This window comes from Streptomonospora sediminis (assembly GCF_054778995.1).
Window position 1 is genome coordinate 1 of the sequence record NZ_BAAGYZ010000105.1, and the last position, 51,672, is coordinate 51,672.

General features: G+C 72.6%; 51 protein-coding genes. 21 read left to right on the top strand and 30 right to left on the bottom strand.

All coding sequences use genetic code 11. From position 1 onward, the window contains the following. Positions 1–227 precede the first annotated feature (227 nt). From ACYVD5_RS20985 to ACYVD5_RS21005, 5 genes are all read right to left on the bottom strand, one after another. Positions 228–857 carry a hypothetical protein gene (locus tag ACYVD5_RS20985; RefSeq protein WP_461002816.1) on the bottom strand — a complete coding sequence of 210 codons (630 nt, stop codon included), beginning with the start codon at positions 855–857 and terminating at the stop codon, positions 228–230. A gap of 82 nt (positions 858–939) precedes the next feature. Beyond that, complete coding sequence (locus ACYVD5_RS20990; RefSeq protein WP_461002817.1) at positions 940–2,172, bottom strand: alpha/beta hydrolase family protein; 1,233 nt, start codon at positions 2,170–2,172, stop codon at positions 940–942. Positions 2,173–2,386: 214 nt separating this feature from the next. Next, the gene (locus ACYVD5_RS20995) at positions 2,387–2,599 is read right to left on the bottom strand and encodes a helix-turn-helix transcriptional regulator (RefSeq protein WP_461002862.1); all 213 of its coding nucleotides are present in this window, start codon (positions 2,597–2,599) and stop codon (positions 2,387–2,389) included. Positions 2,600–2,825: 226 nt separating this feature from the next. Beyond that, positions 2,826–3,680, bottom strand: a complete 855-nt coding sequence (locus tag ACYVD5_RS21000) for an ABC transporter permease (RefSeq protein WP_461002818.1) — start codon at positions 3,678–3,680, stop codon at positions 2,826–2,828. Then, positions 3,677–4,645, bottom strand: a complete 969-nt coding sequence (locus ACYVD5_RS21005) for an ABC transporter ATP-binding protein (protein WP_461002819.1) — start codon at positions 4,643–4,645, stop codon at positions 3,677–3,679. Before ACYVD5_RS21005 ends, ACYVD5_RS21000 begins: the two co-directional genes overlap by 4 nt. A gap of 246 nt (positions 4,646–4,891) precedes the next feature. Between ACYVD5_RS21005 and ACYVD5_RS21010 the strand changes: the two genes are divergently transcribed. Further along, entirely contained in the window at positions 4,892–6,100 is a 1,209-nt protein-coding gene (locus ACYVD5_RS21010) for a cytochrome P450 (protein ID WP_461002820.1), read from the top strand. 22 nt (positions 6,101–6,122) lie between these two features. Here ACYVD5_RS21010 and ACYVD5_RS21015 read toward each other — a convergent pair whose 3' ends face one another. Next, a complete protein-coding gene (locus ACYVD5_RS21015) occupies positions 6,123–6,401 on the bottom strand; it encodes a DUF2277 domain-containing protein (RefSeq protein ID WP_461002821.1) in 279 nt (92 codons plus the stop codon). A 294-nt stretch (positions 6,402–6,695) separates the two neighbouring features. Between ACYVD5_RS21015 and ACYVD5_RS21020 the strand changes: the two genes are divergently transcribed. After that, entirely contained in the window at positions 6,696–7,397 is a 702-nt protein-coding gene (locus ACYVD5_RS21020; RefSeq protein ID WP_461002822.1) for a PadR family transcriptional regulator, read from the top strand. Between the two features lie 304 nt (positions 7,398–7,701). On the opposite strand, the gene ACYVD5_RS21025 is transcribed toward ACYVD5_RS21020, so the two are convergent. Then, positions 7,702–8,355, bottom strand: coding sequence for an HhH-GDP family DNA glycosylase (locus ACYVD5_RS21025; RefSeq protein WP_461002823.1), 654 nt, complete (start codon positions 8,353–8,355; stop codon positions 7,702–7,704). A gap of 130 nt (positions 8,356–8,485) precedes the next feature. Then, positions 8,486–9,136 (bottom strand): NAD(P)-dependent oxidoreductase, encoded by a 651-nt coding sequence (locus ACYVD5_RS21030; protein WP_461002824.1) that lies wholly within the window; start codon positions 9,134–9,136, stop codon positions 8,486–8,488. A gap of 330 nt (positions 9,137–9,466) precedes the next feature. Between ACYVD5_RS21030 and ACYVD5_RS21035 the strand changes: the two genes are divergently transcribed. Then, positions 9,467–10,135, top strand: coding sequence for a sulfotransferase family protein (locus ACYVD5_RS21035; RefSeq protein ID WP_461002825.1), 669 nt, complete (start codon positions 9,467–9,469; stop codon positions 10,133–10,135). A 42-nt stretch (positions 10,136–10,177) separates the two neighbouring features. Here the strand turns inward: ACYVD5_RS21035 and mmuM are convergent, their stop codons facing one another. The 3 genes from mmuM to ACYVD5_RS21050 all read right to left on the bottom strand — a co-directional run bounded on the left by mmuM (position 10,178) and on the right by ACYVD5_RS21050 (position 12,820). Further along, the gene (mmuM, locus tag ACYVD5_RS21040; RefSeq protein ID WP_461002826.1) at positions 10,178–11,122 is read right to left on the bottom strand and encodes a homocysteine S-methyltransferase; all 945 of its coding nucleotides are present in this window, start codon (positions 11,120–11,122) and stop codon (positions 10,178–10,180) included. A gap of 47 nt (positions 11,123–11,169) precedes the next feature. Then, complete coding sequence (locus ACYVD5_RS21045; protein WP_461002827.1) at positions 11,170–12,018, bottom strand: urea carboxylase-associated family protein; 849 nt, start codon at positions 12,016–12,018, stop codon at positions 11,170–11,172. A gap of 145 nt (positions 12,019–12,163) precedes the next feature. Continuing rightward, positions 12,164–12,820: a ThuA domain-containing protein gene (locus tag ACYVD5_RS21050; protein ID WP_461002828.1), complete on the bottom strand. Its 657-nt coding sequence runs from the start codon at positions 12,818–12,820 to the stop codon at positions 12,164–12,166. Between the two features lie 251 nt (positions 12,821–13,071). On the opposite strand from ACYVD5_RS21050, the gene ACYVD5_RS21055 reads away from it, so the two are divergent. Further along, on the top strand, positions 13,072–13,560 hold the full coding sequence (locus ACYVD5_RS21055) for an SPW repeat protein (protein WP_461002829.1): 489 nt from the start codon (positions 13,072–13,074) through the stop codon (positions 13,558–13,560). Between the two features lie 74 nt (positions 13,561–13,634). Here the strand turns inward: ACYVD5_RS21055 and ACYVD5_RS21060 are convergent, their stop codons facing one another. Further along, positions 13,635–14,867, bottom strand: coding sequence for a CaiB/BaiF CoA transferase family protein (locus tag ACYVD5_RS21060; protein ID WP_461002830.1), 1,233 nt, complete (start codon positions 14,865–14,867; stop codon positions 13,635–13,637). 379 nt (positions 14,868–15,246) lie between these two features. Here ACYVD5_RS21060 and ACYVD5_RS21065 point away from each other — a divergent pair, with 379 nt between their 5' ends. Then, positions 15,247–16,197: a sulfite exporter TauE/SafE family protein gene (locus ACYVD5_RS21065; protein WP_461002831.1), complete on the top strand. Its 951-nt coding sequence runs from the start codon at positions 15,247–15,249 to the stop codon at positions 16,195–16,197. 186 nt (positions 16,198–16,383) lie between these two features. Here the strand turns inward: ACYVD5_RS21065 and ACYVD5_RS21070 are convergent, their stop codons facing one another. Continuing rightward, positions 16,384–17,358: a sugar-binding transcriptional regulator gene (locus ACYVD5_RS21070; RefSeq protein WP_461002863.1), complete on the bottom strand. Its 975-nt coding sequence runs from the start codon at positions 17,356–17,358 to the stop codon at positions 16,384–16,386. 245 nt (positions 17,359–17,603) lie between these two features. Between ACYVD5_RS21070 and ACYVD5_RS21075 the strand changes: the two genes are divergently transcribed. From ACYVD5_RS21075 to ACYVD5_RS21095, 5 genes are all read left to right on the top strand, one after another. Continuing rightward, entirely contained in the window at positions 17,604–18,605 is a 1,002-nt protein-coding gene (locus tag ACYVD5_RS21075; protein ID WP_461002832.1) for a zinc-dependent alcohol dehydrogenase family protein, read from the top strand. A gap of 106 nt (positions 18,606–18,711) precedes the next feature. After that, on the top strand, positions 18,712–20,013 hold the full coding sequence (locus ACYVD5_RS21080; protein ID WP_461002864.1) for an ABC transporter substrate-binding protein: 1,302 nt from the start codon (positions 18,712–18,714) through the stop codon (positions 20,011–20,013). 61 nt (positions 20,014–20,074) lie between these two features. After that, entirely contained in the window at positions 20,075–21,019 is a 945-nt protein-coding gene (locus tag ACYVD5_RS21085) for a carbohydrate ABC transporter permease (RefSeq protein WP_461002833.1), read from the top strand. Next, a complete protein-coding gene (locus ACYVD5_RS21090) occupies positions 21,016–21,906 on the top strand; it encodes a carbohydrate ABC transporter permease (protein ID WP_461002834.1) in 891 nt (296 codons plus the stop codon). The genes ACYVD5_RS21085 and ACYVD5_RS21090 overlap by 4 nt, the downstream gene beginning before the upstream one ends. Before the next feature lie 139 nt (positions 21,907–22,045). Further along, positions 22,046–22,966 carry a Gfo/Idh/MocA family protein gene (locus ACYVD5_RS21095; RefSeq protein ID WP_461002835.1) on the top strand — a complete coding sequence of 307 codons (921 nt, stop codon included), beginning with the start codon at positions 22,046–22,048 and terminating at the stop codon, positions 22,964–22,966. 97 nt (positions 22,967–23,063) lie between these two features. Here the strand turns inward: ACYVD5_RS21095 and ACYVD5_RS21100 are convergent, their stop codons facing one another. Together ACYVD5_RS21100 and ACYVD5_RS21105 are read right to left on the bottom strand one after the other, a co-directional pair. Next, positions 23,064–23,489: a VOC family protein gene (locus ACYVD5_RS21100; protein ID WP_461002865.1), complete on the bottom strand. Its 426-nt coding sequence runs from the start codon at positions 23,487–23,489 to the stop codon at positions 23,064–23,066. 71 nt (positions 23,490–23,560) lie between these two features. Beyond that, positions 23,561–24,475, bottom strand: a complete 915-nt coding sequence (locus ACYVD5_RS21105; protein ID WP_461002836.1) for a LysR family transcriptional regulator — start codon at positions 24,473–24,475, stop codon at positions 23,561–23,563. Between the two features lie 133 nt (positions 24,476–24,608). Here ACYVD5_RS21105 and ACYVD5_RS21110 point away from each other — a divergent pair, with 133 nt between their 5' ends. Next, entirely contained in the window at positions 24,609–25,538 is a 930-nt protein-coding gene (locus ACYVD5_RS21110) for a serine/threonine dehydratase (RefSeq protein ID WP_461002837.1), read from the top strand. 116 nt (positions 25,539–25,654) lie between these two features. Then, positions 25,655–26,323 carry a lysophospholipid acyltransferase family protein gene (locus tag ACYVD5_RS21115; RefSeq protein WP_461002838.1) on the top strand — a complete coding sequence of 223 codons (669 nt, stop codon included), beginning with the start codon at positions 25,655–25,657 and terminating at the stop codon, positions 26,321–26,323. A gap of 67 nt (positions 26,324–26,390) precedes the next feature. Here ACYVD5_RS21115 and ACYVD5_RS21120 read toward each other — a convergent pair whose 3' ends face one another. The 3 genes from ACYVD5_RS21120 to ACYVD5_RS21130 all read right to left on the bottom strand — a co-directional run bounded on the left by ACYVD5_RS21120 (position 26,391) and on the right by ACYVD5_RS21130 (position 29,378). After that, the gene (locus ACYVD5_RS21120; protein WP_461002839.1) at positions 26,391–27,995 is read right to left on the bottom strand and encodes an aminopeptidase P family protein; all 1,605 of its coding nucleotides are present in this window, start codon (positions 27,993–27,995) and stop codon (positions 26,391–26,393) included. Positions 27,996–28,145: 150 nt separating this feature from the next. Then, positions 28,146–28,367, bottom strand: coding sequence for a DUF3099 domain-containing protein (locus tag ACYVD5_RS21125; RefSeq protein WP_461002840.1), 222 nt, complete (start codon positions 28,365–28,367; stop codon positions 28,146–28,148). 78 nt (positions 28,368–28,445) lie between these two features. After that, a complete protein-coding gene (locus tag ACYVD5_RS21130) occupies positions 28,446–29,378 on the bottom strand; it encodes an oxygenase MpaB family protein (protein ID WP_461002841.1) in 933 nt (310 codons plus the stop codon). 134 nt (positions 29,379–29,512) lie between these two features. On the opposite strand from ACYVD5_RS21130, the gene ACYVD5_RS21135 reads away from it, so the two are divergent. Next, entirely contained in the window at positions 29,513–30,421 is a 909-nt protein-coding gene (locus ACYVD5_RS21135; RefSeq protein WP_461002842.1) for an alpha/beta fold hydrolase, read from the top strand. Between the two features lie 182 nt (positions 30,422–30,603). Continuing rightward, entirely contained in the window at positions 30,604–30,813 is a 210-nt protein-coding gene (locus tag ACYVD5_RS21140) for a hypothetical protein (protein WP_461002843.1), read from the top strand. Positions 30,814–30,847: 34 nt separating this feature from the next. Here ACYVD5_RS21140 and ACYVD5_RS21145 read toward each other — a convergent pair whose 3' ends face one another. Further along, entirely contained in the window at positions 30,848–31,795 is a 948-nt protein-coding gene (locus tag ACYVD5_RS21145) for a threonine ammonia-lyase (RefSeq protein ID WP_461002844.1), read from the bottom strand. A gap of 55 nt (positions 31,796–31,850) precedes the next feature. On the opposite strand from ACYVD5_RS21145, the gene ACYVD5_RS21150 reads away from it, so the two are divergent. Then, on the top strand, positions 31,851–32,456 hold the full coding sequence (locus tag ACYVD5_RS21150; RefSeq protein WP_461002845.1) for a flavin reductase family protein: 606 nt from the start codon (positions 31,851–31,853) through the stop codon (positions 32,454–32,456). Between the two features lie 387 nt (positions 32,457–32,843). Here the strand turns inward: ACYVD5_RS21150 and ACYVD5_RS21155 are convergent, their stop codons facing one another. The 4 genes from ACYVD5_RS21155 to ACYVD5_RS21170 form a co-directional block, all read right to left on the bottom strand. After that, positions 32,844–35,234 carry a beta-xylosidase/alpha-l-arabinosidase gene (locus tag ACYVD5_RS21155; protein ID WP_461002846.1) on the bottom strand — a complete coding sequence of 797 codons (2,391 nt, stop codon included), beginning with the start codon at positions 35,232–35,234 and terminating at the stop codon, positions 32,844–32,846. Between the two features lie 85 nt (positions 35,235–35,319). After that, positions 35,320–36,237 (bottom strand): carbohydrate ABC transporter permease, encoded by a 918-nt coding sequence (locus ACYVD5_RS21160; RefSeq protein WP_461002847.1) that lies wholly within the window; start codon positions 36,235–36,237, stop codon positions 35,320–35,322. Further along, positions 36,234–37,205, bottom strand: coding sequence for a carbohydrate ABC transporter permease (locus ACYVD5_RS21165; protein WP_461002848.1), 972 nt, complete (start codon positions 37,203–37,205; stop codon positions 36,234–36,236). The genes ACYVD5_RS21160 and ACYVD5_RS21165 overlap by 4 nt, the downstream gene beginning before the upstream one ends. After that, the gene (locus ACYVD5_RS21170; protein WP_461002849.1) at positions 37,202–38,491 is read right to left on the bottom strand and encodes an ABC transporter substrate-binding protein; all 1,290 of its coding nucleotides are present in this window, start codon (positions 38,489–38,491) and stop codon (positions 37,202–37,204) included. Before ACYVD5_RS21170 ends, ACYVD5_RS21165 begins: the two co-directional genes overlap by 4 nt. Before the next feature lie 202 nt (positions 38,492–38,693). Here ACYVD5_RS21170 and ACYVD5_RS21175 point away from each other — a divergent pair, with 202 nt between their 5' ends. The 4 genes from ACYVD5_RS21175 to ACYVD5_RS21190 all read left to right on the top strand — a co-directional run bounded on the left by ACYVD5_RS21175 (position 38,694) and on the right by ACYVD5_RS21190 (position 43,879). Continuing rightward, positions 38,694–39,692, top strand: coding sequence for a LacI family DNA-binding transcriptional regulator (locus ACYVD5_RS21175; RefSeq protein ID WP_461002866.1), 999 nt, complete (start codon positions 38,694–38,696; stop codon positions 39,690–39,692). A 978-nt stretch (positions 39,693–40,670) separates the two neighbouring features. Further along, positions 40,671–41,753 (top strand): endo-1,4-beta-xylanase, encoded by a 1,083-nt coding sequence (locus ACYVD5_RS21180; protein WP_461002850.1) that lies wholly within the window; start codon positions 40,671–40,673, stop codon positions 41,751–41,753. Positions 41,754–41,834: 81 nt separating this feature from the next. Further along, a complete protein-coding gene (locus tag ACYVD5_RS21185) occupies positions 41,835–42,833 on the top strand; it encodes a helix-turn-helix transcriptional regulator (RefSeq protein ID WP_461002851.1) in 999 nt (332 codons plus the stop codon). Positions 42,834–42,910: 77 nt separating this feature from the next. Beyond that, entirely contained in the window at positions 42,911–43,879 is a 969-nt protein-coding gene (locus ACYVD5_RS21190) for a MerR family transcriptional regulator (RefSeq protein WP_461002852.1), read from the top strand. A gap of 169 nt (positions 43,880–44,048) precedes the next feature. On the opposite strand, the gene ACYVD5_RS21195 is transcribed toward ACYVD5_RS21190, so the two are convergent. Beyond that, complete coding sequence (locus ACYVD5_RS21195; protein WP_461002853.1) at positions 44,049–45,884, bottom strand: serine/threonine protein kinase; 1,836 nt, start codon at positions 45,882–45,884, stop codon at positions 44,049–44,051. 405 nt (positions 45,885–46,289) lie between these two features. Between ACYVD5_RS21195 and ACYVD5_RS21200 the strand changes: the two genes are divergently transcribed. Further along, entirely contained in the window at positions 46,290–46,757 is a 468-nt protein-coding gene (locus ACYVD5_RS21200) for an NUDIX domain-containing protein (RefSeq protein WP_461002854.1), read from the top strand. Between the two features lie 153 nt (positions 46,758–46,910). Here the strand turns inward: ACYVD5_RS21200 and ACYVD5_RS21205 are convergent, their stop codons facing one another. The 5 genes from ACYVD5_RS21205 to ACYVD5_RS21225 all read right to left on the bottom strand — a co-directional run bounded on the left by ACYVD5_RS21205 (position 46,911) and on the right by ACYVD5_RS21225 (position 50,576). After that, entirely contained in the window at positions 46,911–47,315 is a 405-nt protein-coding gene (locus ACYVD5_RS21205) for a hypothetical protein (protein ID WP_461002855.1), read from the bottom strand. A 438-nt stretch (positions 47,316–47,753) separates the two neighbouring features. Continuing rightward, entirely contained in the window at positions 47,754–48,935 is a 1,182-nt protein-coding gene (locus tag ACYVD5_RS21210; protein WP_461002856.1) for a hypothetical protein, read from the bottom strand. 144 nt (positions 48,936–49,079) lie between these two features. Next, positions 49,080–49,397 carry a DMT family transporter gene (locus tag ACYVD5_RS21215; protein ID WP_461002857.1) on the bottom strand — a complete coding sequence of 106 codons (318 nt, stop codon included), beginning with the start codon at positions 49,395–49,397 and terminating at the stop codon, positions 49,080–49,082. A 14-nt stretch (positions 49,398–49,411) separates the two neighbouring features. After that, a complete protein-coding gene (locus ACYVD5_RS21220) occupies positions 49,412–49,843 on the bottom strand; it encodes a DMT family transporter (protein ID WP_461002858.1) in 432 nt (143 codons plus the stop codon). Next, positions 49,836–50,576, bottom strand: coding sequence for an SDR family NAD(P)-dependent oxidoreductase (locus ACYVD5_RS21225; protein ID WP_461002859.1), 741 nt, complete (start codon positions 50,574–50,576; stop codon positions 49,836–49,838). Before ACYVD5_RS21225 ends, ACYVD5_RS21220 begins: the two co-directional genes overlap by 8 nt. Positions 50,577–50,662: 86 nt before the next feature. On the opposite strand from ACYVD5_RS21225, the gene ACYVD5_RS21230 reads away from it, so the two are divergent. Next, positions 50,663–51,286: a TetR/AcrR family transcriptional regulator gene (locus tag ACYVD5_RS21230; protein ID WP_461002860.1), complete on the top strand. Its 624-nt coding sequence runs from the start codon at positions 50,663–50,665 to the stop codon at positions 51,284–51,286. A 168-nt stretch (positions 51,287–51,454) separates the two neighbouring features. Here ACYVD5_RS21230 and ACYVD5_RS21235 read toward each other — a convergent pair. Beyond that, a partial coding sequence (locus ACYVD5_RS21235; protein WP_461002861.1) for a MoaD/ThiS family protein occupies positions 51,455–51,672 on the bottom strand: 218 nt, incomplete at its 5' end.

Here is a 51,672-nt window from a genome sequence, read left to right on the forward strand (position 1 = left end):
ACGCCGTCGAGGTCGATGGCGAGTTGGGGAGAGCGGCGGATCTTGTACCCCTCGATGAACACGGGTTCGGCGATGTGCACCGGATGGCGGTCGAGGGCCGGCACCGCCGGGGCGGCGGCGCGCCGCAGCACCTGCGCGCGGGGCTGCCGGGGCCGCAGGAAGCGGGGCCGGGCGGCAACGTCCGGGAACCGGTCGGTTCGGCGGGGCGCGGTTTCGGCGCAGGTGTACTAGGTTCGGGTGTCCTGGATGCAGGAGGGTGCGGCGGGCGGGCCGCGTACGACGACCGCATGGCGCAGCACTGCGGCGGGCACGCGCACGTGCCGCGGCACGGCGGCGCACAGGATGGGGCGCCGCTGGGGCTGCCAGCAGACCACCGCCGCCAGCAGCGGCGGGAACAGCAGCGCACGCAGGTAGCGCGCAACGGATGCGGCGGCCGCTTCGCCCCTGCGCAGCCACCACGACGACAGCGCGGCCGCGGCCGCGTGGGCCAGCAGCATGCCCCGGCCCGACCCTTGGCCGCCGTGTCCGGTCGGTGCGGCGGATGCAACCGGCAGGGCGCCGCCCGCGTGGTGGGCCGCGGCGGCGCCCGCGGCAGGGTCGGCGAAGGTCTGGGCTGCTGCGAAGACCAGGTGCAGGGCGAGCTGGCTCCAGGCCATCCAGACCAGGATCGTCCAGTAGCCGCGTTCGGCGCCCGCCGCCGCCAATGCCGCGGCAAAGACCAGTGCGGCTCCGGCGGCATAACCCGTGGCCGGTACCTCGTGCGCCGACATCGCGGCGTGTCCGGCGCCGGACACGCCGACAGCGGCCGCGGCGAAAACCCCGGCCCGGCACACACGCGACCTCGGCGACCCGATCACAGCACCGCCATCTTCGCACCGGTCCGCGCATCCCCTGGAGCGGGGTGGGCGGGCCGGTGCAGGTGGGATGGGGCGGGCCGGCTCAGCCGCGGCCGTCGGCCACCACGGCCAATTCGGGGTGGGCCGCGTGCGGGTCGGTGATCTCCGGGCGCTGGTGTCCGCGCAGGTGGTGGGTGAAGAACGCGGTCGTGTAGTCGCGGGCGACCGCCAGACCGCGCTCGGTCGGCAGGGTGCCGTACTGGCGGGTGAGGGTCTGCTCAGGGACCTGGTCGCGGATACCGAAGCGGTCGATGAGCACACCCCAGTCGGTGACCGAGGAGTGCCCGGAACCGCTCAGGCGCAGCCACTGCCGCCATCCGCGCAGCTGCGGCCACATGCGCTCCTGGGAGGCGTGGAAGGGCGGCTCGGGCTGCAGGTCGCTGGTGACCAGGCCCAGCGGGTCCGCCACGCCCTCGGTCACCGCGGGCTCGTAGTAGGGGCCGTCGAAGTTGAGTGCGGCGTCGACCCGGTCGTCGGTGCGCAGGACCTCGGCCGCAGCCGAGCCGCCCGCCGAGTGGCCGGCCATGCCGATGTGCTCGGCGTCGATGTGCCGCGCGCCCGGCCAGGCGGGATCTTGCCCGGTCAGTTCGTCGAGGACGAAGGAGGCGTCGGCCGCCCGGTTGCGGGTGCCCTCGGCCCAGCGGTCCTGGCCGCAGGCGCGGCACTGCAGGATGCGCCCGCCGGGGAACTCGGCCTCGGCCGCCTCGTAGGCATGGTCGATGCCGACCGCGACGTAGCCGTGGCCGGCGAGATCCTCGGCGATGGAGGTCAGTCTGCTGCGGCTGTGGCCGGCACCCGGCGAGAGCAGCACCAGGGGGTAGCCGCCGGGCGAGTGGGGCCGGCGGACCTGCGCGTCGGCGATGGAGTGCGTGCCGACCTCGTGCAGTGCATCGGCGGGCAGGTCGACCCCGACCGCCTCGATGGCCCGCGCCGATTCCTCCGGTGTCACGTAGTCGGCGCGGTCGCCGGCGTGCGATGCGGCCGGGTACCACACGGTCAGCATCAGCTCGCGGGCCGCCGCCTCGGGGTTCCAGATGTCGCTGCGGCCGTGGTCGACCAGGTGCAGGCCGGTGCTGCCGACCGGGAGTTTCCCGGTGGGGGCGGGCAGCTCGACCGGCGGATCCTGGTGGTGCGGGCCGCCCGGAGCGGTCGCGCCGGGGTCGGCGGCTGCCGGTGCTGCGGCGCCGCTCGCAAGGGCGGCGGCAGCCGCCAGCGCGAGACCGCTGCGGCCGGGCCTGCGCCGCCCGCTCCGGGTCTGGCTGCTCGGTGCGCTCACATTGTGCCTTTCACAGATCGGGGGCGGCGCTCCCCCACCGCGAGTGCCGCCGGGCACCGGCCGGCGCCGGTGTTCCACCAGGACCCTAGACGGGCACGGGCGGGGTCGCCATGGGGCCAACCCGCCGAGCCGGGGGGCGTGCTGGCACGAGGCCGGGGCGGTGCGGGCGGCACCGCCCCGGCCGTTTCGCCGACCGCCCCGTGCGGGCTGCTGGTCAACCGCCGATGCGGGGGAAGGGGTCGATGGAGAAGACGACCTCGACGGGTACCTCGAAGTACTCGGCGATGCGCAGTGCCAGGTGCAGGCTCGGGTTGTACTCGCCCCGTTCCAGGTAGCCCACGGTCTGGTAGTGCACCCCGAGCGCCTCGGCGAGCCGGCGGCGCGAGATCCCGCGTTCGGCGCGCAGGACGGAGATCCGGTTGTGGATGCGCTCGGTCTCGGCCGGTCCGCGGGTGCGGCCGCCCGCCGCGGAGGCCGAGCCGGTACCGGTGCCGGTGCTCTCGCCGGCCGCAGCGGCCGGGTCCTTGCCGTTGGGCGGGCGGCCGTTGGGGCCGGAGCCGGTGTCGCCGGTGTCCTGGCCGGTGTCGTGGCCGGTGTCGTGGCCGGTGCTTTCAAACACCGCGGTCTCGTGGTCGGTGCCGGGCCGCCGGGGCTCAGACACGCTGCATCGCCTTCTGCCGTCCGGCCGCCATCCGGGCCCCGGACTCGCGCCGGGCCATGCGGCGCAGCACGAACACCGCGACCACGGTTCCGGCGACCGCCCACACGCCCATGACGGCGGCGGCCTCGGGCAGCCGCCAGGATTCGCCGATCTCGATCGCCAGCATGGAGTCGGGCAGGAATACCGAACGCATGCCCAGCGCGATCCAGTAGAGCGGGAACACCTGCGAGACCCACTGCAGCCATTCGGGGAAGCCGGTGACCTGGAAGAAGACACCCGAGATGCCCATGAGGCCGAAGAACGGGAACATCATCAGGCCGCTGACCACCCGCGGGTTGCTGATGAGGGAGCCGACGATCGCGCCGAGCGGCGCCATCGACAGCAGACCCAAAAACAGTACCCAGGCGAAAGTGAGCCAGTCCGCCGGGCCGCCCGGGCTGAAGCCGTCGAGGAGGAGCAGCGCGACGATGACGAGCAGCACGACGGTGGAGGTGGTGAGCAGGACGATGTGCACGGTTTTGCCGACGACGTGGCCGAGCAGCCCGTGCGGCACCGCTTTCGCGCGCAGCAGGGTGCCGTCCTCGCGCTCGGAGGCCAGTGCCGACGCCACGGTCAGCAGCCCGCTGGTGGCCACGGTGAGGGCCATCAGTCCGGCCAGCCACATGTTGGCGATGGGGATGTCGGTGCCGTCGACGTTCTGACCGCGCATGAACATCGCCAGCACGGTGAACACTGCGACCATCCCGAGTTGGCTGAGTATGTCGTCCTTGGTGGTCAGCGAGTGGCGGTACTCGATCCAGCCCTTGCGCAGCCCTGAGCGCACCGCGATGAGAGCGGGGGTGTTCATCGGACCTCCTCGGTGAATCCGGCCGCGGCTTCGGCGGCGCGGCCGGTCTCGTGCCGGTGCACAAGGGTCAGGTAGGCGTCCTCCAGGCTGGCCCGGCGGACTTCGAGGTCGGCGATGTCGTCGCCGTGGTCGGCCAGCAGTTCGCGCAGGAACCCGGTGGCGTCCGGGGTGGAGTGCACGAAACGCCGGCCGCCGCGGGTCCATTTGATCTCGGCGTCGGCGGGCACTTGGGCGGCGAGGCGGTCGGCGCTGCCCTCGGCCACCACCCTGCCGCCGGCGAGGATGAGGATGCGGTCGGCGAGTTTCTCGGCTTCGTCGAGGTCGTGGGTGGTCAGCAGGACGGCGCAGTCGCCGTCGGCCAGATTGTGCACCAGGTCGTGGAAGTCGCGCCGCGCCTCGGGGTCGAAGCCGGCCGTGGGTTCGTCCAGGAACAGCACTTCGGGGCGGCCGACGATGCCGATGGCGACATCGAGGCGGCGGCGCTGCCCCCCGGAGAGGGTGCTGACCCGGCGGTGGGCGTATTCGGTCAGCCCGACGGTTTCGAGCAGTTCGTCGACCGGCCGGGGGCGCGGCCGCTGCGCGCTGGAGTACGGGGCGTAGAAGCGGGCGAAGTAGTGCAGCAGCTCGCCGACCCGCCACCGGCCGTGGTCGCGCCAGGACTGCAGGACGACGCCCAGCCGGGCGCGCCAGCTCTCGTCGGCGGTGGCGGGATCGGCGCCCAGGACCGAGACCTCGCCGCCCGACCGGTTGCGGAATCCGTCGAGGATCTCGACGGTCGTGGTCTTGCCGGCACCGTTGGGCCCCAGCAGCGCGACGACCTCGCCGGGGTAGGCGTGCAGGTCGACCCCGTTGAGCACGTCGGTGGTCCCGTAGCGCATGCGAAGGTCCGAGACCTCGACAACGGGTGCGCTGCCGACCGTTCCGGGGAGCGCCGCAGCGGCCTCCTCCGTGTCCACTAACGCCATATGACTCCTACCTTTCATCTGCGAACAGCTACCGTTTATAGCACTCCTACTACATCTTTGCCAACGACCGGGCGCCGCCACCGAGCGCGACGGCGGTGGCGCGGCGGAGTCTGCGCAGGCCATGAACCCGTGGCCGGATGCGGCGGCGCGGCTTGTCGGTTCCGGAACGCTGGGCCATCATCACTGCGGGGACCGCGCCGACCGGACCGCCCCACCCGCCACCACCGCCACCGCCCGGAGGCGTCCATGGATTTCGCCGCGCTCGACGCCTTCCAGCGCAACCCCTACCCGCATTACGCACGGGCGCGCCGGGCACCGGGGCTCACCTTCCGCCCTGAGCTGGACTCTTGGTTGGTGGCCCGCTACGCCGACGTGCGCGACGCGCTGGCCCGCCCCGGCGACCTGTCCTCGGCAGGGGCGCTGCGGCCGGACGCGCTGCCGTCACCCGAGGCGCGGGCGGAACTGGCCAAGGGCATCGGGGGCGGCGGGGTGGTGCTCTCCTCCGACGGCGCAGCCCACCGGCGCTACCGCGAGCCGCACACCCGCGGCCTGTCGGCGTCCAGGGTCGACGCCCTGCACGGCTTCATCACCGAACGCACCGCCCGGCTTGTCGACGGCTTGGCCGGCGACGGCGGCGCCGACCTGGTCGAACGGCTCGCGCAGCGGCTGCCCGGCCAGGTGATGGGCCATCTGCTGGGTCTCGACCCGGCCGACGTGCCGGCGGTGGTCCGCGGCGGCTACCGCGCCTCCGAATTGGTGTTGCGCCCGATGGCCGCCGACGACCAGGTGGCGGCCGCGCGGGAGATCGCCGGTCTGCAGCACGTGATGGACGGCTACGTGGGCAGCCGCCACGCCGAGCCGCGCGACGACCTGATCACCGGTTTCGTCCACGCACTGGCCCCGGACACGGCCGAGCTCACCCGCGAGCAGCGCGGCGAGTGCGTGTCGTCGCTGCAGAACCTGCTGTTGGCCGGGCACCGGACCACCAGTGCGCTGATGGGCTCGATGCTGCTGCACCTGCTGCGCCACCGCGAGCAGTGGGAGGCGCTGTGCGAACGCCCGGAACTGATCCCCGATGCGGTCGAGGAGTGCGCCCGGTTCGACGCACCGATCCAGGGGTTCCGCCGCCGGGCCACCCGCGCCACCGTGCTGGGCGGCACCGAACTGCCCGAGGGTGCCACCGTGTTCGTCTCCTTCGGGGCGGCCAACCGCGACCCCGCCCGGTTTCGGCGGCCCGACAGGCTGGATATCACCCGCCGGCCGCAAGGCCACCTGGGGTTCGGCCACGGGGTGCACGCGTGCCCGGGCGCGCGGCTGGCCCGGGCGCAGCTGAGCGCCGTGCTGCACGAGCTGACACGGCGCCTGCCCGGAGCGCGGCTGCGCCCGGAGGCGCGGATCGCGATGGAGCCGTCACTGATCCACCGCTCCCCCGAACGCCTGGAGGTGCAGTGGTGAGCCGGTGCCGGCGCGGCGCAGGCTACTGCGCGGCGGGGTCGTAGCGCCGGCGGGCGCGTTCGGCGGCGCGGGCGGAGTCCTGCTCGCGCGAGCGCGGCGGCGCCGCGGTGACCAGGGAGCCGAGTAGGTCGCCGGTGGCGGCGGCGATAGTGTCGACCGCGCGGTCGAAGGCCTCGCGGTTGGCCGCCGAAGGATGGGTGCTGCCGCTGATCTTGCGGACGTACTGCAGTGCGGCGGCACGGACCTCGGTGTCGTCGGCGGGCGGGTCGTAATTGTGCAGGCGGCGAATGTTGCGGCACATGCTTCCACGGTACTCGGTGCCGGTGACATTTCCCGGGGTCCGGTTCTGCGGGGCTGCGCCGCTCGGCGCGGATCCGGGCCGAGCCGTGCCGGCTCGCGGGGCGCAGCGGCGGATGTGCCGCCCGGCGCCGGGGGCGCGGGCGGCCGCAACGCCTGCTGCACGGGCATTTCCGTGCAAATTGGGGGCCGCTGATCATGGTACATTGACGCCCCATATCGTGATTCCGCGAATGCGGGTCATGCCCGGCGAATCGTCAATTCCCCCGGCAACATTACGGCAACAAAGGAGTGCGATATGGCGGTGGTGCCGATGATCGGCGCTGACGGAGACGACTCCGGACCCGCGCAGGACGAGCAACTCGCGGCGACTCTGCTGCTCCTCTCCGAGGAGCCGCTCAACAGCTACGAACTGATCACCGTCTTCGCCGAGCGCACCGACAACCAGTGGCGGCCGGACGCCGCAACAGTGCAGCGGCTGCTGGACCAGCTGGCCGAGGACGGCCTGGTGCAGTTGTCGGAGGCGGCAGGCTGGAGCAGGCAGCGCCCCTACGAGATCACCGGCGCCGGGCGCGAGCGCATCAGTTCCCTGGGCGGCCCGCCCGCCCTGCTGCAGGCCGGTGCGGCCTATGAGGGCGGCGGCAGCGCCGCCGCGGCACCGGCGGTCCCGCCCGCTACGGGAGCCGCCGCGCCCGCTCCGTCGTCCGCCGCGGCAGCGGCGGCCCAACCCCAGGAGGCAGCGGTGGCACAGCAGGTACCGGTCGTTTCCGCCCCCGCGCAGGAGGAACCGGGCGAGGCGGCTCCCACGGCGGCCGACCTCTTCTCCTCGGCCATGGCCGAGTTCTCGGCCGCCGCCAACCAAATGTCGAGTGTGGGCACCGAGGCGCAGCTGGAACGCGCCGCCCGCCTGCTGGGCGAGACCAAACGCGGGTTGTACCGCGTCCTCGCCGACGACGACACCGAACCGGACGCCAACGCCGGCACCACCGGCACTGCGTAGTTCGGCTCCGCCCCGCTGTCCTGGGTCGGCGCGCGGCGCCGTGCCGCAGCGGCGGGTCCGACCGGGGGTGCCGCGCGCCGACCTGCGCGCGGCACCCGGCCGCGGCCGCATTTGCAGCGCCGAATGAACAATCGCACGCATTGTCCTTTTCCCGCCGACCGGTAGGCGGCGGCCGCGGCGCAATTCGCGCCGCCCCTTCGCACCGCATGCGGTGATATTTCTTGCCGCGGATTCCCGCCCCGCGGGCGCACACCCATCGCGCCCCGCCCGTATGCCGCCCGCCGCACGGGCGCCCGCCGGTGCATTAGCCCGCTGCTTGGCGGACCTGTTCGGCGTAGGCGTCCTCGCGGGCGATACGCACAAGCCCGGCGCAGAACGACGCGAAGTCGTCGCCCGCGACCAGTTCGGCGAGCTCGTCCCCAGCCGTGGGCAGGCCTACCCGGTCGGCCCCTTTGCGGGCCTGTTTGTCCGCGTAGGGCCGCAGCCACGGCCATACCGCCTGGGCCTCGCGGCAGAAGATGTCGGCGCCGGTCGGCCCGACGCCTTTGAACTCCTGGAGGAGCTTGGCCAGGCGGGTGCGGCTGCCCCCGGCCTCATCGGCCATCTTGCGCAGGTCGCCGCCGTAGCGTTCGCGGGCCAGGTCGGCGCACTCGCCGAGCCGTGTCGCGGTGCTCTCGTCGTAGCGCACGTAGTGGCCCCGGCCCAACGCGTCGACGCGCTCCTGCCAGCTCAGTCCGGCCATGCCCTCGGGCGTGGTGCCGCCCGCCTTGTTCAGCTCCCGCGCAGCGGACACGGCGATGTCGGCCGAAATCCGTGCCGAGACGAGGTTGACCAGCACCAGCAGCTGCCACAACGGAGCCGGGCGGTCGGCCGGTTTGATGCCGGCCTGCTCGGCCATCGTGCCTCCGGCTTCGCTGAGAACGCGCTGCGCGGTCTCCTTCTCACGTTTGCCGGCCATGGCGGCCTCCTCTGCTGCCTGCGTTTCCGGTGCCGTGCCGTCGTGCCCGTATTGCCTGTTGTCCGTATTGCCAGTCGCCCCGTTGCCCCGTTGTCCCGTTGCCCGCCGGACGTGCACGCGGCCGGACCGGTTACTCCCCCACGGTGAAACGCTCGCCGAGGTGCTTGGGCGATTCGATCTCGTCGACCAAGGCCACCGCGTAGTCCTCGGCGGTGATACGGCTGTTGCCCTGAGCGTCGGCCACCAACCGGTGGGTATCGGTGCGGTAGGTACCGGTCCGCTCACCGGGCTCGATCACGGCGGGCGGGCTGAGGTTGGTCCAGGAGATGTCGGTGACTCCCTGCAGGAACTCCAGCGCGTCGCCGTGGGCGTGCATGATCGCCAGCACGTCATCGGGCAGGCCCGGTGTGTCCCACACCTGCTTGCCGAGGGTGGTCTCCAGGCTTCCCGCGCCGCCGACCATGATGAACCGGGGCGGGTCGGCCAGTCGGCGCAGGGCTTCGACGATCGTGCGGGCCGAGGGCTCGATGAGCTTGCGGTGCCCGGTCGCGTCGCCGCCGCCCACCGCGCTGACCAGCACGTCCTGACCGCGGGCGGCCGCGGTGACGTCGCCGGGGTCGAGCACGTCGGCGGTTGCCGCGGTAAGCCGCTCGCCTTCGGTGTGCGGCAGCCGGGTGCGGTCGCGGGCCAGGCCGGTGACGGCGTGCCCGCGGGAGAGCGCCTCGTCGACGACGCGCGAGCCGATCATTCCGCTGGCGCCGAAAACGGCGATGTTCACCATGGCGGACCTGCCTTTCCTGCTCCGCCCCGGCGCGCCGGGGCGCGGGTGCCGTAGGGGTGCCATTGGGGCCGCTACCCAGACCGGGCCGCGGATCGCCTCCGGACCCCGGCGCACTTGCGCTGCGGCACGCCGGCGGGCGCGGGCGCGGGGTCGGCGGATACCGGCGGCGGGTACACCGGCGCGGATACGGAGAACACCGGCACTGCGGCGGTTCCCGAAACCGCCCCCGGCTCCGCTGCCCGGGCGCATGGGGCCACAATGGCCGTGGCGGCGGCGGTTTCGGGCACGCACCGCCGCGAAACCGGAGTACTCGGATAGGGAGCGTTACACATGGTCGAGGTCATCGGGGCAGGGTTGCCCCGTACCGGGACGAGTTCAATGAAGGCCGGGCTGGAGCAGCTCGGATTCGCCCCCACTTACCACATGTTCGAGCTGATGTCCCGGCCTGACCAGCTGAGCCGGTGGCTGCACGCGTTGGAAGACGACCCGGTCGACTGGGACCGCGTCACCGAGGGTTACCGGGCGGGTGTGGACTGGCCGTTCTCGTTCTTCTGGCGCGAACTGGCGGCGGCCTACCCGCAGGCGAAGGTGGTGCTGACCGTCCGCGACCCGCACACGTGGTTCACGAGTATGGCCAGCACGATCTTCCAAAGCGTCGCAGCGATGAGCGAGGGTTCGGCCCCTCCCGGCAACCTCGGCGAGGACTTCGCCAAGCTGATGCGTCCGATGTTCGGGTCGCTGTTCGGCGGGGAACTCCGCACTCCCAGCGAGGAGGAGTCGGTGGCGGCGTTCGAACGCCACCGGGAAGCGGTCATCGAGGCGCTCCCCGCCGAGCGGCTGCTCGTCTTCCAGGTCAGCCAGGGCTGGGAGCCGCTGTGCGACTTCCTCGGCGCGCCCGTACCCGACACGCCGTTCCCGCACCTCAACGAGACCGAGGCGATGCATCGGGTCATGGCCGACATCGAGGCCGGCCGGGACGTGACCTCGCCCTTCGACTGAGCCGTCCGAGGACGGCGAGGGCCGGCCGCCCGCGGGCGCCGGTCAGTCCAGATGTGCGCGGACGCGGCGGATGTGCTCGGGGGTGGTGCGGCAGCAGCCCCCGATCAGCCGGGCGCCCGCACGCTGCCACTCGCGGGCGGCGGCGCCGAAGTCCGCGGGATCGCCGCCGCCGCTCCACTCGCGGGTGCGCGGGTCCCAACTCGCGCCGGAGTTGGGGTAGACGACCGCAGGCACGCCGCGGATGCGGCCGATCAGGTCCGTGATGTGGCGGGGCGCGGTGCAGTTGGCGCCGACGGCCACCACCTGCGGGTTTCCCGCGAGCAGTGCGGCGCACTCGGCCAGCGGGGTGCCGTCGCTGATGTGCTCGCCATCGACGCAGGTGAAACTGAACCAGGCCCGCACGCCGGGGGTCTCGGCCAGGAGCCGTACCAGGGCCCGGGCCTCGGCAAAGGATGGGATGGTCTCGCAGGCCAGCAGGTCGGCGCCGCTTTCGGCGAGCAGGTGCCAGCGCTCGCGGTGCCAGTCGGCCAGCACGGCAACAGCGCCGGCGGCGGTGTCGGCGGTGTCGGAGCCCGCCGACGCGGCCGAGCGGCCGGTGTCCAGGCCGTAGTCGCCGGTGTACTCCGAGCCGTCGGCCAGGGCCGCGCCGTAGGGGCCGACCCCGGCGGCGACGATCCCGCCCCCGGCCTCGTCGCGGGCCTGCGCGGCGAGTTCGACGGAGCGGGAGATCAGCCCCCGGGCCTGGGCGCGGGTGAGGCCGCGGGCGGTGAAGCCGGGGATGGAAGCCTGGTAGGCGGCGGAGACGGCGACATCGGCGCCGGCGGCGAAGTAGTCGCGGTGGGCGCGGCGGACCAGGCCGGGGTCGTCGTGCAGCAGCCGCGCCGACCACAGCCCGCCGCTGAGGTCGCAGCCGAGGTCCTGCAGATGCGTGGCCAGTCCGCCGTCGAGCACCAGCGTGGCGCCGCCGCCGAGCGGATGGGGGTCCATGCCGCCAGCCTATGCGCCGCGGACAGGGGCGGGTGGTGCCCGCCCGGTCACCCGCCGGTTTCGGCCCACTGGGGCGCGCGGACTCCGTGCATGCCGGCGTAGTCGGCGCGCTGCGGCGGCGACCAGCCCGCAAGCAGGTTCTCAGCGGGGCGCAGCACCTCCACGGCCAGCGGGCGGCACACCGACAGCGGGTCGCCGGCCTCGGGCCCCCACAGGTCCACTGACAGGTCGCCCCCGGGGCACGTCGACAGCGCCATCAGCAGGTCGGTCTCTGCGAAGAACTCGATGTGGTCGCCCTCACGCGCGGGGCTCGCCTTCATGAAGTAGCGGTCCTCGCCGTTGAGCCCGGTGCACTGGAACACGTTGAGGACGTCGTGCACGTCGAACTCGGTGAGGCCGTAGGGCATGACCGCGCGGGTGAGGTTGGAATGGCAGTGGAAGTCGAAGTCCTCGCCGGTCAGCATCCGGTTGACGTAGGGGTCGCAGCGGGTACCCAGCAGGTCGTGGACTCTGCCGCCCTCGGCGTCGGTGCCGTAGCCGGCGAGGCTGTCGGCGGTGATGGTGGCCAGCGGGCGCAGGAAGGGCAGCGTCGACCAGAGGCGGTCGTAGGTGGTGACATGGGCGGCCTGCAGCTGGCGGGTGCGCGCGGCCCACATGCGTTCGCGGGGGTCGTGCCGGTTCCAAATGTTCAGGTCGCCTACCTGGGGCCCTTCGGGGGTGCTGATGCGGCACAGGTGGCCGGCCGGTACCTCCCAGGCCCGGCCGGAGCGGATCGGCAGCGTGAACGCCTCGACCGTCTCGTGCTCGGCCGCCGCCGCGGCCAGGCGGCCGTAGAAGGCCCGGTCCACGTCCAGCGCGCCCGATGCGTCTTGGTAGGCGGCTCGCGGTGCGGTCATGATCGCTCCGCTCCCCTCGTGTTCGGTGCGGTGCAGTGCGGTTCGGTCGGCCGCATGCCGGTGCGGGCCCGGCCCGGTTCACCGGACCGCTTCGGCCCGCTTCGGCCCGGTGCGTACCGGCCCGGCCGTGCGGTCGCGGTCGCGGTCATTGCCACGCTGCCGCATAGCGGATCCCGCCGAGCAGGTGGGCCCGGAAGTCCGTGTCGGAGTAGGCGGCGGAGGGGTGGCCCAGGGCGGTGTAGAACGCGCGGCCGGCACCGACGCCGCGGCACCAGGCGATGGGGTGGCCGTTGCCCATGCCGCCGCCCTCGTAGGTGTCCTCGTCCACCGAGAGCAGGACCTGCACGCCGCCGCGCGGGTCGCGGTCGAAGTCGTACCATTCGTCAGTGAGTGTCCAGGTGCCGCCCAGATGCGCGGTGGCCGGGTGGCCCCCGTCCTCGACTCGCACCTCGGCCGGCTGCACTTCGGGGTGGCGGGTGAACCGGGCGCCGACCAGTTCGGTGTAGAAGGGCCATTCCCGTTCGGCGGTGGAGGCGGCGTGCACGCCGCAGAAGCCGCCTCCGGCGCGGATGTGCTCGGCCAGTGCGTCCCGCCCGGTGTCGTCGAGCACCGCACCGGACGGACTGAGGAAGACCACGGCGCGGTAGCCGGCGAGCCGGTCGCCGCGGAACTCGGCCGGGTCCTCGGTGGCCTCGACCGCGAATCCGTTCTCTGCGCCCAGTTCGCGCAGCGCTGCCACCCCGGCCGGGATGGAGTCGTGCCGGTATCCGGTGGTGCGGGTGAATACGAGTACACGTTCCATGCCGTGCACCCTACGCACGAGCCGCCATGCCGCATGCACCGGCACGGCGGCATTCAAAAGGCGGTCCGCGGGCCGTGCGGCGGTTCGGCTGCGGCGCCGGGCCGCACGGGCTGCGCCGTGCCCTGGAATGGCACATGCAATCGCCAAGTCTGGGGTTTTTATTCTGTATTGACGCGATTCGACTCCCTTTGGACCGGCTAGTGGGTATATGGCAGCACACAACACCGTCTCGTCTGAGGAGGTGGCCGACCATGGTCGAGGCCGCACGGTCCTCATCGATCGAGGAACACCCGGACATCATGGCGATGCGCGCCCGCTCCGAGGCAGCGATGGCGAGCCCCACCGCGCAGGTGGCCGAAGGGCTCGGGCTGCTCACGGGCCTCTACATCGCGGCTTCGCCGTGGATCGTCGGTTTCAGCCTGAACGCCGGCCTGACGATGAGCAACGTCATCGCCGGGTTGGCCTTCATGTTCATGCTGGTGGGCTTCGGATCCGCCTTCGAACGCACCCACGGCATGGGCTGGGCGGCCGTCGGTATAGGTATCTGGACCATCGTCGCGCCCTGGGTGGTGGCGGGCCCGACTCCCGGCGGCGGCACGATCACCAGCAATGTCATCGCCGGTGCCGTGGCCCTGGTCCTCGCTCTTGCCATCGCCGGCTTGGGCATGGCCAAGAGCGGCGCTCTGGGCGGCGGGAGGACCCGCTCCCGCGGTGGCGGTGGCGGTGGCGCCCGCAGGTAAAACCAGCCGAATTGCCCGGGGCCGGATTCCGCGGGATCCGGCCCCGGCTCTGTTCCGCTGCAGGCGGCGGCCGCTCACTCGGCCGCGGCGCCGCCGTTCTGCCGACCTGATCCGTCCAGCGTGTCGAGCCAGGCGCGGACGCTGCCGTTGTGCTCGCCCAGGCCCGGCGGCGGACTGTGCTCGGGCGGGGTTTCCGACGCAGGGTCGGCGGGGTCGCTGAAGCGCACCGCCGGGCCGGGCAGCTCGATGCCGCCCAGCACCGGGTGGTCCACACCGGCCAGTAGGCCCTGGGAACGCACCTGGTCCCATTCGTAGACCTGGTCGAGGGTGCGGATCGCCCCGCAGGGGATGCCGATTGCGCCGATGCGCTCCAGCCAGGTGTCGCGGGAGGCGGTGGCCAGCACGGCTTCGATGGCTTCGTTTAGCGCGGGGCGGTTGGCCACGCGGGCGGCGTTGTCGGCGAAGCGCGGGTCTGCGGCGTCGATGCCCAGCAGGCCGGCGAGCTTCGACCACTGGCCCTGGCTGGCGACGGCGATCTGCAGCATGCCGTCGCCGCTGGTGTAGGCGCCGTAGGGGGCGATGGAGGGGTGGTGGTTGCCGATGGCCTGGGGCACCTCGCCGGCGACCGTCCAGCGGGTGCCCTGGAAGGCGTGCACGCCCACAATGGAGGACAGCAGCGAGGTCCGCACGACGCGCCCCCGGCCGGTGCGTTCGCGCTCGTAGAGGGCGCTGAGCACGCCGTAGGCACCGTTCATGCCGGCCAGGAGGTCGCCGATGGGCACGCCGGCCTTGGTCGGCTGGTCGGGCCCGGGGCCGGTGAGGCTCATCAGGCCGGCTTCGCCCTGGGCGATCTGGTCGTAGCCGGAGCGGCCGCCTTCGGGGCCGTCGTGGCCGAAGCCGCTGATGGAGCACAGCACCAGGCGCGGGTTGAGTTCGGCCAGCCGCTCGGCGGAGAAGCCGAGGCGGTCGAGCACGCCGGGGCGAAAGTTCTCCACGAGCACGTCGGCGGCCTTGACCAGCCGGGTGAGGACCTGGGCGCCGTCCTCGGATTTCAGGTCGAGTTCGATCGACTCCTTGTTGCGGTTGCAGGACAGGAAGTAGGTGCTGATCGGCTCGTCTGCGGGTCCGACGAACGGCGGCCCCCAGCTGCGGGTGTCGTCGCCGGTGCCGGGCTGCTCCACTTTGATCACGCGCGCGCCGAGGTCGCCCAGCAGCATGGCCGCGTGCGGCCCGGCCAGGGCCCGCGAAAGGTCGACCACCACGATCCCGTTCAGCGGTCCTTCGGCTGTGCTCGGTTCCGCCCCCACAAGGCCCCCTCTGCTGGACTGCGCCGGCCGTGCTCTCCGGCATGCATCTCCATGGTCTCCATACTGGACGTCTGCATACTGGACAATCGTTCGGACATTGTCCCTGCGCGGTGCCGGGGCGCCCGCGGCGGGGTCGGGATGCGCGCTGCATGGCGGTGCGGCGGGGTGGCGGGCCTGCTTCGCGCACGGTGACCGCAGCGGCGGTGGCCGGCCGGCCGCTACTCCGCCCGCCCGGTGAGGGCGGCATACCCTGCCCGGACGAACGGGGCCGCAGCCGTCTATTCTCCGCTTGCCCGGTAGGAAAAAGAGGTTTACTATCTCCACTGACCTTGTAGGAAAAATGGGTCGAACGTAGCAGTCGAGCGGAAAGCGGCACGGTATGCAGACTCTGGTGGTCTTCGCCCTGGTCGGGTTGCTGGCACAGCTTGTCGACGGCAGCCTCGGCATGGCCTACGGGGTCACGTCGACCTCGCTGCTGCTGGTGGCCGGCACCTCGCCCGCGGCCGCCTCGGCGACCGTGCACCTGGCCGAGATCGGCACCACGCTGGCCTCGGGCACCGCGCACTGGCGGTTGGGCAACGTCGACTGGCGCGTGGTCCGGCGTATCGCGCTGCCCGGGGCGATCGGCGCCTTTGCCGGAGCGACGGTGCTGAGCCGGCTGTCCACCGAGGCCGCCGCTCCGATCATGGCCGCCATCCTGCTCGTGCTCGGCTGCTACGTCATGGTGCGCTTCACCGCCTGGGGAATGCCCCGCGGACGGATGGGCACGCCCGTACGCCGGCGCTTCCTGGCGCCGCTGGGGCTCATCGGCGGCTTCCTCGACGCCACGGGCGGGGGCGGGTGGGGCCCGGTGGGCACGCCCGCGCTGCTGGCGAGCGGCCGGATCGAGCCGCGCAAGGTCATCGGCTCCATCGACACCAGCGAGTTCATCGTCGCGGTCGCCGCCAGCGCGGGCTTCTTCCTCGGGCTCAGCGGCGCGGGCATCAACCTGGTCTGGGCGGCCGGACTGCTCATCGGCGGCGTGGTCGCCGCCCCCATCGCGGCCTGGATCGTGCGCCGGGTCCCGCCGCGGGTCCTCGGTTCGGTCGTCGGCGGCTTCATCGTGTTGACCAACGCCCGGTCGCTGATCAACGCGGTCTGGGCCGAGCCCGCGCCGATCGCCGCGGCCGGGATCTACGGGGCGCTGGCGCTGGCCTGGGCCGGTGCGGTCGCCTGGTCGGTGCGCGCCCATCTGGCCGAGCGCCACGTGCCTGCACAAGCGGCCGACCGCGCCACCCCGCCTGCCGAGTCCGCCGACCGCCCCGGCAGCAGGGCCGAGGCCGCCGACTGACCGGCCCATGGCCGCCGGTGCCGCCGCACCGGCGCCGTCCGCCCTTGCGGGCGCAGTCGCCGGTTTCTCCGCAGGCGGTGTGCGGTTTGCACCCGCCCGCTCAGCGCGCGGGCGTGTCCGCCCGACCCCGGTCGCAACCCCGGCGCACCGGGCGGATACGCCCCGGGCGGGAGCGCCGCTCAAGGATCAGGCGGTACCGGCACCGGCATCGGTTCCGGTACCGGTGCCGGTACCGGTGTCGGCCAGCAGCCGCTGCGCTGTCGCCGCGTCGGTGACCAGGGTGGAGATCAGGCCGCTGCGCAGCACCACGCCGATGGCCTCGGCCTTGCCCGGGCCGCCGGCCACCGCGATCACCTCGGGGACACCGGCCAGCTGGGCATCGGTGATGGCCAGCACGCGCTCGTCGAGTTCGCTGTGCACCCGTCCGCCCTGCGAGTCGAACAGCTGCGCGGAGATCTCGGCGCGCACACCCCGGCTGCTCAGTTCCTCGCGCGGTCCGGGCTCCAGGCACGCGTACACCGTTGAGCTCTGCTCATCCCAGCCGCCGATGGAGACCACCGCCTTGGTCAGCCGGTCGAAGTGCTCGAATGCGCCGGCGATACCCGGGTCGGAGCGCAGGGCGGCGGCCGTTGTCGCATCGGGCAGGATCAGCGGCGCGTAGATGGGGTAGGCCGGCCCGCCGGAGAGCTGGGCCGCGCGGCGCACCGACTCCACCGAGCCTTCGTCGGCGTCCTCGCCGTAGGTGCGGTGCGAGACCACGCCGCCCAGTTGCACGGTGGTGCAGCGGGCCAGCCCTGCCAGCTCGGCGCCCACGGCGTTGACCGTGCGCCCCCAGGCGAGGCCGAGCACGTCGTCGTCGCCGACGATCTCGGCCAGCAGGTCGGCGGCCACCGCACCGAGCCGGCGGTGGGTCCGGGCGGGGTCGTCGGAGCCGTCGACGACGATGGCGCGCTCCAGGCCGAAGGCCGCGCGCAGCCGGTCGGAGAGGTCGGAGTCGATCTGGGCCGGCAACCGGATGGAGATCCGCACGATCCCGCTCTCCCGCGCCGCCTCCAGGGCGCGGGCGACCTTGAAGCGGCTCACGCCGAACTCTTCGGCGATCTCCACCTTTGAGCGCCCGTCCAGGTAGAAGCGGCGCGCGATCGTGGACACCAGCACGATCTCAGCGGGTCCCTTGAACGGTGCCCTCTCCTGCTGTGCCGTCGCCGCCGCGGCGCCCTCCTGCTCCGGCAGCCCGTCCCCGCTCATTTGATCACCCTTCCGCTCATACGTGAAGCATACGTTGACATCGCGTTTCGAATGGGTTTTGAATGTGCTTCATCACATGAGCACCCCAATGCTCATGTGAGCAGCTGAAAGGGCGTGTGCAGGGATACCGCACACGCATCCGCGATCAAGGAGCGACCGTGCGCGCAGCCATCATCGAACGTCCCGGGACCATCACCGTGGGGGAGCGGCCCGATCCGACCCCCGCAGCCGACGGCGTCGTGGTGCGGGTGGGCGCCTGCGGCATCTGCGGCACCGACCTGCACATCGCCGACGGCGAGTTCCCGCCCAGCCCCTACCCGCTGGTGCCCGGGCACGAGTTCGCCGGCGAGGTCGTGGCCGTGGGCGAACGCGCTCCGGGCGGGCTGCGCGAAGGCGACCGGGTCGCCGTCGACCCGTCCTTGTTCTGCGGGCACTGCGACTACTGCCGTGCGGGGCGCGGCAACCTGTGCGCCAACTGGGGCGCCATCGGCGACACCGTCGACGGCGCCTTCGCCGAGTACGTGGCCGCTCCCGCGGTCAACTGCTACCGGGTGCCCGACCATGTCACCGACCGGCAGGCCGCCGTGATCGAACCGCTTTCCTGCGCAGTGCACGGCGTACGCCGCATCGGTGTGCACGCCGGCGAGCGCTTCCTGCTCGTGGGCGCGGGCACCATGGGCCTGCTGCTGCAGCAGCTGCTCCAGCAGGGCGGCGCCGAGGTCACCATGGTCGACCGCAACACCGAACGCCTGGAGCTCGCCAAGAAGCTCGGTGCCGCGGCCACCCACACCGACGCCGGCGATATGGCCGGCGAGGGCTTCCACGCCGCCGTCGACGTCACCGGCGCTCCCCCGGCCATCGAGGCGGCCTTTGATTCGCTGCGGCGCGGCGGGCGGTTGCTGGTCTTCGGGGTGGCCGCCGACGACGCCCGCGTTTCGCTGTCGCCGTTCCGCGTCTACAACGACGAGATCACCGTGGTCGGCTCCATGGCGGTGCTGCACAGCTACGGCGCCGCGCTCGACCTGCTCGCCGCGGGCCGCGTGCGCACCGCGGAACTGCTGACCCATGCACTGCCGCTGGCCGAGTTCCCCGCCGCGCTCGACATGATGCGCGCCGGGACCGGCGTGAAGGTGCAGGTCCAGCCCAACGCCGCGGTGTAGCGGCGTCCCTCGACCCCCCCATGAGGAGGAGAACCCGTTGCCTAAAACCAAGCGGGGCCCACGGCGGCTAGCAGCCCTGGGTGCCCTGGGCACCGCGGCTGCGCTGATGACCGGCTGCGCCGGTGCGGGTGCCATCGCCGCGGGCGACGATGGCACCACACTGGTGGTCGCCATCGTCTCGAACCCGCAGATGGAAGATGCGATCTCGCTGAAATCGGACTTCGAGCAGCAGAACCCCGGGGTGAATCTGCGGTTCGTCACGCTGCCGGAGAACGAGGCGCGCGCCAAGATCACCACGTCGGTCGCCACCGGCGGCGGCGAGTTCGACGCGGTGATGATCAGCAACTACGAGACCCGGATGTGGGCGGAGAACGGGTGGCTGGCAAACCTGCAGCCCCGCATCGACGCCACCGAGGGCTACGACGACGGCGACTTCCTGGAGCCGATCCGCGAGGCCCTGTCCTACGAGGGCGACATGTACTCGGTGCCGTTCTACGGCGAGTCGTCGTTCCTGGCCTACCGCAAGGACCTGTTCGAAGAGGCCGGGCTGGAGATGCCCGCCAACCCCACCTGGGCCGAGGTCGCCGACCTCGCCGCAGAGCTCGACGACCCGGAATCGGGCAGGGCGGGTATCTGCATGCGCGGCCTGCCCGGCTGGGGCGAGGTGCTGTCGCCGTTCAACAGCATGCTCAACACCTTCGGCGGGCGCTGGTACGACGAGCAGTGGAACGCCCAGCTCACCTCGCCGGAGTTCCGCCGCACCGCCGAGTTCTACGTGGACCTGGTGCGCGAACACGGCCAGCCCGGCGCCGCCAACAGCGGCTTCGGCGACTGCCTGACCCGCTACAGCCAGGGCCACACCGCCATGTTCTACGACGCGACCGCGATGGTCAGCACGGTCGAGGACCCCGACGCCAGCAAGATCGCGGGCAAGAGCGGCTACGCGCCCGCACCGGTTGCCAAGACCGACTACGGCGGCTGGCTCTACACCTGGTCGCTGGCGATCCCCGAGACCTCCGAGAACAAGGACGCCGCCTGGCGGTTCCTGTCGTGGATGACCGACAAGGAATACACGCAAATGGTCGCCGAGGAGTACGGCTGGCAGCGGGTCCCGCCCGGCAGCCGCGCCTCGACCTTCGAGAACCCCGAGTACCAGGAGGTCGCCTCGGCCTACGCCGAACCGATGCGCGAAGGCATCGAGAACGCCGACACCGAGAACCCGGGAACGCGGCCGGTCCCCTACACCGGCATCGGGTTCCTGGCCATCCCCGAGTTCCAGGACCTGGGCACCCGGGTCAGCCAGCAGCTCAGTGCCGCCATCGCCGGGCAGATCACCGTCGACGAGGCACTGGAGCAGAGCCAGCAGTACGCGCAGTCGGTCGGCGACAGCTACAAGGAGTCACAGTGAGCATGCCACGACAGGGCCGCCGCCGCTGCGCGGCGCAGACCGTCGGCGGGAGGGTGCCGCGATGACCGCGACCGCCACCGCACCTGCTGCGTCCCGGACACGGGCCGGGAAACTCCGTTCCGAGCGCGCCCGCGGCTGGTCGCTGCGCGCCCCGCTGCTGCCGGCGCTGATCTTCACGATCCTGGTCACGCAGCTGCCGTTCCTCTTCACGATCTTCTACTCGCTGCAGTCGTGGAACCTGCTGCGCCCGGACTCGGGCACCTTCGCCGGGCTGGCCAACTACGCCTACGTGCTCACCGACGCCCAGTTCCTGGGGGCGGCGCTGAACACCATCGTCATCACCGCCTCGTGCGTGCTGGTGGCGATGGTGGTCGGAATCGGGTTGGCGCTGCTGCTGGACCGGCGCTTTTTGGGCCGCGGCGTGGTGCGCACCCTGCTGATCACACCGTTTCTGATCATCCCGGTGGCCACCGCGCTGCTGTGGAAGACCACCATGTTCGACCCGGTCTTCGGGCTGCTCGGGTTCGTGCTCACGCCGTTCGGGCTGGGCGACGTGGACTGGGTGTCGCAGTACCCGGTGGTGTCGGTGGTGACCGCACTGGTGTGGCAGTGGAGCCCGTTCATGATGCTGCTGGTGCTGGCCGGGCTGCAGAGCCAGAGCCATGACGTGGTCGAGGCCGGCCAGGTCGACGGCGCCAACCGGTGGCAGATGTTCACCCAGATCACCCTGCCCCACCTGCGCCGCTACATCGAGCTGGGCGTGCTGCTGGGGTCGATCTACGTGGTCAACACCTTCGACACGATCTACATGATGACCCAGGGCGGACCGGGTACCGCCAGCTCCAACCTGCCGTTCTACATCTACCAGCGGACCTTCCTCGGGTTCGACATCGGCCAGTCGGCGGCCATGGGCGTCATCGTGGTCATCGGCACCATCGTCGTGGCGACACTGGCGCTGCGGCTCATCTTCCGCACCTTCATGTCCGACCAGGAGGCGAAGTCGTGACCGCCACCGCCCCTGCCCCCCGCACCCGCACGGCCGCGGCGCCCGCGCCGGGCGCGCCGTCCCGCCCGCCCCGGCGCGGCCGAATCGGCGGCGCCGCGCTGACGGTGCTGACCTGGGCCATCGCGCTGGTGTTCGTCTCGCCTGCGCTGTGGATGGTGCTGACGGCCTTCAAGACCGAGGGCATCGCCCAGACCGATCCGCCCACGCTGCTGTTCCAGCCGACACTGGACCAGATACTCAACGTGGTCGACTCCGACTTCCTCCCCTATGTCGGCAATTCGCTGATCGCCACCCTGGCCTCCACCCTGCTGGTGCTGGTGCTGGGTACCCCGGCCGCCTACGCGCTGTCGATCCGGCCGGTCAAGCGCACCAAGGACGTGCTGTTCTTCTTCATCTCCACCAAGATGCTGCCGGTGGTCGCGGTCGTCGTGCCGATCTACGTCGCGGCGGCGGAGCTGTCCATGCTGGACAACATCTGGACGCTGGTGGTGCTTTACACGGCGATGAACCTGCCGATCGCGGTATGGATGATGCGCTCGTTCTTCCTGGAGGTCCCCAAAGGCGTCGTCGAGGCCGCCCAGATGGAGGGGGCGAGCCTGCCGCGGGTGCTGTGGTCGGTGATGCTGCCGATCATGGCGCCCGGAGTCGCCGCCACGGCGCTGATCTGCATGATCTTCTCGTGGAACGAGTTCTTCTTCGCGGTGAACCTGACCGCCTCGCAGGCCGCCACGGTGCCGGTGTTCCTGGTCGGGTTCATCACCAGTGAGGGGCTGTACTGGGCCCAGCTCGCCGCCGCCGCGACCATGGCCTCGCTGCCGATCGTGGTCATCGGCTGGATCGCCCAGCGCCAGCTGGTGCGCGGGCTGTCGATGGGCGCCGTGAAGTAACCGGTGCGCTGAACCGGCATCCCGGGCCCGGTTCGGGCGGCGGGGCGCGGCGCGGACTGCGCCCGCCCCGCCGCCCGGCACCGCGGCGCCGCGCGGAAGAATGGGCCCGGTCACAATCCCTGTGGAGAGGAACCGCGGCATGGCGCTGAAGGTAGGGCTGCTGGGCACGGGCTACTGGGCCCGCGAGACACAGGGGGCGGCGCTGGCCGCCCACCCCGGTGTCGAACTGGTCGGCGTGTGGGGGCGCGACGCCGGCCGCACCCGGGAACTGGCCGACCTTTACGGAGCGGCGGCCTACGCCGACTCCGACGCCCTGTTCGGCGACGTCGACGCCGTCGCCATCGCGCTGCCGCCCGACATCCAGGCCGAGGCGGCCCTGCGCGCCGCCCAGGCCGGGTGCCACCTGCTGCTGGAGAAACCGGTGGCCTTCACGACCGAGGCGTCGGCCGCAATCGCCGCCGAGGTCGAGCAGCGGCGGTTGGCCGCCGTCGTCTTCTTCACCATGCGGTTCTCCGAGCGCATCGACGCGTTCCTGCGCGAGACCGCCGCGGCCGGGGGCTGGGACGGCGCGCAGGCGTCGATGCTGGCGGCGGCGCTGAGCACCGACACCCCCTTCGCCCGGTCGCCCTGGCGCCGCGAACGCGGCGGGCTGTGGGACATCGGCCCGCACGCGCTGTCGGTGGTGCTGCCGGTGATGGGCCCGGTCGCCGAAGTAACCGCGGCTGCGGGCCCCCGCAAGACCACGCACCTGCTGCTGGGCCACAGCAGCGGCGCCGTCAGCTCGCTGTCGCTGACGCTGGAGGCCCCGCCCGAGGGCACCCGCCGGGAGTTCGTCTTCCACGGCGAGAGCGGCGTGGTCTCGCTGCCCGACTCCGAACTGACCCCGGTGGCCGCGTTCTCCGCAGCCACCGACCGGCTGCTGGCCGCCATCGCCGACCCGGCCGCCGCCGCGGCCGAGCCCTGCGGCGCCGGATTCGGCCACGACGTGGTCGCCGTACTGGAAGCGGCCCAAGCAGCGCTCGACCGGCGCTGCACGGTCACCGTGGGGGCCGCCGCCTAATAGTGTGCCGGCCACCCGGCGCACCGAAGTGCTCATGCAGAATGCCCAGATACCACAGCACACAGCTGTGACGGGCATTTCTGCATGAGCAGCGCTTTCAGCCGATCTGTTCGGCGAGGGAGACGATGATGCCCGCGGGGCCGCGGAGGTAGCAGAGCCGGTAGACCCCCTCGAACTCGGTCACCTCGCCGATGAGTTCGCCGCCAAGGGCACGCAGGCGGGCCACGGTGTCGTCGATGTCATCGACCGCGAACATGACGTTGCGCAGGCCCAGCGCGTTCGCCGGTGCGGGGTCGGGCTCGGTGGTGACCGCCGCCGGCGTGTGGAATTTCGTCAGCTCCAGGCGGCCGCGGCCGTCGGGGGTCTGCATCATCACGATGTCGACCCGGACGCCGCCGAGCCCGGCGACACGGTCGACCCACCGCCCCTCGACCGGAGTCCTGCCCTCCACCTCCATGCCGAGTTCGGTGAAGAAGGCGGTGGCGGCCTCCAGATCGTCCACGACCACACCGACGTGGTCCATCCGCTGAATCGTCATGGCGGCGAGCATATTATTCTTGCGGATCCGCGGGCCGCGTCCCGGGCCCGCGGTTCTCAACCGCGCTCTGCGGGCGGCGTGCGGCGGGCCGAGCGGCGGAGCATGTCGACCATGGCCGCAACCGGGGCGGGCGGGCGGCGGCGGTGGACGATGGATATCTCGCGCGCCGGGGCCGCGCCGCCGGGCGGTTCGGCCCGCCACCCTGAGGCGGGCGCCGCGTCCAGGATCAGGCGCGGGACCAGGCCGATGCCCACCCCGGCGCGGATCAGCGCCAGCATCACCTCGTAGTCGCGGGTCTCGTAGGCCACCGGCAGCCGCACTCCCTCGGCCGCGGCTGCGGTCTCCAGCGCGATCCGGTTGGAGATGCCCGGAGCGCCGCAGATCCACTCCTGGTCGGCGAGGTCGGCCAGGCGCGGCGACGTCCCCGCCGCCGGGTGGCCCTCGGGCAGCACCAGCAGCAGCGGATCGACCAGGATCCGTTCGCGGTGCAGCCCGGTTGCGGCGGGCGGCTGCACACCGGGGTACCGGTGGGTGATGAGCAGGTCCAGTTCGCCCGAGGTCACCTGCCCGTAGCCGTCGGGCGGTTCGATGTCGGACAGCGACAGCCGCACCTGCGGGTGGGCCCGGCCGAAAGCCGCTAGCGCACCGGGCACCAGCAGCTTTCCGGCGCTGGCAAAGGAACCCAGCGACAGTTGGGCCGGGGTCTCGCCCGCGGCGGCGCGCACCGCCGACTCGGCGTCGCGCAGTTCGCCCACTACCCGCTCGCCGTAAGCGAGCAGTACCCGGCCCGCCCGGGTCAGCCGCACTCCGGTGCGGGAACGCTCGACCAGCGCACAGCCCAGTTCGCGTTCCAACTTGGCGAGCTGCTGGGACAGCGCGGGAGCGGTGAAGGACATCCGTTCGGCGGCCGCGGTGATGGAGCCGGCGTGGGCGACCTCGACCAGCACCCGCACCCGGTCCGCGTCCAGCAACGCGATCACCCCTGCACGCAGCCGGGACACCGCAGCGGTGCCGCGGCTCTGCCCGACCTAGTGGAAAGCTCTACTTAATGATCCCTAGCAAGCGCAACTTTAACTTAAGCAACCTAGCAGGCACGCTGGAACCATGACACCCACGCCTGCTGCGACGGCCGCACTGCCCACGCCCGCTGACGTCGACGCCGCGGCCGAGCGCATCGCGCCATACGTCCGGCGTACACCGGTGATCACCACGCGCACGGGCGGGCGCACGCTCACCCTGAAACTGGAGCACCTGCAGACCACCGGCGCGTTCAAGCTCCGCGGAGCGCTGAACGCCCTGCTGGCCGCCGGCTCCCCCGACCGCGTCGTGACCGCCTCGGGCGGCAACCACGGGCTGGGGGTGGCCGCCGCAGCGCGGATGCTGGGCACCGAGGCGCTGGTCTACGTGCCCGAGACCGTGCCCGAGGTCAAGGCGCGCCGCCTGGAGGAGTCCGGTGCGGAACTCGTCCGCACCGGCGCCCACTACGCCGAGGCCGCCGCGGCCGCCCGGGCCCGCGCCGGCGCCGACGGGCTGCGCTACCTGCACGCCTACGACGACCCCGACGTTGTGGCCGGGCAGGGCACCATCGGCCGCGAGATCGCCCGCGACGCCCCCGAGTGCGACGGCATCGCGGTGGCGGTGGGCGGCGGCGGCCTGGTGGCGGGCGTGCGCCTGGGCGCGGGTGCGCGCCGTGTCGCCGGAATCGAGCCCGAAGGCTGCCAGAGCCTGCACGCGGCGCTGGCCGCAGGCGGACCGGTCACGGCACCGGTGGACTCGGTGGCCTCCTCGGCGCTGGGTGCGGCGCGCGTGGGCGACGTGCCTTTCGCGGTGCTGCGCGAGTACCCCGTCGAGACCGCACTGGTCACCGACACCGAGATCACCCGGGCGCGCGACCTGCTGTGGGAGGAGTTCCGGATCGCCGCCGAACCCGCCGCCGCGGTCCCCTACGCGGCTTGGCTGGCCGGCCGCGTAGGCGGCGAAAACCCCTGCCTGGTCGTCTGCGGCGCCAACGCGGCGTGGACGCCCGGAGGGTAGGCCGCACCGGACTTTCCCGGCATATCCCCCGCGCCTCCGCGTCCGCCCGGGCGGCTGCGGCCCGCGGCAAAACGCTACATTGGTCGCAGCGGTGGCGCCGGCGGGGGGACGAGGACGTGTTCTATGACGCGGTGCGCGCGGTCAGCGCGCGCACGGGCCGGATGCTGTACCGGCCCGCCATCGGCGGCCTGGCGCACATCCCCGCCTCGGGCCCGGTCATCCTGGCCGCCAACCACCTCTCCTTCTGCGACAGCGTGGTCATCCCCCTCGCCGTGCCGCGCCGTGTGCGCTTCCTGGCCAAAGCCGAGTACTTCACCCAGCCCGGTATCAGCGGCCGGCTCGCGCGCACCGCGTTCGCGGCGCTGGGCGCCGTGCCGGTGGAACGGGGCAGCGGCGGCGGCGCGCTTGAGGCGCTGGACACCGGGCTGCGCCGGCTCAAGGACGGCGGCGTGTTCTCGATCTACCCCGAGGGCACGCGGTCGCCGGACGGGCGGCTCTACCGCGGCCGCACGGGCGTGGCCCATCTGGCACTGACCTCGGGTGCGCCGGTGGTGCCCGTAGGTATCACCGGCACCGATCGTGTCCAGCCCATCGGCGCGCGGCTGCCGCGCATCGCCCCCATCGCGGTGCGGTTCGGCGCGCCGATGGATTTCTCAACCGGGTACGGCCATCTCAAGACCGGCCGCGCACGCCGCCTGGTCACCGACGAGATCATGGCCGCCATCCAGGACCTGACCGGCCAGGAGGCGGCCGGGACCTACAACCCGCGCTCAGCGGCCGACTGACCCGCGTGACCCGCCCGGCGGCCGGCGCGGGCGCACCGGCCGCCGGGCCGCGCGTGGCGCGTGGCGATCAGGCACCGGGCAGGCGCTCGGCCAGCCAGGCCTCGACGTCGTCGGCGGTTCGCGGCAGCCCGGCCGAGAGCACCCGGTTGCCCTCGGCGGTGACCACGACATCGTCCTCGATGCGCACGCCGATGCCCCGCAGTTCCGCGGGCACGGTGAGGTCGTCGGGCTGGAAGTAGAGTCCCGGCTCGACGGTGAGCACCATGCCGGGGCGGAGGTCGCCGTGGAGGTGGACTTCGGTGCGCGACCGCGCGCAGTCGTGGACGTCGAGGCCGAGCATGTGCCCGGTGCCGTGCAGGGTGTAGCGGCGCTGCAGCCCGAGTTCGACGACGCGTTCGGCGGGGCCGTCGAGCAGGCCCCACTCGACGAGGCCCTCGGCGAGCACGCGCTGGGCGGTGCGGTGGTACTCGGTGAAGGGCCGCCCCGGTGCGACCGCGGCGATCGCGGCCTCCTGCGCCGCGTAGACGAGGTCGTAGACGCGGCGCTGCACCGGGCTGAACCGGCCGGAGACGGGCAGGGTGCGGGTGATGTCGGCGGTGTAGAGCGTGGTGGTCTCGACCCCGGCGTCGAGCAGCAGCAGTTCGCCCTCGCGTACCGGGCCGTCGTTGCGCATCCAGTGCAGCGTGGTGGCGTTGGGCCCCGAGGCGGCGATGGTGCCGTAGCCGACATCGTTGCCCTCGACCCGCGCGCGCAGGAAGAAGGTGCCCTCGATGTAGCGCTCGGAGGTGGCCTGGGCCCGCGGCAGCACCGCGGCGACGTCGCCGAATCCCAGCACGGTGGAGTCGACGGCGCGCTGGAGCTGGGCGACCTCCCATTCGTCCTTGACCAGCCGCTGGTCGTGCAGGGCGACGGCGAGTTCTTCGTCGCGCTCGGCTGCGTGTTCGGGGCCGGCACCGGCCGCGGTGCCGGCGGTGCCGGCGGTGTCGGCGGATTCGCCGCGGAGTTCGGCTACGACGGCATCGAGATCGGGGTCGTGGCCGCGCAGGATGCGCACCGGCGCCGCGGGGGCCTCGCGCAGGTGTTCGGGGAGCCGGCGCACGTCGCTGGTGGCCACCCCCAGCAGCTGCGCGGATTCGCCGAGGCTGTGGCGCCGCCCGCTCCAGAGTTCGCCGTGTGCGTCGAGCCAGAACTCGCCGTTGTTGCGGTTGGACCGGGGGCGCAGGTAGGCGGTGGCGTCGTGGCCGCCGCCGGCGCGGGGTTCGAGCACCAGGCAGCCGTCGTCGGACTGGTCGCCGGAGAGGTAGACGTAGTCGCAGGAGGGCCGGAACGGGTACTCGGTGTCGTTGGAGCGGGTCTTCAGGTTGCCGGACGGGATGACCAGCCGCTCGCCGGGGAAACGCGCGCTGAGCGCGGCACGGCGCTTGGCGGTGTAGGCGGCCTGCTCCAGCGGTTCGGCGTCGCGGACCTCGGTATCGGCCCAGCCGCTGCGCATCCAGTCGGCGAGTTCGGTGGACACGGTCTGGGCCTGGCCGTTCTTTCGCGGGGTGAACACCGGTGCCTCGGCGGCGCCGTTATCCTCCGCCTGCGGACTTCTGCTGTGGTGCTCACTCACGGTGGTTCCTCCCGGGCCTGGGTTCGTGCTGGCCGGCCGCTTGTGGCGGCCCGTATCCATCCTACGGCGGACCGCCTTGCCCGGTCCGGCCCCCTTCGCCGCCTGTGGACGGGTTCGCGGCGGCGATCCGGCCGCCCCGGTGCACGGACCGCAGCCGTACCGGCGGTGCGGCGCCGTCGGGTGTGTTGCGGGCGCCGGACCAGCCGGTGCTCAGCGTCCGGCGTTGGGACCGTATCCGGCGTCGTGGTCCTTGGGATCGGCGGGGTCGGCGGTGTTGCCCACGACGGCGGCGACCGGCGGAAGCACCATGGCCGCGGCGCACATCGCCAGCGCCCACCCCGTACCGACCAGGTAGTACACGGGCAGCGACCCGCCGAACAGGACCAGGCAGGTGGTCATCAGCCAGGCGTAGCGGCGCACACGCCGTTTCATGTCTCCAGGCTATCCCGCGCACCGCCGCACGGGAGGCTGCACCGGGCGGGACAGCGGGCAAGGGGCGGGAGCACCGGGTCAGGCCGCGGTGTGTGCGGTGCCGCCCCGGCTCGCGGACCGCGCCGGCCAGGTGGCGGGGTCGCGGAGTCCGGCGAACCCGCGGCGCAGGTCGTAGCCGGCATCCTCCAGCCGCCTGCGCGCACGGCGGGCGCGCTCCACGGTCGCTTCGTCGAACAGGCGCAGGTACAGCGGGTCGGGGGTGGCGTGCAGCCCGGCGCGCAGCGCGCGCAAGGCGACCGTTGCCGCGGTCTGGGTCCCGGCGGGTTCGGGCAGGCTCCGGTAGGCGCGGCGCGCCCACGCCGGAAGCGTGTAGTAGGACAGCGCGCCCACCGGCAGCCACAGCGGCTTCAGCCACGCCAGGCCGCTGAGCCGATCGGGCACCTTCGGCCACAGCAGGAACCGGACGGCCGCCGCGGCTTCGGGGGTGCGTGCGAGCCGCGGGCGCATCGCGGCGAGGTAGGCGCGCATCTGCGCGACCGAAGCGGGCACCCCGGCCGGGTCGAGGCCGACCAGGGCCGCGGTGCGTGTCTGCTCGGCAAAGTAGGCGTCGGCCTCGCGGGGATCGAGCCCCACCCCGGCGCGCATGACGACCTCCAGGTAGGAGACCACTTCGGCGCAGTGCACCCACAGCAGCAGCTCGGGCTCGTCGACGCGGTGCGGCCGGCCGCCGGCGGGATCGGTGAAACGCAGGCGGGCGTGCACCGCTTGGACCCGCCGGCCGAGCTCGGCGGCCTCCTGCGGGCTGCCGTAGGTGGTGGCGGCGACGAAACCAGCGGTGCGGGTGAGCCGGCCGGTGGGGTCGTCCATGAAGTCCGAGCGCTGCCAGACGCCCTGCATGGCGACCGGATGCAGCGCCTGCAGCATCAGCGCCCGCACCCCGGCCACCCACATGGCGCGGTCGATGTGCACGCGCCAGGTGGCGCTGCGCGGGGAGGCGACGGTCGGCTGCATACTGGCACGCTCCCTGGCCGGAACCGGGCGTTCACCGCCACGACGCCATAGAGTCTAGCCACCGCCCTGCTTCGGCAGCGGCGGCAGGATAACCTGTCCTGCGCCGCATTCCGCGCAGCAGCATGGAGGCAGATATGGCGCACACATTCGCTCCCGACACCGAGGCGCTGACCCTGCGCCGCGGCGACCTGGAGTTCGACGCCCTGGCCGCCGGACCACCCGACGGACCGCTCGTGCTGTTCCTACACGGCTTTCCCGAGTTCTCCACCTGCTGGCGCCACCACCTCGCGGCGGCGGCGCAGGCCGGCTACCGCGCGGTCGCGGTCGACCAGCGCGGCTACTCGCCGCGGGCGCGGCCGCTCGACACCGCCGACTACGCGGTGACGGAGCTGGTCGCCGATGTCGCCGCTTTCGCCGACGAACTGGGCGCCGAACGTTTCCACCTGGTCGGCCACGACTGGGGCGGCGTGGTGGCCTGGACCGCGGCCGCGATGCACGCCGACCGGGTCATCAGCCTGGCGGTGCTGTCCACCCCGCACCCGGGCGCGCTTGCCGAGGCTCTGGACTCCTCCCCCGAGCAGCGCGAAGCCATGCGCTACATCCGGCTGTTCCAGACTCCCGGTGCCGCCGAGGAACAGCTTCTCGACAACGGAGCCGCCGGCCTGACCGGCGTCTTCGAGGATCGGGTGCCCGACGACCTGGTCGCCGACAACGTCCGGCGGATGTCCCAGGCCGGTGCGTTAACGGCGGCGCTGAACTGGTACCGCGCGCTGGCCCTCGACTCCGGTTCCGACTCCGATTCCGGCCCCAGCGCCGCAACGTCCGCCAACGCCGCGGCGGTCAGCGTGCCGACTCTGTACGTGTGGGGCGACCGCGACATGTCCTTTACCGCCGCCGGCGCCCGCGGCACCGGCGAATGGGTGGCGGCCCCTTACCGCTTCATCGAACTGGAAGGGTTCTCGCACTGGCTGCCCGAGGAAGCGCCGGAGCGGATCATCCCGGCGCTTATGGAGCACCTGGCGGCGGCCGCCGAGGACGACTGACACCGCAGCGGGGCGTGCCGCGGTCGGCGGGCGCCCCGCCGGCCGCGGCATGGGCGGCCGGTATGGCGGGAGTCACCGCCGAGTCCGGCGGCAACTTGAGTTAACACCTATTACTCTCATGGCGGAAGGGCCGCACAGGCCCCACCGCCAGCATGTCGGCATGGGAGTGGGAGGTGCCCGCGATGGTCGATACCGAACTCTTGACCACCGGACTCATCGCCGTATTGGCCGGGATCGCCCTGGTGCTGCTGGGCGCGCTCGCCTACATCGTGCACGAGGCGGCCGAGCGCCGCCGCGACGCCCGCGCCGGCGTCCCCGCACCGGGCGAGAGCCGGACCGACGCCCCCGGTCCGGAAACCGGCGCGCCCGCGCGCGAACACCAACCCGCCTGAGCCGCGCAGTGCCGGCCGGCCCCGTCGGCCGGACTCACTCCGTGGCGGCCACCGCTCGCGCCAGCGTTTCGGGGGCGACGTTGCCGCCGGAGACCACCGCGACCGTGCGGCCGAAGCGCGCCGGGTCGGCCAGGTAGGCCGCCGCGGCAATGGCACCGCTGGGTTCGGCGACCAGCCGGGCACTGCGGGCCAGGGTGCCGACCCCGGCGAGGATCTGTTCCTCGGTGACCGCGGTGATCCCGTCCAGGCGCGCGCGCAGGTGCGCGAACGTGAGTTCCGAGGGCCCCACCCGCACACCGTCGGCGATCGTGCGCTGGGTTTGCTCCGGCGGCCAGGGGATCAGCCGGCCGTGTTCCAGGCTCTCCTGGGCGTCGGCGGCCAGTTCGGGCTCCACGCCCACCACCGCCGCGCCCGGGCACCGCGCCTTGACCGCGGTGGCCACGCCCGCCGCCAGGCCGCCGCCGCCCACCGGCACCAGCACTGTCTGCACATCGGGCAGGTCGGCGGCGATCTCCATGCCGACGGTGCCCTGCCCGGCGATCACGTCGGCGTCGTCGAAGGGGTGGACGACGGTCAGCCCTTCGGCCGCCGCCAGCTCGCGGGCGGTATCGGCGCGCCGGGCCGGCGGCACCGCAACGGTCTCGGCGCCGAAGGCGTGCATCGCGTCGACCTTGACCTGCGGCGCACCTTCGGGCACCACCACGACGCAGCGGGCGCCGTAGGTGCGGGCCGCGTAGGCCAGCGCCTGGCCGTGGTTGCCCGAGGAGTGGGTGACCACCCCCGAGCGCCGTGCCTGCGGGCTCATCCGCGCCAGCGCGTTGGCGGCCCCGCGGATCTTGAAGGCGCCGACCGGCTGCAGGCTCTCCGGTTTGACCCGCAGCTCGCCGGGCGCCCACGGGCAGGGCAGCAGCGGAGTGCGCACCGCTATCGCGGCCAGGCGGTCCGCGGCGGCGGCGATGTCGGCGGACGTGATCAGCTCCATACGGCCAGCCTATTGCGGTGTGCCCCGCACCGGCACACGGATGGATAATGCGGGTATGCGCACCGACATCACCCCCGGCGGGGTGTCCGACCGCGACTTCTACCGGGTACTGACCGCGCTGGTGGTTCCGCGCCCGATCGCGTGGGTGTCCACGGTTTCGGCCGAGGGCGCCGAGAACCTCGCGCCGCACTCCTTCTTCACCGTGTCCTGCGCCAACCCGCCGATCGTGCAGTTCACCTCGGTGGGCCGCAAGGACCACCTGCGCAATGTGGAGCAGACCCGCGAGTTCGTGGTCAACTTCGCACCCGAGTGGCTGCAGCACGCGATCAACGCGACCGCCACCGATTTCCCGCCCGAGGTCAGCGAGTTCGATGCAGTGGGCGTGCGCCGCGAGCCGAGCACGGTGGTCAAACCGCCGCGGGTGGCCGACTCCCCCGCCGCCCTCGAGTGCCGGCTGCACTCCACGATGCTGCTCGGCGACTCCACCGTGGTCTTCGGCGAGGTGGTCCACGCTGCGGTCGACGACACGGTGCTGGTGGCCGGCCATCCCGAAATCAGTCTGCTGCGGCCGATCGCGCGGCTGGGCAAGGACGAGTGGGGCGCCATGGGCGAGGTGACCTCGCTGCGGCGCATCCGCTACTCCGACTGGCCCGGCGAGTAATACGGGCCGCCGCCGGGGGGATGTGCGGCGGCGGCCCGCGCAGGCGGTGCTCGCGCGTTGACAGTTCCCGCGTTGCTGCCTACATTCGGTGCAAGCAAATGGGAGCGCTCCCAATGGCTCCTATCGCTCCTGCTGCGCGCCGAACGCCACTGCTACGGGACCCCTGTCCCGAAGCCGCTTCCCGCCGCGTGCGCCGGCCCGGTTCCCCTCCCTCAGGCCGGCAGCAAGACGGTACGGGAAAACGGTGGGGCGGCCGAACCCATCGGCCGCCCCACCGCTGACCACCGCGCCGCCGACCGGCGCGGGCCGGACCCGCTACTCGCTGACTCCGTCCCCCACCGCGGCTTCGCTCCAGTGCTAGTCCGCTACCACGGCTTCGCTCCGGTGCTAGTCCCCTACCACGGCTTCGCTCACCAGGTGGCGGGTGTGGCCGACCTCCCGGGTGGGCCCGTCGAGGCGCACCCGTTCGGTGTGGCGGAGGTCCTCACTGGAGGCGGCCAAGTGCAGGTCGAGGTCGCCGGCCTCGACCACGCGCCGACCGTCGGCGCCGGTGTAGGCCGCCAGGTCGGCCGGGACCGCGAACTCGACCCGCCGCTCCTGGCCCGGTTCCAGCTCCACCCGCGTGTAGCCGATGAGGCTGCGCACGGGCCGGCTGACCTGGGCGACGGGGTCGCCCAGGTAGAGCTGGACGATTTCGGCTCCGGCGCGCGCTCCCGTGTTGCGCACCGTGCAGCCCAGGGTGAAGGTGCCCTCGGTGGTGGTCGCCACCGGTTCGGCCGAGGTGCTCGGCCGCGCCTCCACCCGGAACCCGGTCCACGAGAACTCCGTGTAGGAGAGCCCGTGGCCGAAGGGGTAGAGCGCGGTGGGGTCGACCGAGCTGACCTCGCTGCTTTGCCCCAGTGCCGGTGCCAGGTAGGTCGCGGGCTGGCCGCCGCTGCCGTGCGGCACCGCCACCGGCAGCCGGCCGCTCGGGTTGACCCGGCCCGACAGCACGCCGGCGACCGCGGGGCCGCCCTCTTCCCCGGGGAAGAACGCCTGGACCACCGCCGCCGCCCGGTCGGCGATGCCGCCGAGCGCGTAGGGGCGCCCGGTCATCAGCACCACGACCAGCGGAGTGCCGGTCTCCAGCAGCGCCTCCAGCAGTTCCTGCTGGACACCCGGAAGCCGCAGGTCGGCGACGTCGCAGCCCTCGCCGGAGGTTCCGCGGCCGAACAGCCCGGCCCGGTCGCCCACCACGGCCACGCAGACCTCGGCCTGCTTCGCGGCGGCGACCGCGGCGGCGAAGCCGGAGGTGTCCGAGCCGTCGACGGAGCAGCCGCTCAAGTGGTCCAGTCCGCTGCCGGGAAGCTCGGCGCGCAGCGCCTCCAGCAGGGTGGGCACCTCGATGCCGATGTCGGTGTCGGGGTGGGCGACCCCGACATGGGCCGGGAACGAGTAGCAGCCCAGCATCGCCTCGGTGGAGTCGGCCAGCGGGCCGACCACCGCCGTGCGGCGCCCGGCCGCCAGCGGCAGCGCCCGGCCCGGGTTGGCCAGCAGCACCGTGGACTCTTCGGCCAGACGGCGCGCGAGTGCGCGGTGCTCGGCGGGGTCCAGGTCGATGTCGCCGGCGCCGCCCGCGTCGGCGCCTTCCCCTGCACCGGTTGCGCCAGCGCGCTCGTTGGGGAAGGGCGTCCAGTCGGCATCGAGCAGGCCCAGCTCGCACTTCTGGGTGAGCACGCGCAGCGCGGCCCGGTCCAGCAGCTCCTCGGGGACGCTCCCGGCGCGCACCGCTTCCAACAGCGGGGCTCCGTAGCAGCGCAGCGTGGGCAGTTCCACGTCGACGCCGGCGCCGAGCGCCGCCGCCGCGGCCGCGCCCGTGGAGCCGGCCGTCCCGTGCAGGGTCTGCAGGAAGGTCACCGCGAAATAGTCGGAGACCACCGTGCCGGTGAAGCCCCACTGCTCGCGCAGCAGCTCGGTGAGCAGTCCCGGGTCGCCGGTGGCGGGCAACCCGTCGTTGGCGGTGTAGGAGGGCATCACCGACCGGGCGCCGCCCAGCCCGATCGCCATCTCGAAGGGCGGCAGCAGCACGTCGGCGAACTCGCGGCTGCCCGCGGAGACGGGGGCGAGGTTGCGCCCGGCCCGCGACGCCGAATACCCGGCGAAGTGCTTGAGCGTGGCCACCAGCCCGGTCGACTGCAGCCCGCGCACATAGGCGGTGGCCACGGTGCCGACGAGGTAGGGGTCCTCGCCGATGGTCTCTTCGGTGCGGCCCCAGCGCGGGTCGCGGGTGACATCCAGGACCGGGGCCAGCCCTTGGTGCACCCCGACCCGCCGCATGGACGCGCCGATCTGGGCTGCCATTTCCTCGACCAGGTCGGGGTCGAAGGAGGCGCCCCAGGCCAGCGGCGTGGGATAGACCGTCGCCTTCCACGCCGCAAAGCCCGACAGGCATTCCTCGTGGGCCAGCGCGGGAATGCTGAACCGGTTGGCGGCCGCAATCTCCTTCTGGGAGTTGGCCAGCGCCTGCACGCCCATGGCCGGGTCGACCGGTCCGGTGCCGAACGGACGGGTGAGCTGGCCCAGGCCGTGGGCGATCGTCCGTTCCCAGTCGGGGGTCTCATCTGCCAGGTCGTGCTGGTGGGGGGCCACGCCCTCACCGGAACCGTCGGCACCCACCCAGACCCCGTAGAGCTGGGCGGCCTTCTCCTCCAAGGTCATGAGCCGGAGAACCTCGCCCGCCCTTTCGGCGGCAGGACGCGCCGCGTCCTGCCAGGGGGCCGGGTTGGAGTGGGGCGTCATATACCGTCCTTCTTCATTGCGGGGTGCCCTGCCGCGGCAGGACCGTGGGTGTTGCCTCCCGGTACCGGGCAGTGCAGGGCGCCGGCTACTTGCCGCCGACACCCATCAGCCCGCTGACCAGGGAGCGGCGGGCGACCAGGTAGACGATGAACAGGGGGATCGTCGCCAGCACAACGGCGGCCAGCAGGCCGGCGATGTCCACGCGGTAGGTCCCCTGGAACTCGAAGAGGCCCAGCGTGATCACCCGGTTGGCTTGGGACTGGGTCAGGATCAGCGGGAACAGGAACCCGTTCCAGGCCTGCAGCGCGGCATAGACCGCAACGGTGCTGATCCCCGATCGCGACAGCGGCACGACCAGCTGGAAGAACGTGCGCCCCGCCCCGGCGCCGTCCAGCGCCATCGCCTCGTAGAGGTCGTCGGAGATGTCGCGCATGGACCCGGTCAGGATCAGGATGCACACCGGAAGCGCGAAAGCGGCCGTGGGCAGCATGATCGCGATCAGCGAGTCGTACAGGCCCATCTGGACGATGATCAGGTAGACGGGGATGATCACGGCCTGGTTGGGGATGGCCAGGCCCAGCAGGAACATCCGGAAGAACGAGTCGCTCATCCAGGTGCGGGTGCGCACGATGGCGTAGCCGGCCGTGACCGCCAAGGCCACGACCAGTACGACCGTGCCCGCGGTTACCACGAGCGTGTTCAGCACGAAGCCCGCGAGCCCGTTGTCGATCGCCCGGGCGTAGTTGTCCAGCGTCGGATCGGCGGGCAGGGCCAGCGGACCCGCCGAGCGGTATTCGGTGGACTGCTGGAAGGTGGCGCTCAGCAGCGCGTAGATCGGTACCCCGACGACCAGCAGCCAGCAGAAGGCCCCCAGTCCGGCTACCAGGTTGGGGCGGTGGCGCCAGCTCTGCAGCCCGGTGCGTCGCCCGGACCGGTTGCCCGGGCCGGTCGGGGCCGGGGCACGGTTCTGCCGGCCGGCTTGTGCCGGAGACGTCGCGGTCACATCCCCTCCCGGGTACTGCGCATGCTGCCGAAGCCGGTGAAGCGCACCATGAGCAGCGAGGCGATAGTGGCCACGGCCACCAGTACGCAGGCCACGGCACTCGCGTAGCCGTACTGGAAACTCTCGAATCCGGCTTCGTACATCAGATACGGCACAATCGTGGTTGCGTGTCCGGGGCCGCCCTGGGTCAGGATCAGCACCGTGTCGAAGTAGGTCAGCGACCCCACGATCATCAGCACCGAGGAGGTGGTGATCGTGTTGCGCAACTGGGGCAGCGTGATGTGCCAGAACGCGCGGTAGCGTCCGGCGCCGTCGATCTCGGCCGCCTGGTACAGCGACTCGGGGATCTGGCGGGCGCCGCCCTGGTACAGCAGCATGTGCAGCGGGATGAACTGCCAGGCGCTGACGAACAGGATCACGCCGAAGGCCCCGCTTTCGCTGCTCAGCACGTCCAGGCCGGGTACCCCGATCGCGGGGCCGATCTTGGACAGCGGTCCGAAGTTGGGGTCCAGCAGCGCCCGCCAGATGATGGCGATGGCGGCCGAGGACAGCAGCAGCGGCAGGAAGAACAGGGCCGAGAGCACGGCGCGGTTGCGCTGCTTGCCCGACGCCCACACCCCCAGCAGCAGCGAGATCGGCGTCTGCACGGCCCAGCTTCCGACCGTCAGCAGCAGGGTCAGCCCGATGGCCTTGTGCATCACCGGGTCGCCGAGCAGGCGGGTCCAGTTGGCCATCCCGATGAAGCGGGGCAGCCCGAGCCCGCCCCAGGTGGTCAGGGACAGGTAGACCACCAGCACCATGGGCAGCACGGCGAAGACGCCGAAGAACAGAACCGCGGGAAGGCCCCACCAGGCGCCCGGGCGCCCGACGCTCGGCCCGCCCGGGCGCGCACCGCCGGTGGAGGCGGTGCGCGCCGAGGGCCGGGCCGGCGTCTTGCGTCCGCCCTGGCCGGGCGAGAGAACAGTCACTGCAGAGCCACCATGTTGTCGACGAACTCCTCGGGAGTGATCTGCTTGTTGAAGAGCCGCTCGATCTCGGTCAGCATCGGCTCGGCCTGCGTGCGGGGCATCGCCTGGTCCCAGGAGAGCTGGAAGGTGGGTGCGTTGCTGACCATCTCGTACTGGAACTGGGCGAAGTCGGGGTTGGGGTGGTCGTCGAGCATGTCCTCGGCGCCGGTGGTGGCGGGGATCTCGCCGGCCTCGACCATGTCCTTGACGTAGGCGTCGCTGGAGGTCTCCTTCAGGAACTCCACCTCGGCCTCGGTGTCGCCGTCGTCGGTGATGGAGAAGAAGTTGGTGGGGTTGCCGGTCACGGCCTGCGGGTCGCCTTCGCCGTCGGGAAACGCCGGGAACGGGCCGTAACCGAGGTGCTTCTCGGCGAACTCCGGCGAGTCGGCGAGCTGGGTGGAGTACTCCCAGGAGCCCATCAGGTGCATGGCGGCCTTGTCCTCGGCCAGCAGCGCCGAGGCCGAGCCGTCGTCGTGGGAAACCGAGGCGAAGTTGTCGCCGAACGCCCCGCTGTCGACCAGGTCCTGGACGGTCTGCGCGGCCTCCAGCACCGCGGGGTCGCGCCAGCCTTCGGGGTCGCCCTCGGCGATGCGCTGGAACACCTCGTGGCCGCCGATGCGGTCGACGAGGTACTGCATCCACATCTGCTCGGTCCAGGTGGTGGCGCCGCCCAGCGCGAAGGGCAGCACGCCCTCGTCCTTGAACGTTTCGACGAGGTCCTCGACATCGCTCCAGGTCTCCGGCGGCTCGACGCCGGCCTCCTCGAAGAGCTTCTCGTTGTAGAACATCATCACCGGCTGCGTGCCGCGCAGCGGGATGCCGTACTGGGTGCCGTTGATCTTGCCGGCGTCGTAGATGGAGGGGATGTAGGACTCCTCCAGCTCCGGGTTCTCCTTGATGGCGGAGTCCAGGGGCAGGAGCATCTCCTGGTCGACGTAGGGCTCGATGCTGCCGCCGCCCCAGTTGAAGTGGATGTCCGGAGCCTGCTGCCCCGATCCCATCACGGTGCGGATCTTGTCCTTGTACCCGCTGGCGGCGAACTGGTTCAGCACCGCCTTGGTCTCGCCGCTGTTGTTCTCGTTGAACCGTTTGACGGCCGCTTCCTGCACCACGGCGAGGTTGTCTTGCGTCAGCGCTATGTTCATCTCGCCGTCGCCCGAGCCTCCGGCTCCACCACCTGCACAGGCAGTGGCGGTGAGCAGGAGCAGCGCAAGAGCGCCGGCAGTGCCAGCCCTATGGGGATTCATCGCTACGTCCTATCGAAACTATCGGACAAGTTATCGCAATGCGTGCTGCCAGAATTTACGGCGCTGCCACAAAGACCGTCAATACTCCACGAGAAGTTCGTCACCATCCCCTTGCGTCAACACCGGGGGACGCCCAGTAAAATGCGTGCTTGTGACAGCAGAGCCCGCACCGCTTCCCCACGGCACCGCCGGATCCGCACCCGTGACGATCTCGAAAATTGCGGAAGCCGCAGGGGTATCGGTGCCAACGGTGTCCAAGGTCCTCAACGGCCGCGCCGACGTTGCGCCCGAAACCCGGGCGCGGGTCGAGGAACTCATCCACCGGCACGGCTACCGCCGGCGCCGCGGCCCCGGAGCCGGCCGTTCGCCAACGATCGACCTGGTTTTCCACGAGCTCGACAGCGCTTGGGCCATAGAGGTCATCCGCGGCGTCGAGCGCATCGCCCGCGCCGAAGGGCTCAGCGTCGTGCTCTCGGAGTCCGGCGGCGAGCAGACACCGCGCGACGCCTGGGTCGAGGCCGTCCTGGCCCGCCAGTCCACCGCGGCGATCCTGGTCTTCTCCGACCTCGCCCCTGAGCAGCAGGCCCGGCTGACCGCGCGGAGCATCCCGTTCGTCGTCGTCGACCCCACCGGCGACACCGACGAGAGCGTGCCCTCCATCGGTTCGGCCAACTGGAACGGCGGGCTGGTGGCCACCCGCCACCTCATCGACCTGGGCCACGAGCGCATCGCCGTGATCGGCGGGCCCACCGATGTGCTGTGCAGCCGGGCGCGGATCGACGGCTACCGCTCGGCGCTGGATGCGGCCCGGCTGCCGGTCGACCCCGCGCTGATTCGCACCGGCGACTTCCACATCGAGGGGGGCCACAGCCACGGCCGCGACCTGCTCACCTCCTCCGATCCGCCCACCGCGGTCTTTGCCGGCAGCGACCTGCAGGCCATGGGGCTGTACGAGGCGGCGCGCGAACTCGGCGTGCGCATCCCCGAGGATCTCAGCGTCGTCGGCTACGACGACCTGCCCGTGGCGCGCTGGGTCGGCCCGCCGCTGACAACCGTGCGCCAGCCGCTGACCGAAATGGCCGAGGAGGCCACGCGGCTGGCGCTGCTGCTCAGCCGCGGTCAGCAGCCGCCCAACCTGCGGCTGGACCTGGCCACCAATCTGGTGGTCCGCCACAGCACGGCCGCTCCCCGGCAACGCTGAACCGGCCGGAGCGTACCGGGGCCGCGCCCGGTACCTGCGCTGACTCGGACATGGACGAGGGGCGGGACCGCAGCCGTCCCGCCCCTCGCCGCGGCGGCGCCCTCAAGGGGCGAAAAGGCGCCGTTTCCTGGAAAGTCCTTGCGGCGGCGGGATCGCGGGGGCCGCAACCGCGGCGGGGCCGGTGGGTCCCCCGGCGGCGTGTGGGCCTGGGACCGGGCGCACGGGGCCGCAGTGATACGGATGCGCCCGGCCCCAGGGGTCGCGGCGGCGCGCCGGGGCACCGGCCGCCGGTGACGGCCGGGCCCGGATCGCTCCGGCCGTTGCAGCGCGGGGACGCAGGCGTGTCCGGGCGCAGGGGATTCGCCCGGAACCGCCCGCCGGCGGCGCAGCGCGGTGCCGGTGCGTGCACCGGTCCGCACCCCGTTCGCCGTCGCCCCCGCGCGGTCGGTGTGCCGCTGCGGCACTGCGGGTGCGCACCGGCCGGCGGGGCCTGGTACGGCTCCGGTCGGGCATGGCGGTTTCCTCGCAGTCGTCGGTGCACGGCCACGGGCGGCGCCCCTGTACGCTCGCGCAGCAGACGGCCGGTTCCGCTGGTGCGGTCCGCTTGCGGTAGCGTTGGGAGCGCTCCCATATGGTGACGAATGTAACACGATCGCCGGGCGACACCAAGAGGCCACATATCGAAATTGCTTCGAAACCAGTAAAATCCCACGTCATGAGGGTGTAGTCGGACGGACCACCGGTTCCGGGCGCGACCGGTGGCGGCTGCACCGGCCTTCGCCGGTGGCGGCAGCGGCGGCCGCGCGGGCGGCCGCAACCGGCCAAGCCGGGCTGCCGCCCGGGGGCGGCTGGGACCATCGGATACGGGCCCTGGCCCACTCGCCCCGCGCCCACGCGGTCCGGCGCCACACCGCCGGACCGGCATGCGAACGCCGGACACCCCGTCGTTCCGGGACGGATCCGAAAGAGGCGGCCCTGATGGTCAAGCCCCGTTCCCCGCGCACACACTCGTTCCGATTCCTTGCGACCGCCGGCAGTGCACTGCTCATCGCCGCCCTGGGCCTGCTCGCCGTGCGAGCGGCGGCCGGCACCGCGGCGGGCGGTGTGCCGCTGCACGAACTCGGCGCCGAACACGGGCTCCACATCGGCGCCGCGGCCAACCCCGCCCTGCTGGAGGACAACCGCGACTACCGGGCGATCCTCGCCGAACAGTACGGCTCGCTGACAGCCGAGAACGTGATGAAGTGGGACACGCTGCAGCCCGAGCGCGGTGTCTACGACTTCTCCGCCGCCGACACGCTCCGGGAGTTCGCGCGCACGAACGACCAGCGCATGCGCGGCCACACGCTCATCTGGCACAACCAGAACCCCGAGTGGCTCGCCGAGGGCGACTTCGGCCCCCAGGAACTGCGCACCATCATGCGCGAGCACATCGACACCGTCGCCGGCGAGCACTTCAAGGGCGACATCTACGCCTGGGACGTCATCAACGAGCCGTTCCGCGACTCCGGCGGCCGGCTGCGGCCCAACCTGTGGCTGGACACGCTCGGCCGGAGCTACATCGCCGAGGCCCTCAAGGCCGCCCACGCGGCCGACCCCGATGCGCGGCTCTACATCAACGAGTTCGGCATCGAGGGCCGCAACGCCAAGAGCGACGCCATGTACGAGCTGGCGTCGTCGCTGCTGGACCAGGGCGTCCCGCTGCACGGCATCGGGGTCCAGAGCCACATGGAGGTCGGCGGCGTCCCCGAGGACATGACCGAAAACCTGCGCCGCTTTGCCGAACTCGGCCTGGAGATCACCATCACCGAGCTGGACGTCAGCATCGAGATGCCCGCGAGCGGCGCCGAGCTGCGCACCCAGGCCGCGGACTACCGGTCGGTCGTCGAGACCTGCCTGGATCTCGGCGACTCCTGCGCCGGGGTCACCGTCTGGGGCGTCGGCGATGCCGACTCCTGGATCCCGTCCTGGTTCCCGGGGCGCGGTGCGGCGCTGCCGTTCGACGAGGACTACGCGCCCAAACCGGCGTTCGGCGCCATGCAGGAGGCCCTGGGCGGGTGAGCCCGGCGGGCCCCGTCCGCCCGCCCCCGCCTGCGCTGCCGATCGGCGGGAGCCGCGGTCGGGGCGCTGCATACTGGGGCCATGCGTGCGAGCCGACTGGTCCTGCTGGTGCTGCTGCTGCAGAACCGCGGACGGATGACGGCGGCGGAGTTGGCCGCGGCCCTGGAGGTCTCCGAACGGACGGTCTACCGCGACGTCGAAGCGCTGAGCGGCGCCGGGATCCCGTTGTACGCCGACCGCGGTGCCGGCGGCGGCTACCGGCTCGTCGGCGGCTACCGCACCCGGTTGACCGGGCTCACCTCGGGCGAGGCCGACTCGCTGTTCCTGTCGGGACTGCCCGGTGCGGCCGCGGAGCTGGGGCTGGGCGCCGAGATGGCCGCGGCCGACCTGAAACTGCTGGCCGCGCTACCCGACGAACTGCGCGAGCGCGCCGAACGGGTGCGCTCGCGCTTCCATCTGGATGCGCCCGGTTGGTGGCGGAGGGCCGAGGCGGCCCCGCACTTGAGCGCCATCGCAGCGGCGGTGTGGAACCAGCGCACTATCGACATCGCCTACCGCAGGTGGGACGGTACCGGGGTGCGGCGGCGGCTCGACCCGCTGGGGATCGTGCTCAAGGCCGGGAGCTGGTACTTCCTGGCGCGCCCGCATCCGGAGCCGGACGGTTCCGGCGGCGCCGCTGCGCCGCACCCCCGCACCTTCCGCGCTTCGCGGGTGCAGAAGCTGACCACGCGCGCCGAGACCTTCGAGCGCCCGGCAGGGTTCGACCTCGCCGCTTCGTGGGCGGAGTGGTCGCGGGACTTCGAGCAGAGCCGGCACCGCCTGCACACCAGGGTACGGCTGACCCGCCGCGGTCTGGAGCTGCTCCGGGTGCTGTCCTCGCCCATCACCGCCGCCGGCGCCGAGGGCCTGGAGCCGGGCCCGGACGGCTGGTGCGAGGTGGACCTGCGCGTCGAGTCGGTCGAGTTCGCCACGACGGAGTTCGCCGCCTACGGACCCGAAATCGAGGTGCTGGAGCCGGCGGAGCTGCGCGCGGCGCTGGCCGCGCACCTGCGCGCCGGCGCCGCGCTGTACACCGATTGAGCACCGGCGGGCGCCTCGGGGCACCGGGGCACCGGGGGAAAATGCCGGTTGACCCTCCAGTGAGGGGAGACTCCACGATGGCTGACATGGACACGCAGGAGGGCCTGCACACCATTGGTGAGCTGGCCGCACGCACGGGGCTGAGCGTAAAGACCATCCGGCACTACGCGGACGAGGGCATCGTGCCGCCGACCGCCCGCAGCGCCGCGGGCTACCGGCTCTACGACGCCGCGGCAGCGGCCCGGCTGGACTTGGTGCGGGCCCTGCGCGAACTCGGGATCGGCCTGGGCACCATCCGGGCGGTCCTGTGCCGTGAGGCCGACATCGGCGAGGTCGCCTCCACGCACGTGCGTGTCCTGGATGACCAGATCCGGATGCTGCGGCTGCGGCGGGCGGTGCTGAGCACCGTCGCCGACCGCATACCGACCGAACGGGAGATACGCCTCATGACCCGACTTGCGCGCCTGTCCGCCGAAGAGCGGCAGCGCATCCTGGACGAATTCCACGACGAGGTGTTCGGCGGCTTCGACCTCGACGCGGACTTCGTCGCCCACATGCGCTCCGTGCGCGTCGACCTGCCCGACGACCCCAGCCCCGAGCAGGTGGACGCCTGGGTGGAGCTGGCCGAGCTGGTGCAGGACCCGGGCTACCGCGAGCGGACCCGCGAGATGTCGCGGGCCCAGGAGCGCAGCCGCGCCGAGGGCACCTACCAAGCGCCGGAGGCCGAGAACTGCGCGGGCACTCCGTTTGCCGAACGGCTGGCCGCCGCGGTCGGTCCGGCGCGCGCCGCCGGCGTCGCCCCCGACTCGCCCGAGGCCCGACCCATCGTGGACGAGCTGGTGGCCGGGGCGTTGGAGAGCGGGCGCGCGGACACCCCGCAGGAGCGCGTGCGCATGGCCGACGAGTACGGGCTGTTCGTGGACCGCCGTGCGGAGCGGTACTGGCAGCTCCTCGGCGTGATCAACGGCTGGCCCCCGTTCGAGCCGCGGGTGCCGGATTGGGAGTGGTTCCTGGAGGCGCTGCGCGCGAGCGCCGCCGCCCGGTAGCCAACACGCGGGCGGGGAAACAGGACGGGGTTCCGGGCCGCGGGACGGACGGCCCGGCGCCCCCGGAAACCGCGCCGCTGTGCCCGGCCGGCGGGCCGGGCGCAGCGGCGCTCAACGGATCAGGTGACCGGGATCGGGAATCGGCGGCTCAGCCGGCTCAGGGCGGGTCTCAGCCGAAGAAGCCGTAGTAGAACAGCATTCCGTTGGTCCCGGCGATCACGGCCGCGGCCAGCACCGCCCCGACCACGTAGGACGTGCGCAGCGAGCGGACCAGGAACTCGATCCCCACGATGTTGTTCAGGATGAAGTAGCCCATGTACAGCGCTTGGAAGAAGCCGTCGAGGGTGAAGAAACCGGGGTAATACCAGGGCGCGCCGGTCCACACGCCCGACTCGGCGGTGAACCACTGCCAGGCGTAGGACATGCCGGCGCCCAGCGGAATCTGGATGATCGGGATGATCAGCAGCGGCAGGAGCTTCACAAAGCCCCACAGACCGGGCTGGTCGGCCTGGCGGGCTTGGGCCTGGGCGCGCCGGGCGGCCTCCTGCTCGGCGCGCACCCGCTCGCGGTGCGCGCGGTCGGCCTCTTGCCTGCGGCGCTGCTCCTCGCGCTGCTGCTGCTCTTCCTGCTGCCTGCGCTGCTCCTGCTGCTGGCGGCGGCGCTCGTCCTCCTGGCGCCGCCTGCTGTCGGGGGCGGCGGCGCCGGAGCCGCGGTACATGTCGGCGTAGGCGTCGTCGCGCGCAGGCGGCATCGCCGCGGTCGGCGGCGCCGACGGCGGTGCGCCGTCGGGGCCGAAGGCTGCGGTGCGGTCGGGGCCCTGCTGCTCATAGGAGCGGGTGTGCCGGCCGTAGGCGGCGGTCTGGCCGCCGTGGCCGGCCGCCGGTGCGCCGTCGGGGCTGTAGGGCGGCGGGTTCTGCACGGCGGTTCCGTCGGCAGGCGGGCCGTGGGCGCCGCTGCCCATCACCGAGGTGGGGTCGGCGCCGCCCGGCCCGGCGGCCCGGGTGGAGTCGTGGTCGCCGAACGCAGCGCCCGCGGCCGCTCCGGCAGCGGCGCCGGCGGCGGCTCCGCCCAGGACCGAGGTCGCACCTGCACCGCCCGCACCACTCGTGGCGCCGGTTTCGGTGGGGGCGCCGCTGAGGGCGGCGTTGGTCTTGGCGACCTCCTCGCGCACCCCTTGGCGGAGTTCGGCGGGCAGCCATGACTCGCCGATGGGGACGTCGCCGAGCGCGTCGAGGAGCTGGCCGGGCGAGGGCCGGTTGCGTGCGTCCTTGGCCAGGCAGGCCGCAGCGAGCCGGTGCAGCGACGCGGGGAGGGCGGACAGGTCGGGTTCGTGCTGCATGATGCGCATGACCAGCGTGGGCATGGCGCCTTCGCCGAAGGGCCCCACTCCCCCGGCCGCGTAGACCAGTACGGCGCCGAAGGCGAACATGTCGCTGCTGGGCGTGAGGTGCTCGCCCTGGATCTGCTCGGGCGACATGAAGCCCGGGGTGCCGATGATGGACTGGGTGGCCGCTGTGCCCTCGGTGGCGCGGGCGATCCCGAAGTCGATGACGCGCGGGCCGTCGTCGGAGAGCAGCACGTTGCCGGGCTTGAGGTCGCGGTGGATCAGCCCGACGCGGTGGATCTCGACGAGCGCCTCGGCCAGGCCGGTGGCCAGCACGCGCAGCGTGTGTTCGGGCAGGCCGCCGTAGTCGCGCACGGCGGTGTCCAGCGGCAGCGAGGGCACGTAGGAGGTGACCAGCCACGGGACGCCGCCCTCGGGGTCGGCGTCGATGACCGGGGCGGTGAAGGCCCCGCTGACCTGGCGCGCCGCGGTGACTTCGCGGGCGAAGCGCTCGCGGAAGGAGGCGTCGGTCGCCAAGTGGGGGTGGATGCGCTTCACCGCGACCGGGCGGCCCCCCGCCGAACGGCCGAAGTACACCTGCCCCATGCCTCCGGCGCCCAGCCGCCCGATCAGCCGGTACCGGCCGATGCGTTCCGGGTCGCCGTGCTCCAACGGACCCACGTCCGTACCTCCGCATTCACCGCTGTATTGAGTATGTGGCCCGAATCCTCTGCGATCGTAGCCACATTGGGGACGATATTGGGGATGATCGGTTCACATCCGGCACCGCCCGCCGTCGGCGAGTCTGCGCCCGCAGGGGACTCCCGCCGCCCGGCCACCCCGGGACCCGGCGCGGCGCCGCGGAGGGCCGCCGCCGCGGAGACGGCGGAAACCCCGCGCGCGGGTGCGTCGCGACGCGGGCCGGAGAGGCTGCGGCCGGCGGGTCGGTCGGCGTTCAGTCTAGGGGTTGGCACACGGCAACAGGCGCCTTTACATCGTAGATCACATATTGGCGCCACCGGGGCACCAGCCGGTTTTCCGCGACCTGGCGTCGCTTGCGCCACCACTGCACCATACGCTGCTGGTATGGCGCAGTTTCTACCTCCCGAACAGTGGTTCGCCTCGTTGCCCACGGCCTACCTCGCCGCCTTCGGGCTGATCACCGACGAAACCGGCCGGGTGCTGCTGGTCGACCCCAACTACCGCGACCACTGGACCCTGCCCGGCGGGGTCGTCGAGGACGGCGAAGCGCCGCACCTCGCCTGCGAGCGCGAGGTCGCCGAGGAGGTGGGCCTGGAACGCGCGGCGGGATCCCTGCTCTGCCTGCAGTGGAGCGCACCGCGGGGCGCCCGGCCCAAACCGTTCCTCTCGTTCGTCTTCGACTGCGGAACGGTCGACTCCGCTGCGGCCATCACGCTGCAGGAGGAGGAGCTCGACGACTACGCCTTTGTCGACCGCGAAGCGGCCCCCGGCATGCTGCACCCCGCCCTGGCGCCCCGGCTGACCGGTGCCCTCAAGGCCCGCAGCGAGGGCACGACCGTCTACGTGCCGTGAGGGCGCCGGCGGGCCGCCGGAACCCTGCGTGCGCCCGCACCGAAACGGCCCGCCGGTCGGCCGGCGGGCCGCTGCCCACGTTCACCCGGATTCGTGCACTTCGCGCACCCGAATTCCGGCTAAACGTACTCGAAGGTCACATCGTTCCCGGATTCAAGCGCGTACTGCGCCCACCCCGATCTGTTCTCCGTTCACGGAGATCTGCCAGAAAACGGAGTCGGACTGCCGGTCCCCGCCGATCCGAGTGATCAGGAAGTCGCCGAACTCCTCGTACCATTCGCCGTCCCAGGTAAACCCGGCCCTATCCGACGCGTCATCCAAAGCCGTGGTGGGAGTGCCGCTCGCGTGCGGATTTGCATCGTTGTTGGTGCCGTCGCAAACATGCGTGCCGCCGCTGGGCGTAGTGATCTGCCGCCCTGCCGTAAGCACGTATCCATCGAATAGCACGCCGGAGCCGCCGACGACTTCGAGACCGACGACGACCCGGCGGGGCTCGGCTCCGGCCTGCGCGTTCGCGACCGGTGCGGTGCCGGCAAGGAGCAGAGCGGCGCCGGCCACCAGCGCCGCGAACCTACCGGAGAATCCGGAGAAGGCATATTCCCACCTTTCAGCATGCAAGATCGCAATCGGCGTACCGGTTTCCGCGCTCCGCGGAGACCAAACCGGTTCCGGCACCCCGCCCGCGGATTTTTCGGCCCGACCGGCCGCCGTTACGCGATATCCGGGCCGTTATCCCACGACACCGGGAGAGCACTCCACCGGGACACTCGCCTTGAAGCCCGAATGATCCGCATGAATTCAATTCCCTCGGAAATTCCGGTGTGGCCAGGAACAACAAAATCCGTTTACTCATCGACCGCTTCCGGTCGCCGAAACATGCGCCACTCCCGCTTCGCGGGTACCAGCCGCGGGCGGCCCGGCGGCGCCGCGGCAGCGCAGGAAAGCCGTTCGTTCCGGGACGCAGCGGCCCGGGCGGCGGAGGCGCCGCTCAACCGGTCAACCGGCCTCGCCGCCGCGACCGCAGTCGGCGCAGGCCCCGCGCCGGCGCAGGTAGTAGCCCAGCGCCGCAACGCCCAAGGCCGCACCCCACAGCGGGAACAGTGCGCCGGAGACACCGACCAGCACCCCGGTGGCCGCCGTGTCCCCGCCCGTCGCCGCCGTGCCGACCTGCTCGGCATAGCCCGAGACCATGGCGATACCGCCGACCATTGTCAGCACCGCGGCGGTGGAGGCCGGCACCACGGCCAGCCCGATGGGCACCCGCCTTCCGGCAAGCCCGGCCATCCAGCGCGGGAAGACCTCGCCCCAGCGCTGGGCCAGCCCGAGGGTCAGAACCGCGCCCACGGTGGCAAAGCCCGCCAGGAACGCACCGGCGATCCAGGCACCGCTCTGCTGCCCCTCGCGCAGGAACTCGTCGCTGATACCCAGCGGGATACCCAGCGCCCAGGCGTAGCGGGTGGCCGCATACAGCAGCGGCGGCACCATCGCGGCGTACACGGCAACAGCGCCCCATCTGGCCGCCGACCGCGGCGAGGTCCAGCCTGCGGCTGCACCACCGCCCCGGCCGCAGCGCAGGCAGTCGCCCCTGCTGCCGCGTGCGTAGGCCAGTGTCGCCGCCGCCCAGCAGAACCCGCCCGCCAGGCAGATAACCTGGTGGGCGATCTCCCAGGACCGTGCCTGCTGCAGAACCACGGCGCCGGCCTCGCTGCCGGTCGCGATGCCGACGATGCCGTAGGGCAGGTAGCCCACCAAGGTCAGCAGGCCGACGTCGATCATGGTGAAGAGCAGCAGCACCGAGAAGAGTGCGCCGGCGGCGATGAGCCCCCGGCGCCCCCGCCGCATACCGCCCAGCATGGCGGCGCCGGCCGCCGCCGCGGGCAACCCGACCAGGACCACCGGTACCCACGCCGGGCCCGCGCCGAAGCGGGCCGCGAGCGGCCCGACGGCCGCGCTGATCTCGCCGGCGTAGGGGAAACCGCGCCCGCTCAGCGCCCAATAGGCCGCCAGCGCCGCATAGAGCAGTGACCACACCGGCGCCGCCGCCGGTACCCAGCGCACCCACCCCGCCGGTCGTGCCGCGCGCCGCCCCGCCGGTGCCGCGCCGGCGCCGCCGCGGTCCGGCGGTCTCCCTTCGCGTTCCCGGGGTTCTCCGCCGTTGCCGAACCGTTCCGTCGCCATCGTGCCCTCCTTCGACCGCCGCTCTGCGCCGATCGTCCGGTGTCGTGTGCTCACCCTGACGCGGCGGCGGCCCGCGGAACCTCCCGCTGCAGAGCGGTTCCGCCCGCGCCCGCTCCCCCGTTCGAGGGACCGGGCGCGGCGGCATCAGCCGTGCCCGAGGTTCAGCCCGATGACGCCGGCGGCGATCAGCCCGATGCACACCAGCCGCCGCCGTGACACCGGCTCGCCGAGGAAGAGCATGCCGGCCCCCGTCACTCCGACGGCGCCGATGCCCACCCACACGGCGTAGGCGGTACCCACCGGCAGGAAGCGCAGCGCGTAACTCAGCAGCCCCAGGCTGAGCACCGCCAGGCCGATGCCCAGCGCCCCCCACGCCGGGCGGCTGAACCCTTCGGACCTCTTCAGCGCCAGTGACCAGGCGATCTCGAGTAGCCCGGCGGCGCAGAGAACGATCCATGCCATGTGTGCCTCCGTACTCAGGCCCGCCGGATGGCCGGCGTTTCCTTCCGGGCCTGCGGCTGCTGTGGCGGCCGGGGTTCCAGGTTGAGTCCGATGACGCCGGCGGTGATCAGCCCGATGCACACCAGCCGCGGCCAGGTGGCGGGCTCGCCGAGTGCGACCATGCCGACCGCGGCCACGCCCGCGGCGCCGATGCCCACCCACACGGCGTAGGCGGTACCCACCGGCAGGAAGCGCAGCGCGTAGCTCAGCAGCCCCAGGCTGAGCACGGCCGTTCCGCTGCCCGCGGCCGCAGGCAGCGGTTCCGTGAGGCCGCGCGCCGCGTCGAGCGCCAGCGACCACACGATCTCCAGCAGCCCGGCGGCGGCGAGGATCGCCCAGGCCGCGGCCGTCCTCCTGCGGGGCGCGGGCCGGGCGGGCCGCCCGCGCCGGCGCGGGCGGCTAGGCATTGGCGCCGCCGTCGACCGTCACCGAGGTTCCGGTGATGTAGCCGGCGCCGGGCCCTGCCAGGTGCGCGACCGACGCGGCGACCTCCTGGACGGTGCCGTAGCGGCCGAGCGCGGTGAGCGCGCGCTCGTCCTCGGCGCCCGCGCCGTCGGCCGGGTTCATTTCGGTGTCGGTGGATCCGGGATGGACGACGTTGGCGGTGATGCCGCGCGGTCCGAGGTCGCGGGCCAGGCCCTTGGTGAATCCGGTCAGGGCCGACTTGCTGAGCGCGTAAAGGCTGATGCCGGGGGCGGGCACGCGCTCGGCGAGGTTGCTGCCGATGCTGACGATGCGTCCGCCGTCGGGCATGTGGCCCAAGACCTGCCGGACGGCCACGAATACGGCGCGCACGTGGACCGCCGTGGTGTTCTCGTAGTCGTCGAGGGTGAGCTCCTCCACCGTGCCGTAGGGGAAGATCCCGGCGTTGTTGACCAGGATGTCGATGCGCCCGAGCTCGGCCGCCGCCCGGTCCACCGCACCGCGCACACAGGCGGGCTCGGCCATCTGGGCCTGGACGGCCACCCCCTTGCGGCCGGCGTCCTCGATGCGCCGGACCACCTCTTCGGCGCGGCGGGGTGCGGTGTTGAAGGTCAGTGCAACGTCCGCGCCGTCGCGCGCAAGGTGTTCGGCGACCGCCGCGCCGATTCCTCTGCTGCCGCCGGTGACCAGTGCGGTCTTGCCATCCAGTACGCCCATGGGCCGTCCCTATGCCAATTTATGTATCGATCGCTACATAATTGATAGCATCGGGTTCGAAAGAGCGTCAAGGCGGTTGCGGGGGGATGACCATGGCGGCACGGGGGCGCCCGCGGGAGTTCGACCGGACCGCGGCGCTGCGGACGGCGATGGAGTTGTTCTGGGAGCACGGTTACGAGGGGACCCCGCTCAGCTCGCTCACCGCCGCCATAGGGATCACCTCGACCAGCCTGTACGCGGCCTTCGGATCCAAGGAGCAGATTTTCCGCGAGGCCGTGGAGCTGTACAACTCCGCCGGGTCGGCGAGCGAGAGCGCACTCAACGCCCACGCCACCGCCCGGCAGGCGGTCGAGGCCATGCTGCGGGAGAACGCCGCCGCCTATGTCGACCCCGGCACGCCCCGGGGGTGCATGGTCGTGCTGGCCGGGATCAACCTGACCTCGGGCAACCAGGAGATCGGGCGGTTCCTCGCCGAGTGCCGCGAACAGGACCGCGCCAACGTGCTGGCGCGGCTGCGGCGCGGGGTGGCCGACGGAGACCTGCCGGGCCGGGCCGACACCGCGGGCATGGCCGAGTTCTACCTGACCGTCCAGCACGGGCTGTCGATCCGGGCCCGCGACGGATGCACGCTGGAGCAGGCCGAGGCGGTCATCGACCGGGCGATGGCGGCCTGGCACACCGTGGCGGGGGTGGCGGGGCGGCCCGGATAGCCGAAGCGGCCGCGGCCCGGCGGCACCGAGCCGACCGGGGCGAGCGGTGTTTCCTCGGCCGGCGGAATGCACGGGCCGGGCAAGCGCCACTGCGGGTGCGCCGCCGGGTAGCGGCGGCGGCCGTACCGGCGGCCGGCGCAGGGATGACCGAACCGGCCGCCGGCGGGATCAGCCGCCCGCCACCGACGGCAGTACGCGGACCTCGGCGCCGTCGGGCACCGGAGTGTCGAGCCCGCTGATGGCGCGGCACTCCTCGGAGTCGACGAAAACATTGACGTAGCGCCGCAGCCGGCCCTGGTCGTCGCGGATGCGGCGGTCGAGGCCGGGGTGGCGGCGGACCAGTTCGTCCAAGACGGCGCGCAGGGTGGCCCCGGCGGCCGGCGCGG

Coding starts and splice junctions, on each gene's coding strand:
- mmuM (WP_461002826.1), bottom strand. CDS start 11,122: ATGGACCCCCATCCGCTCGGCGGCGGCGCCACGCTGGTGCTCGACGGC.
- ACYVD5_RS21230 (WP_461002860.1), top strand. CDS start 50,663: ATGACCATGGCGGCACGGGGGCGCCCGCGGGAGTTCGACCGGACCGCG.
- ACYVD5_RS21005 (WP_461002819.1), bottom strand. CDS start 4,645: ATGGCGTTAGTGGACACGGAGGAGGCCGCTGCGGCGCTCCCCGGAACG.
- ACYVD5_RS21200 (WP_461002854.1), top strand. CDS start 46,290: ATGGCGCAGTTTCTACCTCCCGAACAGTGGTTCGCCTCGTTGCCCACG.
- ACYVD5_RS21190 (WP_461002852.1), top strand. CDS start 42,911: ATGGCTGACATGGACACGCAGGAGGGCCTGCACACCATTGGTGAGCTG.
- ACYVD5_RS21135 (WP_461002842.1), top strand. CDS start 29,513: ATGGCGCACACATTCGCTCCCGACACCGAGGCGCTGACCCTGCGCCGC.
- ACYVD5_RS21130 (WP_461002841.1), bottom strand. CDS start 29,378: ATGCAGCCGACCGTCGCCTCCCCGCGCAGCGCCACCTGGCGCGTGCAC.
- ACYVD5_RS21000 (WP_461002818.1), bottom strand. CDS start 3,680: ATGAACACCCCCGCTCTCATCGCGGTGCGCTCAGGGCTGCGCAAGGGC.
- ACYVD5_RS21080 (WP_461002864.1), top strand. CDS start 18,712: ATGACCGGCTGCGCCGGTGCGGGTGCCATCGCCGCGGGCGACGATGGC.
- ACYVD5_RS21045 (WP_461002827.1), bottom strand. CDS start 12,018: ATGACCGCACCGCGAGCCGCCTACCAAGACGCATCGGGCGCGCTGGAC.
- ACYVD5_RS21225 (WP_461002859.1), bottom strand. CDS start 50,576: ATGGGCGTACTGGATGGCAAGACCGCACTGGTCACCGGCGGCAGCAGA.
- ACYVD5_RS21210 (WP_461002856.1), bottom strand. CDS start 48,935: ATGGCGACGGAACGGTTCGGCAACGGCGGAGAACCCCGGGAACGCGAA.
- ACYVD5_RS21110 (WP_461002837.1), top strand. CDS start 24,609: ATGACACCCACGCCTGCTGCGACGGCCGCACTGCCCACGCCCGCTGAC.
- ACYVD5_RS21150 (WP_461002845.1), top strand. CDS start 31,851: ATGCGCACCGACATCACCCCCGGCGGGGTGTCCGACCGCGACTTCTAC.
- ACYVD5_RS21180 (WP_461002850.1), top strand. CDS start 40,671: ATGGTCAAGCCCCGTTCCCCGCGCACACACTCGTTCCGATTCCTTGCG.
- ACYVD5_RS21055 (WP_461002829.1), top strand. CDS start 13,072: ATGGTCGAGGCCGCACGGTCCTCATCGATCGAGGAACACCCGGACATC.
- ACYVD5_RS21170 (WP_461002849.1), bottom strand. CDS start 38,491: ATGAATCCCCATAGGGCTGGCACTGCCGGCGCTCTTGCGCTGCTCCTG.
- ACYVD5_RS21015 (WP_461002821.1), bottom strand. CDS start 6,401: ATGTGCCGCAACATTCGCCGCCTGCACAATTACGACCCGCCCGCCGAC.
- ACYVD5_RS21050 (WP_461002828.1), bottom strand. CDS start 12,820: ATGGAACGTGTACTCGTATTCACCCGCACCACCGGATACCGGCACGAC.
- ACYVD5_RS21085 (WP_461002833.1), top strand. CDS start 20,075: ATGACCGCGACCGCCACCGCACCTGCTGCGTCCCGGACACGGGCCGGG.
- ACYVD5_RS21220 (WP_461002858.1), bottom strand. CDS start 49,843: ATGCCTAGCCGCCCGCGCCGGCGCGGGCGGCCCGCCCGGCCCGCGCCC.
- ACYVD5_RS21125 (WP_461002840.1), bottom strand. CDS start 28,367: ATGAAACGGCGTGTGCGCCGCTACGCCTGGCTGATGACCACCTGCCTG.
- ACYVD5_RS21030 (WP_461002824.1), bottom strand. CDS start 9,136: ATGGTGAACATCGCCGTTTTCGGCGCCAGCGGAATGATCGGCTCGCGC.
- ACYVD5_RS21020 (WP_461002822.1), top strand. CDS start 6,696: ATGGCGGTGGTGCCGATGATCGGCGCTGACGGAGACGACTCCGGACCC.
- ACYVD5_RS21120 (WP_461002839.1), bottom strand. CDS start 27,995: ATGGATACGGGCCGCCACAAGCGGCCGGCCAGCACGAACCCAGGCCCG.
- ACYVD5_RS21065 (WP_461002831.1), top strand. CDS start 15,247: ATGCAGACTCTGGTGGTCTTCGCCCTGGTCGGGTTGCTGGCACAGCTT.
- ACYVD5_RS21095 (WP_461002835.1), top strand. CDS start 22,046: ATGGCGCTGAAGGTAGGGCTGCTGGGCACGGGCTACTGGGCCCGCGAG.
- ACYVD5_RS21100 (WP_461002865.1), bottom strand. CDS start 23,489: ATGGACCACGTCGGTGTGGTCGTGGACGATCTGGAGGCCGCCACCGCC.
- ACYVD5_RS21145 (WP_461002844.1), bottom strand. CDS start 31,795: ATGGAGCTGATCACGTCCGCCGACATCGCCGCCGCCGCGGACCGCCTG.
- ACYVD5_RS21140 (WP_461002843.1), top strand. CDS start 30,604: ATGGTCGATACCGAACTCTTGACCACCGGACTCATCGCCGTATTGGCC.
- ACYVD5_RS21025 (WP_461002823.1), bottom strand. CDS start 8,355: ATGGCCGGCAAACGTGAGAAGGAGACCGCGCAGCGCGTTCTCAGCGAA.
- ACYVD5_RS21010 (WP_461002820.1), top strand. CDS start 4,892: ATGGATTTCGCCGCGCTCGACGCCTTCCAGCGCAACCCCTACCCGCAT.
- ACYVD5_RS21155 (WP_461002846.1), bottom strand. CDS start 35,234: ATGACGCCCCACTCCAACCCGGCCCCCTGGCAGGACGCGGCGCGTCCT.
- ACYVD5_RS21035 (WP_461002825.1), top strand. CDS start 9,467: ATGGTCGAGGTCATCGGGGCAGGGTTGCCCCGTACCGGGACGAGTTCA.
- ACYVD5_RS21185 (WP_461002851.1), top strand. CDS start 41,835: ATGCGTGCGAGCCGACTGGTCCTGCTGGTGCTGCTGCTGCAGAACCGC.
- ACYVD5_RS21215 (WP_461002857.1), bottom strand. CDS start 49,397: ATGGCATGGATCGTTCTCTGCGCCGCCGGGCTACTCGAGATCGCCTGG.